Annotated in this window: 54 protein-coding genes and 1 pseudogene; 34 read left to right on the top strand and 21 right to left on the bottom strand. The window is 54.6% G+C overall.

Annotated elements, in window-relative coordinates:
* The first annotated feature begins 521 nt into the window (after positions 1–521).
* Both V9K92_RS22495 and V9K92_RS22490 read left to right on the top strand, forming a co-directional pair.
* Entirely contained in the window at positions 522–1,043 is a 522-nt protein-coding gene (locus tag V9K92_RS22495; protein ID WP_115053430.1) for a DUF992 domain-containing protein, read from the top strand.
* 172 nt (positions 1,044–1,215) lie between these two features.
* Entirely contained in the window at positions 1,216–1,770 is a 555-nt protein-coding gene (locus V9K92_RS22490) for a DUF922 domain-containing Zn-dependent protease (RefSeq protein ID WP_337355028.1), read from the top strand.
* A 54-nt stretch (positions 1,771–1,824) separates the two neighbouring features.
* Here V9K92_RS22490 and V9K92_RS22485 read toward each other — a convergent pair whose 3' ends face one another.
* A complete protein-coding gene (locus V9K92_RS22485) occupies positions 1,825–2,583 on the bottom strand; it encodes an ABC transporter substrate-binding protein (RefSeq protein ID WP_115053432.1) in 759 nt (252 codons plus the stop codon).
* A gap of 193 nt (positions 2,584–2,776) precedes the next feature.
* Between V9K92_RS22485 and V9K92_RS22480 the strand changes: the two genes are divergently transcribed.
* The gene (locus V9K92_RS22480; protein WP_337355024.1) at positions 2,777–3,739 is read left to right on the top strand and encodes a DUF930 domain-containing protein; all 963 of its coding nucleotides are present in this window, start codon (positions 2,777–2,779) and stop codon (positions 3,737–3,739) included.
* Between the two features lie 28 nt (positions 3,740–3,767).
* Positions 3,768–4,358 carry a YdeI/OmpD-associated family protein gene (locus V9K92_RS22475; protein WP_337355023.1) on the top strand — a complete coding sequence of 197 codons (591 nt, stop codon included), beginning with the start codon at positions 3,768–3,770 and terminating at the stop codon, positions 4,356–4,358.
* A gap of 42 nt (positions 4,359–4,400) precedes the next feature.
* Here the strand turns inward: V9K92_RS22475 and V9K92_RS22470 are convergent, their stop codons facing one another.
* Positions 4,401–4,859, bottom strand: coding sequence for a GNAT family N-acetyltransferase (locus tag V9K92_RS22470; RefSeq protein ID WP_337355022.1), 459 nt, complete (start codon positions 4,857–4,859; stop codon positions 4,401–4,403).
* Positions 4,860–5,016: 157 nt separating this feature from the next.
* Between V9K92_RS22470 and V9K92_RS22465 the strand changes: the two genes are divergently transcribed.
* The 4 genes from V9K92_RS22465 (at position 5,017) to V9K92_RS22450 (ending at position 9,423) form a co-directional block, all read left to right on the top strand.
* On the top strand, positions 5,017–5,346 hold the full coding sequence (locus tag V9K92_RS22465; protein ID WP_336442192.1) for a hypothetical protein: 330 nt from the start codon (positions 5,017–5,019) through the stop codon (positions 5,344–5,346).
* A gap of 127 nt (positions 5,347–5,473) precedes the next feature.
* Positions 5,474–7,120 carry an acetolactate synthase large subunit gene (locus V9K92_RS22460; RefSeq protein WP_337355021.1) on the top strand — a complete coding sequence of 549 codons (1,647 nt, stop codon included), beginning with the start codon at positions 5,474–5,476 and terminating at the stop codon, positions 7,118–7,120.
* Positions 7,121–7,133: 13 nt separating this feature from the next.
* Positions 7,134–8,513 carry an aldehyde dehydrogenase family protein gene (locus V9K92_RS22455; protein WP_443094488.1) on the top strand — a complete coding sequence of 460 codons (1,380 nt, stop codon included), beginning with the start codon at positions 7,134–7,136 and terminating at the stop codon, positions 8,511–8,513.
* A 76-nt stretch (positions 8,514–8,589) separates the two neighbouring features.
* The gene (locus V9K92_RS22450) at positions 8,590–9,423 is read left to right on the top strand and encodes a bifunctional allantoicase/(S)-ureidoglycine aminohydrolase (RefSeq protein ID WP_337355019.1); all 834 of its coding nucleotides are present in this window, start codon (positions 8,590–8,592) and stop codon (positions 9,421–9,423) included.
* A gap of 36 nt (positions 9,424–9,459) precedes the next feature.
* Here V9K92_RS22450 and V9K92_RS22445 read toward each other — a convergent pair whose 3' ends face one another.
* Positions 9,460–9,945: a hypothetical protein gene (locus V9K92_RS22445; RefSeq protein WP_307275391.1), complete on the bottom strand. Its 486-nt coding sequence runs from the start codon at positions 9,943–9,945 to the stop codon at positions 9,460–9,462.
* 157 nt (positions 9,946–10,102) lie between these two features.
* On the opposite strand from V9K92_RS22445, the gene V9K92_RS22440 reads away from it, so the two are divergent.
* Positions 10,103–10,945 (top strand): aldo/keto reductase, encoded by an 843-nt coding sequence (locus V9K92_RS22440; RefSeq protein WP_336442195.1) that lies wholly within the window; start codon positions 10,103–10,105, stop codon positions 10,943–10,945.
* An 84-nt stretch (positions 10,946–11,029) separates the two neighbouring features.
* Here V9K92_RS22440 and V9K92_RS22435 read toward each other — a convergent pair whose 3' ends face one another.
* Complete coding sequence (locus V9K92_RS22435) at positions 11,030–12,394, bottom strand: MFS transporter (RefSeq protein ID WP_337355018.1); 1,365 nt, start codon at positions 12,392–12,394, stop codon at positions 11,030–11,032.
* A 99-nt stretch (positions 12,395–12,493) separates the two neighbouring features.
* On the opposite strand from V9K92_RS22435, the gene V9K92_RS22430 reads away from it, so the two are divergent.
* The 4 genes from V9K92_RS22430 (at position 12,494) to repC (ending at position 17,560) form a co-directional block, all read left to right on the top strand.
* Positions 12,494–13,360: a LysR family transcriptional regulator gene (locus V9K92_RS22430; RefSeq protein ID WP_337355017.1), complete on the top strand. Its 867-nt coding sequence runs from the start codon at positions 12,494–12,496 to the stop codon at positions 13,358–13,360.
* Positions 13,361–13,640: 280 nt separating this feature from the next.
* On the top strand, positions 13,641–14,921 hold the full coding sequence (gene repA, locus V9K92_RS22425) for a plasmid partitioning protein RepA (RefSeq protein WP_370878657.1): 1,281 nt from the start codon (positions 13,641–13,643) through the stop codon (positions 14,919–14,921).
* 10 nt (positions 14,922–14,931) lie between these two features.
* Positions 14,932–15,999: a plasmid partitioning protein RepB gene (gene repB / locus V9K92_RS22420; RefSeq protein WP_443094487.1), complete on the top strand. Its 1,068-nt coding sequence runs from the start codon at positions 14,932–14,934 to the stop codon at positions 15,997–15,999.
* A gap of 253 nt (positions 16,000–16,252) precedes the next feature.
* Entirely contained in the window at positions 16,253–17,560 is a 1,308-nt protein-coding gene (gene repC, locus V9K92_RS22415) for a plasmid replication protein RepC (protein ID WP_337355015.1), read from the top strand.
* An 82-nt stretch (positions 17,561–17,642) separates the two neighbouring features.
* Here repC and V9K92_RS22410 read toward each other — a convergent pair.
* The 8 genes and pseudogenes from V9K92_RS22410 to V9K92_RS22375 all read right to left on the bottom strand — a co-directional run.
* Positions 17,643–18,767, bottom strand: a pseudogene (locus tag V9K92_RS22410) (thiamine pyrophosphate-binding protein); the annotation flags it as partial.
* A gap of 295 nt (positions 18,768–19,062) precedes the next feature.
* Positions 19,063–19,854 carry a transporter substrate-binding domain-containing protein gene (locus V9K92_RS22405; RefSeq protein WP_115053648.1) on the bottom strand — a complete coding sequence of 264 codons (792 nt, stop codon included), beginning with the start codon at positions 19,852–19,854 and terminating at the stop codon, positions 19,063–19,065.
* A gap of 38 nt (positions 19,855–19,892) precedes the next feature.
* Complete coding sequence (locus tag V9K92_RS22400; RefSeq protein ID WP_337355014.1) at positions 19,893–20,621, bottom strand: amino acid ABC transporter ATP-binding protein; 729 nt, start codon at positions 20,619–20,621, stop codon at positions 19,893–19,895.
* On the bottom strand, positions 20,605–21,258 hold the full coding sequence (locus V9K92_RS22395) for an amino acid ABC transporter permease (RefSeq protein ID WP_337355013.1): 654 nt from the start codon (positions 21,256–21,258) through the stop codon (positions 20,605–20,607). The genes V9K92_RS22400 and V9K92_RS22395 overlap by 17 nt, the downstream gene beginning before the upstream one ends.
* Before the next feature lie 10 nt (positions 21,259–21,268).
* Positions 21,269–21,952, bottom strand: coding sequence for an amino acid ABC transporter permease (locus tag V9K92_RS22390; protein WP_115053651.1), 684 nt, complete (start codon positions 21,950–21,952; stop codon positions 21,269–21,271).
* A 43-nt stretch (positions 21,953–21,995) separates the two neighbouring features.
* Positions 21,996–22,751, bottom strand: a complete 756-nt coding sequence (kduD, locus tag V9K92_RS22385) for a 2-dehydro-3-deoxy-D-gluconate 5-dehydrogenase KduD (protein ID WP_337355012.1) — start codon at positions 22,749–22,751, stop codon at positions 21,996–21,998.
* Positions 22,748–23,584: a 5-dehydro-4-deoxy-D-glucuronate isomerase gene (gene kduI, locus V9K92_RS22380; RefSeq protein WP_337355011.1), complete on the bottom strand. Its 837-nt coding sequence runs from the start codon at positions 23,582–23,584 to the stop codon at positions 22,748–22,750. Before kduI ends, kduD begins: the two co-directional genes overlap by 4 nt.
* A gap of 47 nt (positions 23,585–23,631) precedes the next feature.
* On the bottom strand, positions 23,632–24,390 hold the full coding sequence (locus V9K92_RS22375) for a GntR family transcriptional regulator (RefSeq protein WP_115053654.1): 759 nt from the start codon (positions 24,388–24,390) through the stop codon (positions 23,632–23,634).
* A 455-nt stretch (positions 24,391–24,845) separates the two neighbouring features.
* On the opposite strand from V9K92_RS22375, the gene V9K92_RS22370 reads away from it, so the two are divergent.
* Positions 24,846–27,326 (top strand): EAL domain-containing protein, encoded by a 2,481-nt coding sequence (locus V9K92_RS22370; protein ID WP_337355010.1) that lies wholly within the window; start codon positions 24,846–24,848, stop codon positions 27,324–27,326.
* Positions 27,327–27,527: 201 nt separating this feature from the next.
* Here V9K92_RS22370 and V9K92_RS22365 read toward each other — a convergent pair whose 3' ends face one another.
* The 4 genes from V9K92_RS22365 to V9K92_RS22350 form a co-directional block, all read right to left on the bottom strand.
* A complete protein-coding gene (locus tag V9K92_RS22365; protein ID WP_337355009.1) occupies positions 27,528–28,586 on the bottom strand; it encodes a D-TA family PLP-dependent enzyme in 1,059 nt (352 codons plus the stop codon).
* Between the two features lie 2 nt (positions 28,587–28,588).
* Positions 28,589–29,467 carry a MurR/RpiR family transcriptional regulator gene (locus V9K92_RS22360; RefSeq protein WP_115053657.1) on the bottom strand — a complete coding sequence of 293 codons (879 nt, stop codon included), beginning with the start codon at positions 29,465–29,467 and terminating at the stop codon, positions 28,589–28,591.
* 175 nt (positions 29,468–29,642) lie between these two features.
* Entirely contained in the window at positions 29,643–30,710 is a 1,068-nt protein-coding gene (locus tag V9K92_RS22355; RefSeq protein ID WP_115053658.1) for an ABC transporter ATP-binding protein, read from the bottom strand.
* Between the two features lies 1 nt (position 30,711).
* Positions 30,712–31,503 (bottom strand): SDR family oxidoreductase, encoded by a 792-nt coding sequence (locus tag V9K92_RS22350; RefSeq protein WP_115053659.1) that lies wholly within the window; start codon positions 31,501–31,503, stop codon positions 30,712–30,714.
* Between the two features lie 182 nt (positions 31,504–31,685).
* Here V9K92_RS22350 and V9K92_RS22345 point away from each other — a divergent pair, with 182 nt between their 5' ends.
* The 7 genes from V9K92_RS22345 (at position 31,686) to V9K92_RS22315 (ending at position 37,927) form a co-directional block, all read left to right on the top strand.
* Complete coding sequence (locus V9K92_RS22345; RefSeq protein WP_337355008.1) at positions 31,686–32,909, top strand: ABC transporter substrate-binding protein; 1,224 nt, start codon at positions 31,686–31,688, stop codon at positions 32,907–32,909.
* 177 nt (positions 32,910–33,086) lie between these two features.
* Positions 33,087–33,956: a carbohydrate ABC transporter permease gene (locus V9K92_RS22340; RefSeq protein ID WP_307275351.1), complete on the top strand. Its 870-nt coding sequence runs from the start codon at positions 33,087–33,089 to the stop codon at positions 33,954–33,956.
* Positions 33,953–34,777 carry a carbohydrate ABC transporter permease gene (locus tag V9K92_RS22335; RefSeq protein ID WP_115053662.1) on the top strand — a complete coding sequence of 275 codons (825 nt, stop codon included), beginning with the start codon at positions 33,953–33,955 and terminating at the stop codon, positions 34,775–34,777. The genes V9K92_RS22340 and V9K92_RS22335 overlap by 4 nt, the downstream gene beginning before the upstream one ends.
* Before the next feature lie 18 nt (positions 34,778–34,795).
* The gene (locus V9K92_RS22330) at positions 34,796–35,164 is read left to right on the top strand and encodes a RidA family protein (RefSeq protein ID WP_307275947.1); all 369 of its coding nucleotides are present in this window, start codon (positions 34,796–34,798) and stop codon (positions 35,162–35,164) included.
* A 168-nt stretch (positions 35,165–35,332) separates the two neighbouring features.
* Positions 35,333–36,805: a M81 family metallopeptidase gene (locus V9K92_RS22325; protein ID WP_337355007.1), complete on the top strand. Its 1,473-nt coding sequence runs from the start codon at positions 35,333–35,335 to the stop codon at positions 36,803–36,805.
* Between the two features lie 256 nt (positions 36,806–37,061).
* A complete protein-coding gene (locus V9K92_RS22320; protein WP_115053665.1) occupies positions 37,062–37,655 on the top strand; it encodes a TetR family transcriptional regulator C-terminal domain-containing protein in 594 nt (197 codons plus the stop codon).
* Positions 37,656–37,666: 11 nt separating this feature from the next.
* Positions 37,667–37,927, top strand: coding sequence for a DUF1127 domain-containing protein (locus V9K92_RS22315; RefSeq protein ID WP_307275343.1), 261 nt, complete (start codon positions 37,667–37,669; stop codon positions 37,925–37,927).
* A gap of 125 nt (positions 37,928–38,052) precedes the next feature.
* Here the strand turns inward: V9K92_RS22315 and V9K92_RS22310 are convergent, their stop codons facing one another.
* From V9K92_RS22310 to V9K92_RS22300, 3 genes are all read right to left on the bottom strand, one after another.
* Positions 38,053–38,988 (bottom strand): carbohydrate kinase family protein, encoded by a 936-nt coding sequence (locus tag V9K92_RS22310; RefSeq protein WP_337355006.1) that lies wholly within the window; start codon positions 38,986–38,988, stop codon positions 38,053–38,055.
* 17 nt (positions 38,989–39,005) lie between these two features.
* Positions 39,006–39,443 (bottom strand): RbsD/FucU family protein, encoded by a 438-nt coding sequence (locus V9K92_RS22305; RefSeq protein WP_337355005.1) that lies wholly within the window; start codon positions 39,441–39,443, stop codon positions 39,006–39,008.
* A 65-nt stretch (positions 39,444–39,508) separates the two neighbouring features.
* Positions 39,509–40,657 carry an ROK family protein gene (locus V9K92_RS22300; RefSeq protein WP_336442021.1) on the bottom strand — a complete coding sequence of 383 codons (1,149 nt, stop codon included), beginning with the start codon at positions 40,655–40,657 and terminating at the stop codon, positions 39,509–39,511.
* Positions 40,658–40,979: 322 nt separating this feature from the next.
* On the opposite strand from V9K92_RS22300, the gene V9K92_RS22295 reads away from it, so the two are divergent.
* The 6 genes from V9K92_RS22295 (at position 40,980) to V9K92_RS22270 (ending at position 46,637) form a co-directional block, all read left to right on the top strand.
* The gene (locus V9K92_RS22295) at positions 40,980–41,996 is read left to right on the top strand and encodes a sugar ABC transporter substrate-binding protein (RefSeq protein WP_115053843.1); all 1,017 of its coding nucleotides are present in this window, start codon (positions 40,980–40,982) and stop codon (positions 41,994–41,996) included.
* Between the two features lie 188 nt (positions 41,997–42,184).
* Positions 42,185–43,270, top strand: a complete 1,086-nt coding sequence (locus tag V9K92_RS22290; RefSeq protein WP_115053670.1) for an ABC transporter permease subunit — start codon at positions 42,185–42,187, stop codon at positions 43,268–43,270.
* Positions 43,270–44,061, top strand: coding sequence for an ATP-binding cassette domain-containing protein (locus V9K92_RS22285; protein ID WP_115053844.1), 792 nt, complete (start codon positions 43,270–43,272; stop codon positions 44,059–44,061). Before V9K92_RS22290 ends, V9K92_RS22285 begins: the two co-directional genes overlap by 1 nt.
* Positions 44,062–44,146: 85 nt before the next feature.
* The gene (locus tag V9K92_RS22280) at positions 44,147–44,836 is read left to right on the top strand and encodes a D-lyxose/D-mannose family sugar isomerase (protein WP_115053671.1); all 690 of its coding nucleotides are present in this window, start codon (positions 44,147–44,149) and stop codon (positions 44,834–44,836) included.
* Complete coding sequence (locus V9K92_RS22275; RefSeq protein ID WP_115053672.1) at positions 44,824–45,483, top strand: nucleoside/nucleotide kinase family protein; 660 nt, start codon at positions 44,824–44,826, stop codon at positions 45,481–45,483. The genes V9K92_RS22280 and V9K92_RS22275 overlap by 13 nt, the downstream gene beginning before the upstream one ends.
* Before the next feature lie 92 nt (positions 45,484–45,575).
* The gene (locus V9K92_RS22270) at positions 45,576–46,637 is read left to right on the top strand and encodes a tetratricopeptide repeat protein (protein ID WP_337355004.1); all 1,062 of its coding nucleotides are present in this window, start codon (positions 45,576–45,578) and stop codon (positions 46,635–46,637) included.
* Between the two features lie 111 nt (positions 46,638–46,748).
* Here V9K92_RS22270 and V9K92_RS22265 read toward each other — a convergent pair whose 3' ends face one another.
* Complete coding sequence (locus V9K92_RS22265; RefSeq protein WP_337355003.1) at positions 46,749–50,372, bottom strand: autotransporter domain-containing protein; 3,624 nt, start codon at positions 50,370–50,372, stop codon at positions 46,749–46,751.
* A 190-nt stretch (positions 50,373–50,562) separates the two neighbouring features.
* The gene (locus V9K92_RS22260; RefSeq protein ID WP_337355002.1) at positions 50,563–51,384 is read right to left on the bottom strand and encodes an IclR family transcriptional regulator; all 822 of its coding nucleotides are present in this window, start codon (positions 51,382–51,384) and stop codon (positions 50,563–50,565) included.
* Positions 51,385–51,631: 247 nt separating this feature from the next.
* On the opposite strand from V9K92_RS22260, the gene V9K92_RS22255 reads away from it, so the two are divergent.
* The 7 genes from V9K92_RS22255 to V9K92_RS22225 all read left to right on the top strand — a co-directional run bounded on the left by V9K92_RS22255 (position 51,632) and on the right by V9K92_RS22225 (position 57,002).
* Complete coding sequence (locus V9K92_RS22255) at positions 51,632–52,399, top strand: SDR family NAD(P)-dependent oxidoreductase (protein ID WP_336441938.1); 768 nt, start codon at positions 51,632–51,634, stop codon at positions 52,397–52,399.
* On the top strand, positions 52,396–53,325 hold the full coding sequence (locus tag V9K92_RS22250) for a 2-dehydro-3-deoxygalactonokinase (RefSeq protein ID WP_337355001.1): 930 nt from the start codon (positions 52,396–52,398) through the stop codon (positions 53,323–53,325). Before V9K92_RS22255 ends, V9K92_RS22250 begins: the two co-directional genes overlap by 4 nt.
* Entirely contained in the window at positions 53,322–53,963 is a 642-nt protein-coding gene (locus V9K92_RS22245) for a 2-dehydro-3-deoxy-6-phosphogalactonate aldolase (RefSeq protein ID WP_337355000.1), read from the top strand. The genes V9K92_RS22250 and V9K92_RS22245 overlap by 4 nt, the downstream gene beginning before the upstream one ends.
* 2 nt (positions 53,964–53,965) lie before the next feature.
* Positions 53,966–54,841 carry an SMP-30/gluconolactonase/LRE family protein gene (locus V9K92_RS22240; RefSeq protein ID WP_337354999.1) on the top strand — a complete coding sequence of 292 codons (876 nt, stop codon included), beginning with the start codon at positions 53,966–53,968 and terminating at the stop codon, positions 54,839–54,841.
* 122 nt (positions 54,842–54,963) lie between these two features.
* Positions 54,964–55,467 carry a DUF892 family protein gene (locus V9K92_RS22235; protein WP_115053680.1) on the top strand — a complete coding sequence of 168 codons (504 nt, stop codon included), beginning with the start codon at positions 54,964–54,966 and terminating at the stop codon, positions 55,465–55,467.
* Between the two features lie 99 nt (positions 55,468–55,566).
* Positions 55,567–55,713: a hypothetical protein gene (locus V9K92_RS22230; protein WP_307275307.1), complete on the top strand. Its 147-nt coding sequence runs from the start codon at positions 55,567–55,569 to the stop codon at positions 55,711–55,713.
* 152 nt (positions 55,714–55,865) lie between these two features.
* Positions 55,866–57,002: an anhydro-N-acetylmuramic acid kinase gene (locus V9K92_RS22225; protein ID WP_337355027.1), complete on the top strand. Its 1,137-nt coding sequence runs from the start codon at positions 55,866–55,868 to the stop codon at positions 57,000–57,002.
* The last annotated feature ends 158 nt before the right edge of the window (positions 57,003–57,160 follow it).

The following is a 57,160-nucleotide window of genomic DNA, read 5'->3' as shown; positions in this document are numbered from 1 at the left end:
ACAGCGAATTTAGCTTTATTGACCTGCTTGGACTTTTCGGAGGTCCATAAGCCATACTACGGTATGGTGTTGGCCAGGAGGCTTTGATAAGGTCAGACGCGGCCTGATAACTTGCCCATGGAAAGCGGCTGCTCGTAGGATTGAATGTAGGGTTGCTGAAGGTTCCTGATTGAAAAGCAAAACGGCTCGCAGCGGCTCTGCAATCCGCCTAAAGCGCTGCCGGGCTTTTCGCAGGACGTTGCAGTCAAGTCTCGTTGACGAAAAATCGGACCCCGCTGCACAGAATGCCTTTAAAATGTCCTAATGGCCGTTGAACTGTGGGCCGTCTGTTATCGCGCCTTCACGTATGGATACGTCTCGTTGCAACCTTTCCGGACTGGAATCGTTGGACCAACGTTCTATCGCCGAGTTTGCGGACGGGACAATCCGGCATGGTGTGCCGGTCAGGATTTAGAGCAACTCCGGAAAAGCGTGCAGCGGTTTTCCGGAATTGCGCGAAATAAATAAGTAAGGAGAGAAGCATGAACAAGACTCTTACAATGGCGCTTGCCGTAGGGTCGCTGGCAATAGCCGGAACAACAATCGCCAAAGCGGCCGATATGCAATTGCCAACATATGAAGAGCAAGATGTGCGCAATGGCGTAAAGATCGGCTATCTCGATTGCTCAATCGGCGGCGGCGTCGGTTATGTGCTTGGTTCAGCCAAGGAAGTTGAGTGTTCGTTCCGGTCCACAATGGGCGGAGAGCGTATCGACAATTACTCGGGCGCCATCAAGAAGCTGGGTGTTGACCTTGGTTTTACCACCCGCAGCCGTCTGATTTGGGCAGTGTTTGCACCAACTGCAGGCTATCATCACGGTTCTTTGAGCGGCCTGTATCGCGGTGCGACTGCTGAAGCCACGGTCGGTGCCGGTATTGGTACGAATGTCCTGTTTGGCGGGACATCGGGTTCCATTCATCTTCAGGCAGTAAGCGTGACCGGCCAACTCGGTCTCAATGTCGCAGCTACCGGAACATCAATGACGCTGACATCTGTCAACTAATTGCATCTGCCCCGTCCGCAAAGGTGGGCGGGGCACACATTCGGCACTGGTCGAATCGTTACAACTGTGAACATGTTCGAGCTCGTTGCGGGACATCGTTTGCAGCATCAGCGAGGCCAGATTGAAACGACCTATCTCATTTTCTTTCTTGCTGTCATGTCTCCTGGGTTTGATGCCGGGAACGGCAGCGGCTGAATGGACCGCAACCGAAACTGTCCAGCCCTATGCAATCGCGGGAAAGTCCGGCGCATCGCTCTATGCCTCCATCGGCGAGAGAGGCCCGCAACTGGGCGGCAGAGTCCGCACCATTGCGCATACCAATTTCAAGCTGACATGGACCAGGAAATATGAGCGGCAGGCTGACAATGCTTGCAAACTCGTCTCGGCCCGGCCCAAGCTGATAATCACCTATACGCTACCAAAGCCTTCAGATCGCTTGCCGGATGCGGTGGAAAAAAGCTGGAACGCATTCATCACGGGCGTCAAAAATCATGAACTCGTGCATGGCGAGCAGATCAAGGAAATGGTGCGCGCGATAGAGGCATCGACAATTGGCCTGTCCGTTCCCGACGACCCTGATTGCCAAAAAATCCGGTTGGAAATGCAGCCTCGGCTCTCCGCTCTTTCAATAGCCCAGCGCCAGAAAAGCCGCGATTTCGACCGTGATGAAATGAGTGATGGAGGCAATATCCAGCAGCTTATTCTCAAGCTGGTCAACGGACCCTGATCCCGCTGACTGGGGGAAAGAGCCACCCGCTTTCGGGCGGATGGCTCTTGTCTTTTAGTAAATGTCGAAGGGGAAATATTTGGCAACTATTTTCTTATGCGTTCCGTTTGCCACGATGGCATCGATCGCCTTGTTGAATTTCTCCCTCAGCGCGTCGTCGCCCTTGCGGATACCGATGCCTGCTTCGGTCTCGGTTCCGGGAACGTCACCCAGCATCTTGCAGCAATCTTTTCCGGCATTATTGAGCCAATCCACGACAACGAATTTGTCTGAGATCAGCGCATCGATACGACCATTTGTCATATCTGCTGCCGCCTCATCCTGCGTGGGATAGAGCTTCACATCCACACCGGCCTTGCCGTAAACATCAGTGGCGTAGATCGCCTGGGTCGTACCAGCCTGTGCGCCAACGGTCTTGTCTTTCAGGTCGGCGATAGCGACGCCCGCCAGGGTGCTGTCGTTTGGAACGGCAACGGCCAGCGGTGTGGTGTAATATTTGTTGGTGAAATCGATCTGTTTTTTACGGTCTTCCGTAATGCTCATTGATGCGATGATGGCATCATATTTTTTAGCCATTAGCCCCGGAATAATGCCGTCCCAATCCTGCGCAACGATTGTGCATTTTGCTTTCATTTCTTCGCACAGCGCATTCGCCATATCGACATCCAGCCCTGCCAGCGTGCCGTCCGCGTTCAAAGTATTGAACGGTGGGTAGGCGCCTTCGGTAGCTATGCGTATGGTGGCTTCTTGAGCGCCTGCAGCCGACGTTAATGCCACGATGACAGCGGCACTGAATAAAAGCAGTTTCTTCATGTTCCATCCTCTGATTTGGCGAAGGTTCAACTCCGCAAGATCAAAGTAATGCAATCACAACGATTAGAAAGCGCTTTCTGCAATTTGCACCTAAAATCGAAAACCGCTTTGATCCCTTGTTATAAATCAAGCGAGAAGGTAAATCCGAAGCTTGGTAGCAAGTGCTTATGCGGTTTGCGAAATCTGTTTTGGCATGTCCAATTCGCCCAAACAGCCCGATGAGTTGAAAGCTGACCGCAAATATGGGTTTGTCCGTGTGATCGCTTATCTTTCAGGCATGTTCGAATATGCTGCAAAACCCTGGAAAAGACTAAGTTTCGGGCTGCCGTTCTCACTCGCCCTGCATCTATTGATAGGTTTGTTGCTATGGACCGGGCTTTCATTTGAAATAATGCCGGCACCAAAGGAAACGATTGATGTTAAGCTCGTTCCGCCGCCTTCTCCAGCCCCTTCACCTGAACCGGCAGAAAAAACGCAGCCCAAGCCCCAGCCAGCGCCTGCGCCGCCACCCGCAGCAGGCAGTCCTGCATTCGCGGCTGCCACTGCAAAAACCGAGCAGAGGACAGAAGAAAAAGAATTGCCACCGGTGACTGCTCCAGAGACATCGCAATCAGACAAGACCGAGGAAAAGCCGGAGCTGGAAAAACCCGCAGAAACGGAAAAGGCGCAGGAGCAGGAAAAAACACCAGACGGGATGAAACCCGCGTCTGAGGCCAAGCCGCAACCGGAACCGAAAAAGGCCGCTGCCGAGCCTGCAAAACCCAAGGCAAAAGAGACGGCAAATCCCACTCCCGCCAAGGAGCTTTTCTCGCAAGAGTCGCTCTCGAGCTTTCGGGTGAGGCAATCGGCGCGTAAAATGTCGGCCAGAGATCGTATCAAGCAGCTCTGCACAATCGAGGCTTTGGAGCAGCTGCGACGCCAAAGGCCTGGCTCTTTCCCGGATCTGCTTGTGCCATTCGGTCGCTCAGGCGGGCGAATTTCGGAATACGCATTGGATGCGAGCGGGGGTGCATTTCGCAGCAGGGGAGATTGGTACAACATCAACTTCCAGTGCACGGTTGACAATAGCAGGAGCAAGGTTGTCTCGTTCAGCTTTGCGGTTGGAGGCAGTATTCCCAGAAGCGAGTGGAATGGCCGAGGGCTGCTGATAGATTAGTGAAGTGAAATTGTTTGAGAGGCGCAGCATGACAAAAAGTAAGAACCCAAAGGTCGACGCTGTTTTGAACAGGGAGACAAATTGGCAAGAGGAGTTCGCGGAGCTTAGGTCCATTGCATTGGAATGCGAACTGACCGAAGAGCTGAAATGGGGTGTTCCATGCTATACGTTTCAAAACAGCAATATCGTTCTTATTCATGGCTTTAAGGCCTATTGCGCCATGCTGTTTATCCAAGGCGCCCTGTTGAAAGACGACAAGAATATTCTGATCCGGCAAACTGAAAATGTGCAGTCCGCGCGCCAGGTCCGGTTTACCAGCCTGTCGGAAATAACGGGGATGAGAGCCGTCCTCAAAGATTATATTCAGGAGGCCATTGAGATCCAGAAGGCGGGTTTGAAGGTCGATTTTAAAAAGACGAAAGAGTTCGCTGTTCCTGAAGAATTCCAGATCAAACTCGATAATATGCCTGCCTTGAAAACGGCTTTTGAGGAGCTGACACCGGGGAGACAGAGAGGATATCTTCTCCATTTCTCATCGGCAAAACAATCCAAAACCCGCGAGGCCAGGATTGAAAAGGCAATGCCAAAAATTCTTGAGGGCAAAGGTTTGGACGATTAAAGCAATTCCAGGAAAACGTAGCAACTTATCCGGAATGGATCGTCAAAGCGAAAGCTTGAAACCTTCATGTGTTGGCGCGAATCCAAGCGAGCTATAGAATCTCAGCGCATCCGGCCGCGTTTTATCTGATGTCAATTGAACGAGCCCGCATCCGCGCTCTCTGAAATTTTCAATTGCCCATTCGATCATGCGGTGACCGATGCCTCGACCCCGATGGCTTGGCGCGATTCTCACGCTTTCGATCTGGCCGCGCCACATCCCGCTGCGTGAAAGTCCAGGTATATAGGAAAGCTGCATGCAGCCGATGATTTGGTCATCTTCTACCACGGCAACCAAAAGTTGGTTCTGGTCTTCTTCGATAGCCTTTAAAGCCTGAATATAGCAATCAGCTATGGGGTCCGATACCGTTTCACGACTTTGTCCGAGTTCGTCGTCGGCCAGCAGAAGAATCAAGGTGCGTAAGTCCGTTTGCACCGCTTTGCGAAATATGAGTGCTGGCATGGAAACATCTCCAGTTTATCAGTTAAGTCGGCCAGGATTCCGCCAAATTGGTGCTTCCTCACAACTAGTTGCAATTGATTGCTTCAGCGGAAGCCTCATAAATCATTGACTTCAGCTTCTCATACAGAAGGCGCATTCGCTCCGAAAGCCAATTGTCATGTCGACATACCAAACCGGACCATGGACTGAAAAAGAAATGTCCATTGTCCGCAAGTTCTATCCAAACTATGCCAGACTTGCAGAAATGCTGCCCGCGCGCAGCCCTGCGGCCATTCGCGGGCAATGTCGCAGGCTTAATCTTTCGCCCAGCAAACACAATTGGACAATGCAGGAAATCATCCGTCTGTCCGATCTGTTTCCGCGTTTGTCATGGATGGAGCTGCGCCGCGAATTTCCGTTTGCGACCGAGAAAATGTTGCAAAGCATGGCGAACAAACACGGCATTCACCGCCGTGGCCAAAAACAGCTCATTGGTGGCCGGGCTTAACGCCTGAGATCACTATTGGTTGATGAACCGTTTGGGTGGACAGGCAGGGAAAACGGCTTATCTTGCACATAGTCGCAACTTTCGAGGGTCCCCTCGATAGCTCCAGTCAACAGCCGAGCATAAATCCATGACAAAAGGTTCCGATCTACTTGTTGCAGCGCTTGAGAACGAAGGCGTTGACCGTATCTTTGGCATACCGGGTGAAGAGAACCTTGATGTTGTCGAGTCAATTCGAAAATCTTCCATCCAGCTAGTTCTGACTAGGCACGAGCAGGCGGCGGCATTCATGGCGGCGACCTATGGGCGCTTGACGGGCAAGCCGGGCGTCTGCCTGACGACATTGGGCCCGGGTGCGTTGAATCTTTCGACAGGGGCGGCCTATGCGCTGCTCGGCGCAATGCCCATGATCATGATCACCGGCCAAAAGGGAATATTGTCTTCCAGGCAGGCGCGGTTTCAGGTGGTTGATGTGGTGGCGTCAATGAAGCCCTTGACCAAGCTGTCGCGGCAAATCGTGTCTCCGCAGATGATTCCAACCACTGTGCGCGAGGCTTTCAGGATTGCGCAGGAGGAGCGGCCGGGGCCAGTGCATCTGGAACTGCCGGAAGATATTGCGGCGGAGGAGTGTCAGCCGGTTCCGCTGATTGCGCCCCATGCGGTCGAACTGCCAACAGCCAGCGATTTGTCTCTTGAACGCGCTGCCTCGATCATCATGGCGGCGAAGCGTCCTTTGTTGATGTTCGGCGCGGCCGCATCGCGTCCCCGGTCCACGTCAGACATTGCGCAATTCGTGCTTCGTACCCAAATTCCGTTTTTCACAACGCAGATGGGAAAGGGCACGGTTCCCGGCGGCACTGAATTATACATGGGAACGGCGGCGCTCTCAGAGCGCGATTATGTGCATGAGGCTATCGAGCAGGCCGATCTGATCGTTACCATTGGGCATGATACGATTGAAAAGCCGCCTTTCATCATGGGGGCGGAGGGCCCGAATGTCGTCCATGTGGGATATCTGCCAGCAACAGTTGAGCAAGTCTATTTCCCGCAATCGGAAGTCATTGGTGATATTGGTCCATCGCTCAAAGCATTGGCGGATCGCATCGAAGGAAAACTCCCCAATGCCCAGGCCCTGCTGCATTTGAGGGAGGGCATTTTAAGCCGGATTGCGGCACGCGCCACCGAGGACCGGTTTACCCCGCAACGGCTTGTCCATGATATTCGCGAAGCGATGCCGCATGACGGGATCCTCGCGCTCGACAATGGTATGTACAAGATCTGGTTTGCAAGAAATTACCGAACCAGAATGGCCAATACGCTGCTTCTCGATAATGCCTTGGCGACAATGGGTGCCGGATTGCCCTCGGCCATGACGGCAGCAATGCTTTATCCCGAACGCCGCGTCATGGCTGTTTGCGGGGATGGCGGATTCATGATGAACAGCCAGGAGCTTGAAACTGCAGTTCGCATGAAGCTCAATCTCGTTGTGCTCGTCATTGAGGACGGCGCTTATGGGATGATACGCTGGAAACAGGCTGTGGATGAATTTCCAGATTTCGGAATGACGTTTGGCAATCCGGACTTTGTTAAATATGCGCAGTCATATGGAGCCCAGGGAACGCGGGTCACGGAAATCGCGCAGTTCAAACAGGTGATAGCGACGGCTTTTGCTGAAGGTGGCGTGCATCTGGTCAATGTGCCGATCGATTATTCGGAAAACGAGCGTGTTCTGGTGAAAGAGTTGCGTGAGCGGCTTCCAGCAATATTGGAGTCATGAAGTGACGCTTGCAATGAAAGTATATCAGGCGTTTGACCGCGCAATCATTCAGGAGATTCCAACCGACGACGGCAAGGCCCTGGAGCACAAGTTGCAGATGGCTGCGCAAGCTTTTGCTGACAAGGCCGGTTGGCTGTCAACCCATGAGCGGATGGCTGTTTTGCGCAAAACTTCGGCGCTGCTTGAGGCAAATCGTGACCGTTTTGCCCTAATGATCGCCCGTGAGGGCGGCAAGCCATTGCCGGACGCCATCATTGAAGTGACACGGGCAATTGATGGCATTCTCAATGCAGCAGATGAATTGCGCAATTTCGGCGGCAAGGAAATCCCAATGGGGCTTACTGCCGCGAGTGCCAATAGATGGGCGTTCACAACCAAGGAGCCAATCGGCGTGGTTGCGGCTATATCGGCTTTCAACCATCCGCTTAATCTGATCGTTCACCAGATTGCACCGGCGATTGCTGTTGGTTGCCCGGTCATCATCAAGCCCGCTTCCACGACGCCGATCTCCTGTATCGAACTGGTCAAGCTTTTCCGGGAAGCCGGGCTCGACGAACAGTGGTGCCAGACCTTCCTTACAGAAGATAATGCGCTGGCAGAGCAATTGGCGATAGACCCACGCATTGCTTTCCTGAGTTTCATTGGCTCGGCCAAGATCGGCTGGTATCTGAAAAGCAAGCTGCCGTCTGGCACGCGTTGTGCACTCGAACATGGCGGTGCCGCGCCCGTTATTATTGACCGCGGTGTGGACGTGGACAGGGTCGCCGCCAGCGTTGTCAAAGGCGGCTATTACCATGCCGGGCAGGTCTGCGTTTCGTCGCAGCGGCTATTTGTGCATGAAAACATATTGGCCAGTTTTACCGAGGCTTTCGCTGCCAAAGTTACCGCTTTGCGTGTGGGTGATCCTGTTCTGAAGGATACGGAAGTCGGCCCATTGATTTTGCCCAAGGAGGCAGATCGCGTGGAAGCCTGGATCAAGGAAGCGACGGAGCAGGGGGCAACACAAATCGGTGGCGGACGTCTGTCTGAAACAACTTTGCGCCCGTCCATTCTTCTTAATCCAGGCGCCGAAACAAAAGTATCCAGGCTCGAAGTATTCGGACCTTTGACATGCGTCTACGGATATAGTGATCTTGATGCAGCCATCAATATCGCCAATTCACTGCCTTTTGCCTTTCAGGCAAGCGTCTTCGCATCAGATATAGCAGTTGCGTTGAAAGCTGCCAGACATCTTGATGCATCCGCTGTCCTTGTTAACGACCATACGGCATTCCGGACCGATTGGATGCCTTTCACCGGCCGTCGTCAGTCAGGCTATGGTGTTGGCGGCATACCTTGGACGATGGAAGAAATGGCGGACGACAAAATGATTGTGTTCAACCATGTAAGCTAAGGACCTTCGCGCTTGACATGCGAAGTCCTGTGGCAAAATTGAGCACAAAGTTTCTTACCAGACTCAGGAGTCCACCATGTCCCAAAATCCATATTATGCGCCACAAGGCGGGCATCCTGCGCAAAGCCAGCTTCTCACGGGGCGTGCCGTGTTCACCACGGCCTATGCGGTGCTCCCGAAAGGGGTCATGCAGGATATTGTTACAAGCTATCTGCCATTTTGGGAAAAAACGCGCTGCTGGATCATCGCCAGGCCGCTATCCGGTTTTGCGGAAACTTTTTCACAATACATAATGGAAGTGGCGCCGGGGGGTGGCAGCACGCGTCCCGAAATCGATCCGCAAGCCGAAGGCGTTCTCTTTGTCGTGGAGGGGGAATTGCAGCTTACAATTGCGGGCAAGGAGCACATCCTGCAGCCCGGCGGCTATGCCTTCATTCCACCTTCGACAAATTGGCAGGCGTTGAACATATCCAACGCGCATGTTCGGTTCCATTGGGTGCGCAAAGCCTATGAAACGGTAGATGGCATTGAAACACCACCGCCGCTCGTTCTGAATGAAAATGACATAGCCCCGACTGTCATGCCCGACACTGGCGGACGATGGGCCACGACGCGCTTCGTCGATCCTTCGGACATGCGTCACGACATGCATGTCACTATCGTCACGTTGCAACCGGGAGCTGTCATTCCCTTTGCCGAGACGCATGTCATGGAACACGGGCTTTACGTCCTCCAAGGCAAGGCGGTTTATCGCCTCAATCAGGATTGGGTGGAGGTCGAGGCTGGCGATTTCATGTGGCTGCGGGCCTTCTGCCCGCAAGCTTGCTACGCGGGTGGTCCGGAGCCGTTTCGCTATCTGCTTTATAAGGACGTCAACAGACATATGAAGCTTGGTGGCTCAAGGCTCTGATTTTCAACAGAGCCTCAAGCATTGTCCTGAAGAGACCTAGTTCCGGTCGGACGTTCCCGGCATACGCGGCAAAATGGGCCTTGTTCCGCCCACACCCTGCCGTTCCTGGATAGATTTTTCGGCATCAGAAGACAGGCTGCGCTCTTTTGTACGCTCCCGGCGATCCGGTCTGCTTGGCTCGGGCCGATCTGGTCGCTCTACGACTGGCGGGCGTGGCCTTGGATTATTATTGTCGTTCCAATCTGGCCGATCAGGTCTGTCGCCTCGGTGGGGGCGATCGCCTCTGTCGTCCCAGTCCCTTCGGGGGCGATCTCTCCAGTCGCGATCGCGCCTGCTTTCACGCCAATATCTGTCACGGCGGTCATAGCGGTCCCTGCCGTAATATCCATTGTCCGGATAGCTGGAGATATAACCTCCTGATCCGCCATAATAGCCATCGCCGCCATCATCGGCGACGCAGCCGGACAGGACAATGCCGGACAGCCCAATAAGTGTAACGACCGTGAGAGATTTTATGAACATCGCAGTTCCTCCATGCTCATGAACTGGTAGCGCGCAGGAATGTTCCGCGCGGTGCCCCCGAATTTATCTCTATGGCCTTATTCGTTTCAGCTCAAGAACTCCTCGACCTGTATACAGGGTTTGCGACAAATTCATTAATATGTTGAAATGACGCGTCATGGCTGAAATACCGACCATAAAACTCCCCTCCGGATACAATGTCCCGATACTTGGGCAAGGTACTTGGTATATGGGGGATGACGCCCGAAAACGTAGCGCTGAAGCTGATGCGTTGAAGCTCGGGATTGATCTTGGAATGAGCCTGATCGACACGGCAGAAATGTACGCAGGCGGCGGCGCGGAAGAAGTTGTGGCACAGGCCATAAAGGGCCAGCGCGACAAGGTCTTCGTCGTTAGCAAGGTTCTTCCATCCAATGCGTCAAGAAAAGGTACTATCACCGCTTGCGAGCAAAGTTTGCACCGGTTGCAGACGGCGTTCATCGATCTCTACCTTCTGCATTGGCGAGGGGGATATGCGTTAGAGGAGACTGTTGCCGCTTTTGAAACCTTGATGGAATCCGGCAAAATCCGCAGTTGGGGCGTAAGCAATTTTGACGTGGACGATATGGAGGAGCTGGAGGCGATTGCGGGCGGCACCGCCGTTTCGGTAAATCAGATTCTTTTCAATTTGAAACGGCGTGGCCCCGAGGTTGGATTAATGCCGTGGTGTCAATCGCGAAATATTCCGATCATGGCGTATTCACCGATCGAGCAGGGAAGATTGCTGAGCCATCCTGCCCTGACGGGAATAGCGCGCGAGTTGGAGACAACTGCGGCTGTTGTTGCGCTGGCATGGGTCCTGAACCAGGATGGCGTCATCGCCATTCCAAAGTCCAGCAACCCGGACCATATTCGCAGCAACAGAAAAGCCGCGGATATCACGTTAACGCCCGCGCAGCTGGAAACTTTGGATCAAGCGTTCAAACGACCCAATCGAAAACAACCACTGGACATGCTGTAATTGCAAAATCAGTAGAGGGCGTACCCCATGCCCTGAATGATGACGTCCCAAGACTTCCTTAGCGTGTAAATGCTTGTGTTCGTCTCAAGTCTCCCGGCTGAGACAGAAGAGCGAGAGTGCGGCACCGAGAAACAGCAGCACCACGGCGACCATGAGCGAGAGATGCATACCTTGTATGAACGCGACTGGTGCGGTGTCCCGCACCAGATAACCGCACGTCGCAACGCCGAGCATGCCGCCCATCTGCCGCGCCGTGTTGAGAACGCCCGATGCAATCCCGGCCCGTGACTGATCGACAGATGAGAGAGTGACGTTGGTAATCGTCGGAACAACCAGTGCGATGCCGCTCGCCGCCATCAACATTGGTGCCACCAACTGCCAGTAAGAGCCTTCGACGCTGATTGGAAGCAGGAGAAGATACCCGGCCGCCGCCAGAACAAGACCGAACACTATCAGCCTGCGCGCGCCGAGGCGGGTGATCAACCGGCTTGCTATAATGTTTGTGACCATCAGAATGACGGTCATTGGCAGGAACGCCATGCCTGTTTCCTGAGCTGAAAGATGCTGCTCCAGCTGGAAAAACAGGCTGAAGACGAAGATCAGGCCGTAATAAGCGAAGTTGATGATGACGCCGGTGACCGCCGCGATTGTGAATGCGGAATTAGAGAATAATGACAGCGGCAGCATCGGTGCGCGGCTTCGAACCTCGATCAGAATGAAGCCGATGGCGGAAAGAACGGTTACGAGCATGGCCACAATAATCCGCGGATGTGTCCAGCCCAATTGCCCCGCATCCGTCAGCGTCGTTGCCAGCGCTACAAGCGCAAGGATAGCCGCCGCCTGCCCAGGCAGATCAAGTGAGCGGTGGTCATTTCTGGGACTTGGCTTCGAGTAGCCGAGGGTCAAGGCCAGACCAATCAGTCCGATCGGAATATTGATCAGGAAAATGCCGCGCCAGCCAACTTGCGTTACCAGAAAGCCACCGACCACGGGTCCGGCCGCCAGTGCGATGCCTCCCGCTGCCCCCCACCAGCCGACAGCCCGGCTGCGCTCTTCCTTGCCCGGGAATGCCTGGCTGAGCAGCGCCAACGAATTTGGAACCAACAACGCCGCGCCGATGCCTTGTGCAAGCCGTGCTGCAACAAGTGCCGTTAACGTTTGCGCTACGCCGCAGCCAAGGGAGGCGAGGGTGAAAAGAATGAGACCCGCTATGAAGACAGCGTGCGCACCAAAGCGGTCGCCCAATGCGCCCGCCATGAGCAGCAGCGCCGCGAAGATGAGTGTATAGGCGTTTACCACCCATTGGAGCCCAGCCACATTGGTGGAGAAGCTCATGCGCAAAGCATCGAGTGCGACATTCACAACGCTGACGTCCAGAAGCACGATCACGAAGCCGAGAGAAGCGGCGATGAGCGTGATACGCGGATAAACGGGGTGAGAAGCGGACATGGAGACAATCCTGCAATGATAATTTGTCTCCAAATTACGGCAATGACTTCTGTGCGGTAATTCGGTATATGTGCCAGTGAATCTTGAGAAATCGCACAGATGGCCGATTGGGAAAATCTTCGTCATTTCATCGCTGTGGCGCGCAGTGGCACCCTGTCCGGTGCGGCGCGCGCCTTGAAGGTGGACCACGCGACAGTCAGTCGCCGACTTACGGCGCTTGAAGCGGAACTGGACGTAGCGCTGGTTGAGAGACTGCCGCGATTCTGCCGCTTGACTGCTATCGGCCAACAGGTGTTCGATCAATCCGTCGCGATGGAAAATGCGGCGGATGGAATTGCCCGGATTGCTCAGGCAGCGCATAGGCCGCTCGTCGGCAAGGTCACACTTAGCGCTCCGCCCGTGTTGACGATGCATCTTCTGACGCAGCATCTCGCGCACTTCCGATCACTCTATCCGGATATCCGTCTTTCACTGGCGGCGCAGGCGCAGCAAGTGTCGCTCAGCCGCCGGGAGGCGGATGTGGCTCTCCGCCTGGTACGGCCCGATGAGACCGGAAGCGTTGCGCGAAAACTTGGGGTCATGGCATTCGGTCTTTACGCCAGCCGCGATTATGTGCATCGTGACGTGCCCGATCGATGGCAGTTCATCGCTTTTGACGAAAGCTTTGGGGATATGCCGCAGCAAAAATGGCTACTCGGCATTGCTGGTGCACGGCCGGTTGCATGCGAATTGAACGATATTGGCGGGCATCTTATCGCTGCACGCACGGGCGCCGGCGTTGCCGGACTGCCTTGCTTTTTGGGCGATGCAGACCCGGACCTCGTGCGTATCGCAGAGGACGTTCCGCCCTTCTGTCGGGACATTTGGCTTCTTGTCCATCGGGACTTACGCAAGGCACCGTCCGTTCGGGCCGTGATGGATTTCGTTGTCGCACTCATCACCCAGCATGGCGGCTTTTCTGTGTGAGAAAGCGCCTTGGCGCGTTGGACCACAATCCACAGCTCAGGATGCCTTATTGGTTAATTTGCGTTAACTATAAAGTTGTTGACGCGACTCGGATATTTTAGCACCCTAGTTACGGTTTTGAGGGGTTTGCGGCAAATTAAACGTTACCAAGCTCATGCGGTGTTAGTGCTGGCTTACAACGTTATATCTCTATCTGGCGTTACCCCTTTGGTTTTTATGTCGAATCGGCGCATGTTCTGCTTGCGCCGGGAATGACCGAACGGACGTACAGGATATTACCTTGACTATGATGCATGCAGCACAGGCAAATCAACCCGACCCATCCTTGGTGGGCGATGCTTCTTTGCCTGTTGTTCTGCCAGCCGACAGGGCAATCGCCGCCGATGCGGAAATGCTTTCCGCGCAGCTTCAAGCAATGCGCAACCGGCTCTTTCCGCCGACAGCCATGAAGACATTGCGCAAGTTCACCAGCGGCGAGGCGGCAAAGCTCATCGGCGTATCGGATGGGTATCTGCGCCAGCTTTCAATTGCAGGTGAAGGGCCGCAACCGGAGACGGGCAGCGGCGGCCGCAGGCTCTATACGCTTGCCGAGATCAATGCATTGCGCCGCCATCTGTCCGAAGCCGGGGGCGCCAAGGCAAAAACCTATCTGCCGCATCGCGATCCTGCCGCCAACGAGCACATGCAGGTCATTGCCGTTACCAATTTCAAGGGCGGTTCCGGCAAGACCACGACCAGTGCCCATCTGGCGCAGCATCTGGCAATGTCCGGTTTCCGTGTGCTTGCCGTCGATCTTGATCCGCAGGCATCAATGTCTGCATTGTTCGGTTATCAACCGGAGCTGGATCTGACCGGCAATGATACGCTCTACGGAGCAATCCGCTATGATGGCGAGCGCCGTCCGCTGCGCGATATTATTTGCAAGACCTATTTTGATGGGCTTGATCTCATTCCGGGCAATCTGGAATTGCAGGAATTTGAACACACCACGCCGCAAATGCTTGCTGACCGCCAACACGGCGCTGCCCAAACTGTCGAGCAGCAATTGTTCTTTGCCCGTGTTCAGGCAGCGCTTGATACAGTGTCAGACGATTATGACGTTGTGGTCATAGACTGTCCGCCGCAACTTGGTTTTCTGACGCTATCGGCGCTTTGCGCTGCAACGTCAGTGCTTGTTACCGTTCATCCGCAAATGCTGGATGTCGCCTCCATGAGCCAGTTTCTGTTCATGACAGCGGATTTGCTTGCGGTCGTGCGAGAGGCTGGCGGCGAGCTTAATTTCGATTTCATGCGCTATCTGATTACGCGCTTTGAGCCGAATGATGCTCCGCAGCAGCAGATTGCCGGTTTCCTGCGTTCGCTGTTCGGGGACCGCGTGCTCACCTCATCGGTGGTCAAGTCCACTGCGTTTTCCGATGCAGGTCTTACCAAGCAGACGCTCTACGAAGTATCCCGCGACAGCTTCACCCGCGCAACCTATGACCGCGCAATTGAATCGCTGACTTCCGTCAACTCCGAAATCCAGGGCTTGATCTACAAGGCCTGGAAGAGGCCGGTATGAGGGCGCGATGATGACAGGCAATAATCGCAGGGATCAGCTCAAGGCATTGTTTGGAACGGTGGAAAACATTCCCGTACCCGAACAGAAACCCGTTGAGCCTATAGCGCAGCCGCTGATCGGCAATGAAGCGCTCAAGCCTCGCGCTGCATCAGGCGCGGTTAAGGCTATGGGGCTTTCGCTCGGCGGCATGTCCCGTGAAATTGAAGATGCGCGCCGCTTGAAGGAAAGTCTCGAAGGCGTCGAGCGCGTGGTTGAACTTGATCCTGCGCTGGTCGAAACCTCCTTTGTTGAAGACCGGCTCAGCCATGCGGCAGGGCTCGACGAAGATTTCGAAAATCTCGTTGAAAGCATCCGCCAGAATGGCCAGCAGGTGCCGGTTCTTGTGCGACCGCATCCGGATAAGCCGGGGCATTATCAGACCGCCTATGGGCATCGCCGCCTGCGTGCTGCCCAGCGCATTGGCAAGCCGGTCCATGCCATTGTGCGCGAACTCAGCGATGTCCAGCTGGTATTGGCTCAGGGCAAGGAAAATACCGAGCGCCGCGATCTTTCCTTTATCGAGCGTGCCTTCTTTGCGCGAAATCTTGTTGAGCGCGGCTTTGAGCGCGGGCTTGTTCAAGACGCCCTGTCGATCGACAAGGCTGAAATGACCCGCTTTCTGCAGGTTGCGGCCGCAGTGCCTTATCCGATCGTGCGGGCAATTGGCCCGGCCCCGAAGATTGGCCGTCCACGCTGGGTCAGGTTTGCAGAATTGCTCAAATCCAGTGAAGCACAGGCTGCTGCGCTGAACGAAATTACGCTCGAGCCTTTTGGAATCGCAGACAGCAATACACGGTTCAATCGTATTTTCGAGCGGTTGCTCAAGCGTGTTGAGCCGGTCGTGCTGGCTCCGCGCAATGCTGCGCCGAGCGTGGACAAAATAAACACGGGTGCCAAGAAAATTGCACTTTTGGATTCAAGTGGAGGCAGGCAGGTCCTGACCTTCGCCGACCATATACCGCAAGGGTTTGCGGCATTTGTATCGGAAGAGCTTGAAGCATTGCTCGCCCGTTACAACAGCCGGACGAATGACAAATAACGTGGTGACTTATCCACGGGGTCAAAAAGCCGGATAGTGTGTGTAAGTGTTAGTACAAGCCGGTTCGTAAGGAGCCGTACAAAGGGACTGAAAGAGAAGGAAGCAACGGCAAGAAAAAAGGCCCCCAGAACGTCACCGCCCCGGAAGCCCTCTTCAATGTAGCAATTTTAGAGAATCACTTCCACCCTGACTTGTCAAGAGTCGGACGCGTTCCGGCATACCTTTTCATTGCCTCAAATTGAGGTGAAGAAACATGACCGATCGTTTTGCAACGTCGCCATTTGGCGGACGATCGCTGTCGCACGCCATTTTTGCAGTGCAGGAAAAGACAGCGCGAGCGAGAGAAAAACTGAACGAAACCGGCGGAAGTCAGCCGGAAAAATGGGCGCTTTTACGCTCATTAACCGAGGCGCGCGCAGCGTTTTTCCTTTCAGACCGTACGATTGCCGTGCTGGAAGCGCTGCTCAGTTTCTACCCGGAAACCATGCTTGATGGCGCAGCGCCATTGATCGTCTTTCCGTCCAATGCAGAGCTGTCGTTACGCACACGCGGCATGTCTTCCGCGACAATTCGCCGGCATCTGGCGGCATTGGTCGAGACGGGACTGATTATCCGCCGCGATAGCCCAAACGGCAAACGTTATGCCCGGCGTGGCGAAACCGGCGAGATCGAGCACGCGTTCGGCTTTGATCTGTCACCTTTGGCGCTGCGTGCCGACGAAATCGAAGCTCATGCGGTTCAGGCACGCGATCTGGCGCGGGCAATCCACCGCGTTCGCAGCGAGATCACCATTCATCTGCGAGATATCTCCAAAACGATCCATGCGGGTCTTGGCGAGGAGCGGGCAGGCGACTGGATGGGATATGCGGATGAGCTTGCAGCTTTGTCCGGACGGGTAAGCAGGCATTTGCCGCTCGAGACACTCCAGACACGCTGTGACAGCCTGGCAAAGCTCCGCACGAAGGTCGAAAATGCCTATCTGGATACATTATCAGACAAAGAAATGAGCGGCACTGACTCTTCTTTTGAGCGCCATATTCAGAATTCAAATATAGACCCCAATTTTGAAAGGGCCCGAGAAAAGGGCCAGAGGCAAAACGGTGAGCCCGTACCGGTAGACAATATGCCTGGACGAACAGTCGCAATGACGAAGATGCGGCAAAGGCTTGATAGCGCCCGTCGAACTGTAAAAGCCACCGGACCCGTGGATGATTGGCCGAAGCTGGAAACAAAATCGATCCCCATGCCGCTGGATGCTGTGCTGTCCGCCTGTCCGCAAATTCGCAATTATGCCCGAAACGGCATTGAGGACTGGCGCGATCTGATGCAAACGGCAGGATTGGTCCGCTCGATGCTTGGCGTTTCGCCCGATGCCTGGGAAAGGGCGCGTGACGCCATGGGTGATATCAATGCTTCCATCACGATTGCTGCCATTTTGGAACGTGTGGGTGAAATCCGCTCTCCCGGCGGTTATTTGAGAGCTTTGACCGACCGGGCCGAGATCGGGCAGTATTCGGTCATTCCGGTGATCAAGGCATTGAATGGCGAGGGACGAGCTTGAAAAAAAGCCGGGTCACAGTGATCCTATCTGGAATTGCTATCGTCGGGGCGCGGATGCGCCCCGCCAACTTAACCGGTCAGCCGGCAATCCGGCAGTCAAAAAGCACCGGTCGTCTCACCGAAAGCATTTCTCCAATTGCGTGGTCAAGATTGTCACGCTCGTCGCATCGGATACCAACGGCACCGAAAGCTTCCGCCAGCTTTACGAAATCCGGCAGGGCGTTCGAGTAGGAACCGTGCTTTTGCGATTTTCCGCCTAAGCTCAAGTTCGGGTTGTTCAATATGAAAACCTTTATCGGTGCATCATACTGGATTGCCGTGGAAAGCTCCTTCATCGTCGCTTGGACAGATGACTCATCTGCAATATCAATGACGAGACTTTCAGGATGGGCGATTTGCATGCCTATTGCAGCCGGCAAGCCATACCCCGCCGTGCCGAACCCGCTTGATACTAGGGGCGAATTGAAGTGTTCAGCGAACTGATAGCGCTTCGTATCGGTAGCAATATAGGGCGCATGATCACGGGTCAGCATGTAAAGCCGTTTGAGTGCGTAGCGCAGCCCGGTGTTTTCTTCGCGCTCGCGTTGCAAAGGAGTGTTTGCCTTTATCTGCCGGTCGTCTTCGGCAAGTTGCGGATTATCATCGACATGCGGGTCGGCAGAAGGAGCCACATAATAAGTGCTTTGGAGAAGCATATCCTTTGGCATGTCGATGAGAACCGGACCGGGCCGGCCTGAGCGGGCCAGATGAAATGCCTTATGAATTGTGGCGGCGAGTTCCTTCACATCTTTGACCAGCCAGCTATGTTTGGTGCAGGGCCGTGTAATCCCAACAGTGTCGCATTCCTGGAAAGCGTCAGATCCGATTAGGTCGGTTGCCACTTGTCCTGTCAGACAGATGATTGGCACGGAGTCGGCCATGGCATTTTGTAGTGATGTCACCGCATTCGTCGCGCCGGGGCCGGACGTTACCAGCATGACACCGACTTTACCGGTGGAACGGGCATATCCTTCGGCGGCGTGGCCCGCGCCCTGTTCGTGGCGAACCAATATGTGCTTTATCTCGTTCTGTTGGAATATCTCGTCATAGATCGGTAGCACCGCGGCGCCCGGATAACCGAAAATGTGCTCAACGCCATTGTCGCGCAACGCCTGCAGGACAATTTCTGCTCCGGTCATTTCAGGACGTGCGGGTTCGTTAGTATACATGCCTTTCATGGCAGTTCCTTTGTGCAATGATTGAAGTGGATGGTTGTGACGGAGCAGGGCGGAACTAAATTCCGGGCATAAAAAAAGCTCCGTCAGGAGCTTGTTTGCCGCGCATGGGTGCTAATGCCGGATGGTCAAACCATCCTGCCCATGCGCGATCCCACCACCAGAATAACCATTGCAGCTTTCATAACCCGATTCAGTAACTGGAATTATTTGCGTGGTCAATACAATACACAGCGCAAGAAAAAGGGCGCCGAAGCGCCCCAATTCCTCAATCCGTTGAATGTTCCGATCAACGCGATGTGAGATCGTCCGGCAGTTCGCGGTGCTGGTATTTGCGGAATACTTCGCGCAGCGTGCCATTGTCGAAATTGGTTTTCACCCAGGTGTTGAGCCAATCCTGCAATGGCTTTTCGCCCTTGGGCAAAGCTATGCCGAGATTGGTTTCAGCCTGCGTGAACTTTACTTCCAGCGGTTCCTTGCCTGCGCGCTTGGCATTGATGCCGCCGAGAACTGCCGACTGGCTGGAAATGATGTCGAGCTGCCCGGTGACTGCAGCAGTAATGAGCGTTGCATCATCTTCGAAGCGGACGATTTGTGCGCCCGGTGCATTTTTGGTGATATCCATGTCATTGGTCGTTGCGCGGGTCACGCCAATCCGCTTGCCCGCAAGGTCGGCATAGCTCTTGATTTCAATTTCCTTGGGCGCAATGACAATGATGCTCAGCGTTGCATAGGGCACTGTATAGTCGACGGCCTTTTTACGCTCTTCTGTGATGCCGAGTGCGGAAACCAGAATGTCCGCCTTGCCGGTCTGGATCGTAGGAACGCGTGCGGCATTGGTAATTTCGATCAGGTCAAGATCGACGCCGAGATCTTTGGCGATGAGCTTGGCGGTTTCGACGTCCGAGCCGGTCGGCTTCAAATTCTCGTCGACATAGGAATATTGCGGAATTCCCATGGCAACAGCAATGCGCACCTTGCCGGCTTTCTTGATATTTTCAAGCGAATCCGCATGAGCGGCTGACGCCAGCATGAGCAGGGCCGCACTCGCGGCAATGCCGAATTTCGTAAGCAATCTCATTATTCTCTCTCCCTTTTGTGATTATGAGGTTGGTTCTGTCACAGGTCGTTGGCCAGAAAATCCTTCAATTCCTGGGTTTGCGGATGAACGAGCATTTCGCCGGTGCCGGTTTCCCAGACCCGCCCGGTATTCATGTAAATGACGCGGTTTGCGACCTTGCGGGCAAATGCCATTTCATGGGTGACGACGATCATGGTCATGCCGCCTTTGGCGAGATCTTCCATGACGCGCAAAACTTCGCCGGTCAGCTGCGGATCAAGCGCTGACGTTACCTCGTCGAAAAGCATGACCTTTGGCTGCATGGCGAGCGAACGGGCAATCGCCACACGCTGCTGCTGGCCCCCCGACAATTGTTCGGGATAGGCATCGATCTTCTGCAACAGGCCAACCTTTGAGAGCACGGCCTTGGCGGTTTCCATTGCTTCGCTGCGGCCAATGCTTTTCACGCGCCGCAGCGCCAGCATGATGTTTTCGGCAACATTCATATGTGGAAACAGATTGTAGCTTTGGAAAACCATGCCGACATCCTGCCGCAGCGCGCGGATATCGAGACCGGGTGAATCCACCTGATGACCGCAAACCTCGATTGTTCCACCCTGAATGGTTTCGAGCCTGTTTATGCAACGCAAGGCCGTGCTCTTGCCCGAACCCGATTGTCCAATCAAAGCCACGACTTCACCGGCTTCGATCTCGAAGGAAACGCCCTTGAGTACCTCGACAGTGCCGAAGCGTTTGATGACTTCGTTGAGCTTAACGACGGCCGACATTTAATTTCCTCTCAAGCGAACGGCTCCAGACCGAAAGCGGGTAGCAGACGCAAAAATAAAAGGCGGCAGCGATACCGAAGACGAGAAACGGCTGGAAAAGCGAATTGTTGATGACTTGCGCTGCGCGGGTCAGCTCGACGAAGCCGACAACCGAGGCAAGCGATGTGTTCTTGATAAGTTGCACCATGAAACCAACGGTGGGCGGTGTCGCTATGCGCAGCGCCTGCGGCAGGATCACGTCTTTCAGAGTCTGCCAGCGGGTGAGGGCAAGACATTCAGCCGCCTCAAACTGCGTGCGGGGCACGGATTCAACGCAACCGCGCCAGATTTCGCCGAGATAAGCGCTGGAATAGATCATCATGCCGAGACTGGCAGCCATAAGCGGCGGAACCTCGATCCCGATAACGCCAAGGCCGAAATAAATGACGAACATCAGGATCAGCAGCGGCATGCCCTGAATGAACTGGACATAGAGTAGTGAAACCCGCCGCAGCCAGCGCATGGTTGACGTGCGCGCCAGCATGACGAAGAACCCGGCAACGCCGCCGAGAAGGAAGGCAAGCGCGGAAAGTATGACAGTCCAAAGCAGGCCGTTGAGCAGATAAACGAGATGATTTGTGGTGAAACCGCCAGTCATGTTCTCATCCTCACAAGGGTGTGCCGAGACGGCGGCGGCGCGGAAAAATTCCAAGCGCGATGAGATGGAAGCCAGCCCGCAAAAGATAAGTGATTGCGAGATAGAGCAGGGCGATGACGATGTAGGTTTCGAATGAACGGAAGGTGTAGGACTGGATATTATTGGCGACGCCGGTCAATTCCTCCGCCGAAATCTGCGAGGTGATCGATGTGGAAAGCATCATCAAAATGAACTGGCTGGTCAGCGCCGGATAGACCCGCTCGATCGCTGGCATGAGGATAATGTCGCGGTAGATCTGGAAACGTGAAAGCCCAAGCGCCTCTGCTGCTTCGATCTGGCTTGGATGCACAGCTTCCATGCCTGCCCGAACGATTTCAGCCGTATACGCCCCTACATTAATGACCATTGCAAATACGGCGGCAAAAAAGACCGGCATGGTTATGCCAATGGAAGAAAGGCCGAAGAAAATGAAGAATATCTGCACGATAAAGGGCGTATTGCGAACGACCTCGATATAGATGCCGACAATGAGGCGAAGCCAGGCATAGGCGCTGCGCCGGGCGACCGCGCAAAGCACGCCTATGACCAATCCGATCGCCACCGCAACGACAGTCATTTGGACTGTTGTGAGCGCTCCGGCAAGGAAGTCCTTCCAATAGGGCAGGAGAGCAGCGAAATCGAATTGGTAATTCATGGCTTACCTATCGTAAGCGAAGGCTTACGCTTTTTAGAGTTTGTCATCGAGCCAGCCAACCGCCATCGACAGGCAGAACTGTTCCATGCACATAGTCAGAGGCCTTGGAGGCGAGGAAGACCGCGGCGCCGCCTATGTCGGAAGGCTCGCCCCAACGGGCGGCTGGAATACGCGCCAGAATTTGCGCGCTGCGGTCCTGATCTTCGCGCAAGGCAGTTGTGTTATTGGTCACGAAATAGCCGGGAGCGATGGCGTTTACGTTTACGCCCGTGGCGGCCCATTCGCAGGCAAGCAGCCGGGTAATGCCGGCAAGTCCGCTTTTCGATGCCGTATAGGATGGAATCCGAATGCCGCCTTGAAACGACAAAAGCGAAGCAATGTTGATAATCTTGCCTTGCCCTTTACCGATCATGTGCCGTCCGGCGGCTTGCGACAGGAAGAATGCCGATTTGAGATTGGTGTCAATCACCGCGTCCCAATCCTCTTCGGTGAAATCCACGGCGTCATTGCGCCGGATAATGCCCGCATTATTGACGAGGATATCCAGACGTTCGAAGGATTGAAGCGTTTCGTCGATGATCCTGCCAACAGGTTCAATCGTCCCGAGATCGGCCTTGATCTCGATGAATTGCCTGCCCGCCGCTTCTATTAAATGACGCGTGTCATCCATGGACGAACGCCCAACGGCAGCGATGGAAGCGCCTGCCTGTGCGAGGGCCAGGGCGATACCCTGGCCGATGCCGGTATTGGCTCCGGTAACAATCGCTACCTTGCCTTGAAGATCGAAAAGATTGTTCATCGCAGCACACTCATCGGTACGTGGTCCATGTCGGTAAAGCTCTTATTGTCGCCGCCCATTGCCCAGATGAAGGCATAATTGGCCGTGCCCACGCCGGAATGGATCGACCAGCCGGGGGAAAGGATCGCCTGTTCATTTGCCACGATCATGTGGCGTGTCTGGGTCGGCTCACCCATCATGTGAAAAATGCGGGTGTCGGTGGCAAGGTCGAAATAAAGATAGGCCTCCGAGCGGCGGTCATGCGTATGGCAGGGCATGGTGTTCCACATATTGCCGGGTTCGAGCTGTGTCATGCCCATGACAAGCTGGCAGCTCTCGCAAATATCCGGGTGGATATACTGGTAAAGCGTACGCTTATTGGCGGTCAGCTGATCGCCCAGTATCAGCTTGTTGGCTTGTTCAGGCTTGATAAGCACATTTGGATGCGAAGCGTGAGCAGGCGTTGAAAGTAGATAGAACTTAGCCGGATTTGCCGCATCCACGCTCTCGAAGATCACATTGACGACGCCTTTGCCGACATAGAGACAGTCGCGGGTGGCAAGTTCGTGCACAATGCCGTCAAGCGACACGCGGCCAGCGCCGCCAATGTTGAATATGCCAAGTTCTCGTTGCGCAAGAAAGAATTCCTGACCCACGGGAGTGGGCGCTGTCAGCGGCAGAGGCTTGGAGAGGGGCACCGCCCCGCCAATGATCAACCGGTCAATATGACTATAGGTGAGGGTAATCTCATCGGCCTCGAACATGTTTTCCATCAGGAAATGACGACGCAGTTCGTCCGTGTCAAAATTGCGTACCGCATCCGGATGGCAAACCTGTCTCACTTCGATCTTCATTTCAGAACCTTTGCATGTCGGTGTTTTGCCGCTTTAAAAGCGGTCAGTCAGTCATCATCGATGAAAAATGCCGGGTCGACATTCGTCGTGTCTTTCACCTCGTTCAGCATCTGCCCGAGGTGAAAGCCCATGGCTTCTGTTGCGTGCGCTATATCGTGGCGGCGGATGCCATCGAGAATTGCTTCATGCTCGACAATGACGCGGGTAAGACGCCCGCTGAGCGGTAGTGTCAGCCGCCGATAGCGGTCAATCTGCATCTTTACCTGCTGGATCACGTTCCATATGCCGGGAAATCCGGCAATTGAATTGATCGACAGATGAAAATCCGTATCAGCGCTGTGAAAGCGTTCATTGTCGCCAGATGCTTCGGCGGCCACGAGATCGGCAATACTTCGTTCCAGCCGGGCAATATCGGCAGGTCCCGCCTGTTCGGCAGCCAGCTTCACGGTCGTCTCTTCAAGGGATTTGCGGATGAGGATTGCTTCATAGAGCGCGCGTCGCGGAATGCGCGAAACGAAAGTTCCCGATTGTGGAAAAATATCGATCAGCCCGTCATCGGCAAGTCGCAAAACCGCTTGGTGGACAGGCGTGCGGCTCACGCCAAACTGCGCGGCAATTTCCTTCTCAAGAATGGGCTCCATCGGTCTGCGGCGCAGCGAAATAATGTCGTCAAGCAGTTGCTTGTAAATATGGGTTGCAGCCCGGGGGGTGGCTGCCCGCTGCTGAGCATAGTCCGTGCTGGATGTCGCGAGCGGGTGGGCCCGGTCACGCTTGCGCTCCGATGATGCGACGGGGTTATCGGTCACTGAAAGCCGCAATCGCCCGCAAGGCGGGTCGTTAACAGGGGCAACCGGAACTTTTGATACTGCAAGAAAACCTCCTCCCAAAGGATTTGAAATATAAATATTCTAATATTTTAGTTTTGGCAAGCGCTTGCTTTCTGCTGGAGCGGGCCGGAGGATCACTGCGGGGAAAGCTGTTGCAATTATGCGTTGCACAGGTTACGCATATACACCGAAGCGAGATTGTATCCGGTTGTATTGCCGATGAAGTACAACCTCCCGTCGAGACTGAATTCTGATTTTATAGTAGCGTGCACGATATTTCGATAAGAACGGGCTGTTCTTTGACGACTGATTAAAAGCTTTGTGAAATTATGTGCCGTTAGGCGCGTCACCAAGTAATATTTACGATATAAAAATTGCCCGTAAACCATTTCATTTTGGGTATTGTGCGTTTTTTGGAAAGTTTCACGAATATTATGGAAACGGATTCAGGCAAATCACTGGACACATCCCGTCAACGCATTTTTGGCGTCCCCGTGGTCGCAGTTATTGGCCTTCCGCTTTTGGCCCTGCTGATTGTGCTGTTTTTGGGTTTTAGCCTGATCTTGCAGACGCAACGTACCGATCTGACAAAGACTTATGCTGACAGGACGGCGGAGTTTCTGGCCAGAGATATCGCCAATCAACTCGGCCATCTTGTTACGCCGCTTGAGGAATATGCCGATGCTTTTGCAGCGCGGGTAAAAGCTGCTGGATGCAGCAATGCTGAATGCGTTTTTTCTTTTATCGAGGCGGATAGGGCCACTCCAGAGCGGGTTCCTATCCAGGTGTCGGTTCTCCGTTTCGGTGCAAGCAATGGTCATCTGTTAAGCGTTTTCAAGATCAAGGAGACCGACCGGGATTTTAAGGGGCAAGGCAAGACGCAATCGGACAACCCATCGCGTCTTCTTGTGACAAGGCCGGACAGGCCCATGCAAGAACGTGACTTCAATCTGTTTGAGCGAGGCTGGTATCGCGGCGGTATTGTCGGCAGGACACCGACCTGGAGTGCTCCCTATGTGGTAAATAATACCAGTGATCTGTGCGCTTCCACGCAAGGCAGCGTATGGACCATGACCCGGGTTCTGCCGATTTTTGGTCCGGATCGGAAGCCTTTAGGGGTCCTTGCACTCGACATGTGCGTCAATCGCATCAGCGCATTCCTGAGCAGCGCGACAGGCAATACTGTCCAGGAAATTAGCGTTTTCACGCCTTCCGGAGAGGAGCTTTCGGTTTCGGGCGGTCAATTCACGATCGGGCGGGACACAAGCAAAATCTCCGCCGACCTGGGAAACGCCGTATCTCTGGATAAGTTTGATCTCAAAGGCTGGCGCGTCGTCGTTACACTTGGTGACGAATTATCGGCGAAGGCGGATTGGGACTGGTATTATACGGCCGTCTGCTTGATCGGGCTTGCAATAAGCATTGCGCTGACTGCCTGGGCCGCGAGCTTTGTCGTCAATCCATTGATGCGCCTTTCAAGGGCTGTGACAGATGTCGGCAATCTCAATCTGGACACGCCCATCTCCGTTCCCACCAATATTAGAGAAGTCGGCCTGCTGGCCTCGGTGATTGAAAGAATGCGTCTTGTTCTGCAACGCAATCAGACGCGCCTCGAATTTCTGGCCTATCATGATCCGGCCAGCGGTTTTCTCAATCAGGCCGGTTTGGTCAAAGAGTATGATTTGCTGGTTGGCAAGGAAGGCCAGATTGATCTGATCCTCATAAAAATATGCAATTACCATCAGATCGCCAGCATTTTTGGCGATGAGGTTCTGGCACGAATGATCAGTAGCAAGATCGACAAGCTTCAAGCCACGCTTGCAGGGGGCGTCGTGGGCTGCCTCAACAATAATCTGATAGCCTATATCTATCCCAGCGACGAGGGGGTGGATATTCCTCTCATGCGCAAGATGCTTGCGGAAATGCGGTTGCCTTATGAAAATGAGGGGATACGTATTTCACCGGTTATTGCCTGCTCCGTCGCCCAGAAACAGGGGCAAATTGAGCCATTCGGCTCTTTGCTGCGCCGCGCCAATGGTGCCATGTATCACGCGGAAGACACCAAGAGCGAAGATGCTGTCTGGCACAATTCCGCTCTCATTCAGGATCTGCGCGCAGCTTTGGATTTTGGCGGTGATATTACGCGGGCCATCGGGCGCGGCGAATTTTCAGTGAGATATCGCCCTGTCGTGGATTTGCGGACAGGCCGGATTTGCGAAGCGCATACAAGTGTTATCTGGCATCATCCGGAATTCGGAGACATCAAATCGCATAAGTTCATTCCAATCTTTGAACAAAATGGCTCCATTCTTCATCTCGGCCTTTTTATCATGTCACGAGCGTTTGAATTCCTGCACAATTTCAAAAAATACTATCCCGACAATAAATTACTGATCGGGATCAAGCTTTCTTTCCCCCAGCTCATGGACCCGCTGTTCATTGAACGCATCAGGGAGCTGCAGGCCGAATGGGGCGTCAATGCTTCGGAAGTAAATTTCATTATTTCGCAGAATATTGCGATGCTTGACGATCAGCAGATCTTCCGTGTCATGCGCAGGCTGCGGGATATCGGTTTCCGCCTGATAGTCGACCAGTTTGCCATGTCTCATTCTACGGTAAATGGAGCCATGGCGCTCCAATATGATGGAATGATGATTGGGTCGGAGGCCTATCGGAACATTGACCAGCCAGGCCCCGAGCGGGTCATTCTGTCAGCAGTATGCGAACTGGCAGGAAAACTGGATATGGAAAGAATAGCCGTTGGAATTGATACGCATGCCATCATCGAGCCATTGGTAAAATGCGGCTGCAATTTTGGCCGAGGTCCATGGTTTGGCCATTCGGGCTCGGAACAGGAGTTTCTGTCGCGCTATGACGAGAACGCCGCCATGTTCTCCAATGAGCCCGCTCACTGAGCAGATGACGTCTACACCGAGTTTGTGCGTGGTTCGATGAGGCTCACAATGAGGAAGCTGAGATGATTTTAAACGGTGAAGATTATCTTTGCAGTTTACCAACTTTCCTCATGGTGAGCTTCGTCGAACCACGCACTATATAGTTGCAAGTTAAATTGCCGAGCTAGGCGATGGGCCAAATGCAATAAGCCTACCCATCCCCTAATCAACACGCCCGCGAGCGGCCACCGGGGCGATCTCAGTGACCGTATCGCCCGAAATAAGCACGACACTATCGAAGAGATTGGACACGACACAGGCATGATTGGGGATGATGCGGATGCGCTCGCCTACCTTGGGCTTGTGCTCACATGCAGACAGGTCGATTGTGCCATGCTCTTCGCTAAGCGAGGAAATGACCGCATCTGGATATTCCACCACCCTGCCAAATCCGCTTAAACCCAGTGTATCGCTTGTCAGCGACTTCGAGCCCGCGTCGATGATGGCGCGATTTTCGGTCGGGCGGCTTACGACAGTTGCAAGCACGGTGAGAGCGCAATCATCAAGGGTGCCGGCACCTTTGGCGACCTGAAAGAGATCCATATAGATATAAGTGCCAGGACGGTGTTCCGTTGCGCTCGCCACTTCGTGAGCCCGCCACATATCGGGGGTTCCGCCATTGGAAATGGTGTGCGGGTCCAGCCCCGCTGCGATCGCCAGTTTTTCCGCCTCTGCGAGAAATGCCTGCGTGGTTTCGATACCGCCAGTTTTCGGATATGTCATGAAGCCGGCAAAGTTAAGCCCTTCCGACGCGTCGATCAGCTTGGCAAGCGCGACCGCTTCCTGCGGGGATTGAACGCCGCAGCGGCCCATGCCCGTATCGCATTCGACCAGAACGGTCAGTGGCTTCTTGCGCCCGGCAAAAGCCTCGGCATAACCGCGTATGGCCGTTTCATTATCTGCGGTTACGCTGATCGTGATGCGCTCATTAAGCTTGGCAAGACGCTCAAGCTTTGCCTTGCCGATAATATTGTAGGGGATGAAAATATCGCTCATTCCCGCATCGGCCATCACTTCAGCCTCGCCGAGTTTTTGGCAAGTAATCCCGATAGCGCCAAGCTCTATGGCTCGTTTGGCAAAACGCGGCAATTTATGTGTCTTGATATGCGGACGCACGGTCAAGGCATGATTGTCGGCATAGGTCTGGAATTTTTGCAGATTTGCCTCTGCGCGGTCCGTGTCGATGAGAACAGCGGGTGTATCAATATCGGTCAGCTTCAATCTCAATCTCCGAGCGGCAGTGTGGTCGCGTTATTGGCGTGCATGGCTTGCAGGTTCTTTATGCGGCGCATCCGCTCGACGGCAGGGGCACCGATTTTTTCGGCAACGGTCATTGCCAGCATATCGGTAAGCGCGAGCAGGGCATAGCGGGCGGGGGAGGGCCGGTAAACATTGGTGCCTTCGTCAATGTGAAAAGGCATGACAAGTTCTGCAGCCGCCGCAAGCTTCGTGCCCGGCGCCGTGAAGGCAATTGTTTTGGCGCCATAGCGCCGCGCGATCATGACGGCCTCGATCAAGGGTTTGATTTCCCCTGAAAGCGAATAGGCAATGATAACAGTATCCTTGTTGCTGGTTGCCGCTGTCATCTGCTGCATTTCGCCATCAATATGCGATGAGGCGGCAATGCCCAGGCGGAACAGGCGATTTTCCATTTCGGTAGCTGCCATTGAGGACGACCCGCCGGAGCCATAGGCGCGAACCATTCCCGCTTGCGCAATGAGCGAGGCCGCAAGTTCAAGATCGTCTCTGTTGATCAGATTGCACACGGTTTCGACAGCATCGACGGCGCTGCGCGCGATGACCGACGTCACACTGCCGTTTTCATCCTGCGCGGGTCCTGGCGCGATAAACCGCCCGGCAATGGCAAGCGATTGCGCCAGCCTTACCTTGAAATCCCGCGTGCCCTCAAAACCGAGCATACGGCAGAAACGCGTGATTGTCGGCTCGCTCACCCCAGCCTTTTCGGCCAGCTTGTTGATAGGCGCATGAGTGGCGAAATCCGCATCGGACAGGATCGCAGCTGCGACCTGGCTGTCGGAATGTTTGCCTGTATCGGCAACCTCCCTCAGCCTTGCAACAATGTCGAAATGCGGTGGTGCCATCAGTTGCTTTATCCATCTCGTTTGCAATAACGATGTGCGTGGTTCGACAAGCTCACCATGAGGGAGGAATTTAGTGGCAAAACAAAAGCCAGTAACCTCACAGCTTTATGCAAGCAACCCACCTTCCTTATGGTTGGCTATCCTGAGCTTGTCGAAGGGCGAACCCAAGCACAGGTCAAATTCTGTTTCCGGTTTTAGCGTCAAAGACATGCACCTTTGCCGGGTCAACCGTCAATGATAATTGAGTGCCGGGCTCCGGCGCCAAACGATCACGGAACACGCAGCGCACGGCAACACCGGAAATCGTGCCAAACAAATGGGTCTCGGAACCTGTCGGCTCAATCACCTCGACGTGATAGGCAAATCCATTGCCATCGGGTGCGAGGCGATAATGTTCGGGGCGTATGCCGATCTCGACCGGCTGGCCCGAAGCGGCAGTGGTATCGCCGACCGGAATGATGGTGCCATTGTCGGTGCGAACCTTTGGCGCGCCATCGCCACGTTCCAATGTTCCAGGAATGAAGGTCATGGCGGGCGAGCCAAGGAAACCTGCAACGAATTTGTTGACCGGCTTGTCGTAAAGCTCAAGCGGCGAGCCCGCCTGCTCAATACGTCCGGCATTCATGACGACGATCCGGTCCGCCATGGTCATGGCTTCGATCTGGTCATGGGTAACATAGACCATTGTGGTCTTTAACTGCTGGTGAAGCGCCTTCAGCTCCGTGCGCATCTGCACGCGCAGCTTGGCATCAAGATTGGAAAGCGGCTCGTCAAATAAGAACAGGTCCGGCTCGCGCACGATTGTACGCCCCATTGCAACCCGCTGGCGCTGCCCGCCGGAAAGTTGGCGCGGCACACGGTCCAGATAGTCATGCAGATTGAGCGTTTCCGCAGCCTTGCCGACCTTGGCGTCAATGGCTGCAGCCGACTCGCGGCGGATTTTCGGACCAAAGCCGATATTCTTGCGCACACTCATATGCGGAAACAAAGCATAGCTCTGAAACACCATCGAAATATTGCGCTGCTGCGGCGGCAGACCATTGGACAGGCGGTCACCGATCCATAACTCACCGGAAGAAATATCCTCCAATCCGGCAATCATGCGCAGGAGCGTGGATTTCCCGCAGCCGGAAGGTCCGATCAGCACCAGAAATTCGCCGTCCCGCACTTCGAGGTCGATCCCATGCAGTATATTCATTGCGCCATAGGATTTGGCGAGTTGCTTGATCTGTAGTCCGGCCATGTCACTTGTCTCCGGCGAGCACGTCATTGATGAAATGGAGATTGCCTGCTGTCAGGCCAGCATCGACAGTCAGCGTTGCACCGGTGATTCCCGACGCGGAGGCGCAACTGAGGAAGAAGGCCGCTTGCGCCACTTCGCCAGGTGTCACAAGACGTCCGAGCGGATAATGCGGCAGAACCTTTGCCAGAAGCTCCGGCTGTTTTTCCAGACGATGATCCCATGCCGGGGTGCGCACGGAACCCGGACATACGGCATTGGACCTTATACCAAACCGGCCGCGCTCAACTGCGAGCGCCTTCATATAGGCGATCATGCCAGCCTTAGCGGCCGAATAGGCGGGATTGCCGAAATGGCTGAGCGCATTGACCGATGAGATGAATACGATGCTGCCGCCGCCTTTTGCGGCCATGGCCTCGGCAATCGGGTCCGTGACATGAAATGCGCCATTCAGATTGGTCGCAATTTCGCGCTCCCAAACATCGCCATCGACCTGATCGAGAATCTCGCCGCGGGAAAAGCCGGCATTATTGATCAATACGTCCGGCGTGCCGTGATCGGCAATAAAGTTTCGAATTGCGCTGCCGGTCTGCGCCTTGTCATTGATGTTGAAGACAAGCCCATTTGCCAGCGGCAGTCCGGTCAATAAGCTCTCATCTTGATCGGCGCCTGAAACAATGGCCCCTGCCGCATTGAACGTGTCGATCAATGCTTGCCCGATGCCGCCACCCGCGCCGGTTATAAACACCTGTTTGCCATACAAACCAAGGGCTCTGTGCAATGTCTCTGAAGTCATATCGTGACCTTGTTTTGAAATGTTCCCCTAGCTTATTAATGACGGCATATGAAAAAAAGCAACATAAAACTGTCATAACCCCTCAATTTTTGACTTGCATGAAAATAAATTACATAGAATGATGGTGAAAGTTTCAAAATTACGCCGATGGGAGAATGCGGCGTGTAACAAAGGGGAACATCATGATGATCAGAAAACTAAGCCTACTTGCAGGCCTTAGCCTTCTCGCCTTTTCGGGTGGAGCATTTGCCGACACCGTCCGCGTCACCATTGCTGAATACAGCAAGGGCACAGGCCCCTATTTCGAAGAAGCGGCCAAAGCCTTCGAAGCGGCCAATCCAGATACGAAAATCCAGATCGAAGTTGTTCCGTGGGACAGCCTCCAGCAGAAACTGACGACCGATATTTCGGCCGGTGCCAATGCCGACCTTTCCATTATCGGCACGCGCTGGCTGCTGGATTATGTCAAGGAAGGCATTATCGCCCCGCTTGACGGCAATATTACGCCGGATTTCAAGGCGCGCTTCATCGATACATTCCTCACGCCATCGGTCATGGACGGTAAGGTTTATGGCCTGCCGATCGCAGCTTCAGCGCGCGCCATGTATTATAACAAGGATATCTTCGCCAAGGCTGGCATTGATACCCCGCCTGCAACCTGGGCAGACTTCAAGACGAGCGCCGAAAAGATCAAGGCGCTTGGCACGGAGACCTATGGTTTCGGCTTGCAGGGCAAGGAAATCGAGACGGATGTCTATTTCTATTATGGTCTCTGGGCCAATGGCGGCGAGATCGTCAAGGATGGGAAATCCGGTCTTGATTCAAAAGCAGCCATTGATACGGCGACGCTTTACAAGAGCTTTATCGATGGCGGTCTGACCCAGCCGGGTGTTACCTCCTATAGTCGCGAAGATGTGCAGAATCTGTTCAAGCAGGGCAAGGTTGCAACCGTCATCACCGCGCCATTCCTTTCCGGTCAGATCAAGAACGAAGCGCCAAATCTCAATTATGGCGTGGCACCCATTCCCGCCGGTCCTGATGGCGGCAAGGGTACCTATGGCGTGACGGATTCCATCGTCCTGTTCGAAAATTCAAAGAACAAGGAAGCAGCATGGAAATTCCTCGACTTCCTGTTCACGACGGAACAGCGCACAAAATTTGACAAGATCGAGGGCTTCCTTCCCGTCAATGCCGAAGAAGCCAAAGACCCGTATTTTGCCGATAATGCCGACCTGAAAGTGTTCACGAACCTTCTTCCGAATGCGCGTTTTGCTCCGGTCATTCCGGGCTGGGAAGACATTGCCCAGACGACGTCCAACGCCATCCAGAAGATTTATCTGGGGCAGGGCGAGATCGAGCCAACGCTGAAAGAAGCCGCTGCCAAGATCAATGAGACGTTGAAGTAACATACCCCTCCCGGCTGCTTGGCAGCCACCCTCCCCACAAGGGCGAGGGCATGGTGCCACATCCGGCTATCTGGCTCTAAAGTCGGGTCAAGCGCTAGCCCAACCCTCCCCCTTGTGGGGAGGGACGGACCCCAGGTCCGGGGAGGGGTCTTTTACAAACCAAAGGTAATTCCATCGATGCAACGGGCTTCAGTCCCCTATTTTCTCATCTTGCCGAGCTTTCTACTGGCGGCTGCCATCATCCTTTGGCCGCTAAAGGAGATCGTCTCGCTATCGCTGCATGATGTGAACCGCTTTGGCATGTTGAAGGATTTCATCGGGCTTGAGCACTATCGCAGCCTGTTTGCCAATCCGGATTTCATTGCCGCGACATGGCGTACCCTGTTCTGGACGGCGGCCGTTGTCATTGGCACGCTGATTGTTTCCGTTCCCATCGCGCTTATCCTCAATGAGGATTTTTATGGCCGCGGCATTGCGCGCATTCTCATCATGCTGCCCTGGGCCATATCCTTGACCATGACTGCAATTGTCTGGCGCTGGGCGTTGAATGGCGAAAGCGGCATGCTTAATTCGGCGCTGCGTGATCTCGGGATCATCAACACCAATATTCAGTGGCTGGCGGAAGCCTCGACCGCTTTTCCCATGCAGATACTCATCGGCATTCTGGTCTCGGTGCCCTTTACGGTCACAATCTTCCTTGGCGGCCTTTCTTCCGTGCCGGAAGATCTCTATGAGGCGGCGGCGACTGAGGGTGCGGGACGCTGGGACCAGTTTCGCCTGATCACGCTGCCTCTGCTCAAGCCCTTCATCAATATCGCCTTCGTGCTGAACACGATCTATGTGTTCAATTCCTTCCCCATCATCTGGGCGACGACGCAGGGCGGTCCGGCCAATTCCACCGATATTCTGGTCACCTATCTTTATAAAACCGCCTTCCGCATGGGCAGGCTGGGCGAAGCCGCCGCCGTTTCGCTGATCATGTTCGCCATTCTCATTATTTTCACTATTCTTTATGTGCGCCTCGCCATGCGGGAGGAAAAGCAATGAGCAAGAAACTGAAACGCTCCATCCTGTTCTGGCTTTTCCTGTCGCCCATTGTCGTGGTGATCCTGTTTCCCTATGCGGTCATGGCCATAAGCTCTCTGAAATCCGCAACGGAAGTGCTCAATCCGACCTGGTGGCCGGACGAGTTGCATTGGCAAAATTTCCCGGAAATGTGGCGCACCTCCGGCATTGCATCGGCACTGGCCAATTCGCTTTACGTGTCCGGCCTGTCCACCGCCCTGACGATCCTCGTCTCCATTCCTGCCGCCTATGCGCTCAGCCGCTATCAATTTGCCGGGCGCAATGCCTTCCGCCAGTTTTTGCTCATCTCGCAAATGCTCTCGCCCATTGTTCTGGTCATCGGGCTTTTCCGCCTTGTTGCCGGGGCGGGTATGATTGATAGCCTCAATGTGCTCGTCATCATCTATACGGCCTTCAACATCGCCTTTTGCGTGTGGATGCTGCAAAGCTATTTCTCCACCATCCCGCGCGATCTGGAAGAGGCCGCGTGGATGGAAGGCGCAAGTCGCACGCGCACGCTCTTCACCGTGTTTCTGCCGCTGGCGGTTCCCGCCATGGTGGTTACGGCGATTTTCACCTTCATCAATGCTTGGAATGAGTTTGTCATTGCGCTGACCATGCTGCGCACCGAAGGCAGCTATACTTTGCCGATCCGCGTCTTTTCGCTGGTTGCGGGGCGCTATACGGTCGATTGGCACTATGTTATGGCCGCCGCTTTCGTCGCGTCAGTGCCGGTCGCCATACTTTTCGCCTGGCTGCAACGCTATCTGGTGCGCGGACTTTCCATCGGCGCAGTGAAATAAGTCAACAACAGGAAACAGATCATGACAAAACAGCATTTCGGCCAGTCGCATGTGCCATTGTCGCCAGCGGTTCGGGCAGGGGATTTCATCTATATTTCCGGTCAGGTGCCGGTCGGCGCGGATGGAACAGTCATTATCGGCGGTATCGAAGCCCAGACCAAGCAGGTAATGGAAAACATCAAAGCCGCGCTCGCCCTTGCGGGGGCAGAGCTTTCCGATGTGGTCAAGACATTCGTCATTTTAGAAGATGCGCGCGAATTTGCTGCCTTCAACAAGACCTATGCCACCTATTTTCCGCAGAACCCGCCCGCGCGCACAACCATTGAATCGCGGCTGATGATCGATATCAAAATCGAGATTGAAGCGGTGGCCTATAAGCCTGCATGAATATTGTGCGCCCTTCGACAAGCTTAGCATGAGGGAGGTGAGTTGATTGCAGGGTGCTTGATCGTCAAGCGTTGAAGATGAGCTTTGCAACCCGCTACCTCCCTCATGGTGAGCCCCGTCGAACCACGCACAACTCAACTGCCATAACCACCCAACCGAAAGCATAAAATGCGTATATTCACCGCATCCTTCGCTACCGAGACCAACACCTCCTCGCCAGTGCCGACAGATCGCGCCAGCTTTGAGATGGCATTTTACGCCGGTCCCGGCCAGCACCCGGATACGCCGACATTGTGCTCGGCGCCGATGGTGGTCCTGCGCCGCCGCGCGCAGGAAGAAGGTTTCGAGCTTATCGAAGGGACAGCAACATGGGCCGAGCCCGGCGGCCTGTTGCAGCGCAAGACCTATGAAGATCTGCGCGACGAGATTCTCGACCAGCTCAAGGCAGCAATGCCGGTCGATGGCGTTATTCTGGGTCTGCATGGTGCCATGGTCGCGCAGGGTTATGATGATTGCGAAGGCGATCTTCTGGAGCGCATCCGCGCCATTGTCAGCCCGGATATTCTTATTGCTTCGGAACTCGATCCCCATAGCCATCTGACGAAAAAGCGCGTCGCCAATGCGGATATATTGGCGGCATTTCTCGAATTTCCCCATACGGATTTTTACGAGCGCGGCGAACATGTGGTTGACCTGGCCCTGCGGACACTCCGTGGCGAGATCAAGCCGGTCATTTCAACCTTCGATTGCCGCATGATTGGCGTCTATCCCACAAGCCGCGAGCCGATGCGGTCCTATGTGGATCGCATGAAAGCGCTGCACGGCAAGGATGGCATTCTGTCGGTTTCGCTGATCCATGGTTTCATGGCGGGCGACGTGCCGGAGCTGGGCACACAGCTCATGGTTGTGACGGATAATGAAAAGGCCAGGGGCGATGCTTTGGCGGAAAAGCTGGGCATGGAGCTTTTCGCCCTACGTGGCACCACGGCCATGCCAATGCTGGACACGGAAGCGGGGCTTGATGCGACCATGGCGATTGTCGCGCAACGCCCGGGCAAGCCTGTGGTTGTCGCCGATGTCTGGGATAATCCGGGCGGCGGTGTAGCGGGCGATGGCACGCTGATCCTCAATCGCATTATCGAGCGCGGTATTGGCAATGTGGCTGTTGCGACGATCTGGGACCCTATCGCCGTCACCTTTTGCCTCGCCGCAGGCGAGGGCGCGCTGATACAGCTGCGCTTTGGCGGCAAGGCCGGTCCTGATGGCGGCGCGCCTATTGATGCGCGTGTCGAGGTGGTAAGGGCCGTGGAGGAAGGCTGGCAAAGCTTTGGTAAGAGCCGGGTTACGCTTGGGCCCGCAGCGCTGATCCGCCTTGAAGGCACGGATATCGACGTCATCCTCAACACGAACCGCACCCAGACTTTTGAGCCTGACATCTTTTCCAATATTGGCATTGATCCCTTGTCGAAAGATATTCTGCTGGTCAAATCAACCAATCATTTCCACGCGGGGTTCGAGCCGGTGGCGTCGGAGATCATCTATATCGATGCGGGCGCGCCTTATCCCTCAAATCCGAAAAAGACAGACTACCGCAAGCTCTCGCGTGAAATCTGGCCAAGAGTGGAAAATCCTTTCGGTTAGTATTTCGGTCATCACAAGGCACATGCTTGCGTGGCTTTTAGATTGTGCGTGGTTCGCCCTTCGGCTCGCTCAGGAGGGCTCACCATGAGGAAGAGAGCTGAGTGCAGGGAGCCAGCTCTTGCAACGCTGGAGACTGTCATTGCAACCCACGCACTATACTATTTGCAGCAGGCCCTACCGGAGCGTTAGACCGAGCTAGTCAAAGGGCAAAAAAACGCCTCTTGCAAATACTAGACGACTGGTCTATTATAACCTTATGAGCAAGATCGACACACGAGCAGTTTTGATTGATGAGGGCCTGAAGGCGCTTCTTTCCCACGGCTATGATGGCGCGGGAATCGGCCCGATCCTCAAGTCGGCGGGCGTGCCCAAGGGTTCGTTCTATCACTTCTTCGAAAGCAAGGAAGAGTTTGCTTCGGCGGTGCTTGCAAACTATTGCACCAACAACCAGAAGGTGCGCACGCGTCTTCTGCTGGAAAATAGGTCGAAAGCACCGCTCCAACGTCTGCGTGATTATTTCGATTATTACGAGACAGTCTATAGCAGCGGCGATCCAACCTGCGGTTGTCTTCTTGGCAATCTTGCCCAGTCCATTGCGGCCCATAGCGAAGTGCTCCAGCGCGAGCTGAATCGCTCATTCACCGCCTGGCAGGAGGATTTTAAAACGGTGTTGCGTGAGGCGCGTGATGCCGGAGAATTGCCGGAACATCTTGATCCGGATGAGACGGCCGCCTTTCTGATTGATGCCTATGAGGGCGCGCTGATCAGAATGAAGGCGGAAGGAAGTATCAAACCATTACAGCGGTTCCGCGCGATGACGCTCGACGGCCTGCTGACCCGCACATCATAGGAGTATTTATTATGGCTTATATAGAGACGACTGGTCTACTAGAAATTGACCGCAACTATCGCACTGGCCGCAGCTATTCGTTGCGAAACTCCAATAAGGCCGGTTTGCTTGAGCGGTTTGTCGAAAGAGTCCGCACAAGTTTTGCCTCCGGCGGTGTGGTCAGCGCGGAAGATGCGCCTCTGGCCCGCCTCAGCGATCGCATGCTCGATGATATTGGCCTGACAAGAGCGGAGGCCTTGGAGCTGGATCGGCGGGCGAGAGAATTGAAGTGATTTTCGGCATGCATTAGAGTGATGCGTGGTTCACCCTTCGACAAGCCCGTCGAACCACGCACTATATTAATGCGAATAGTTAACCTTGCACATAAGCCAACGGGGGAGCGCCAAGGGATGGCAACCTAGCCCAGCTCACTCCGCCAGGGCGGGTTTGCGCCTGCGCGGGAAACGGTTACGGCTGCTGCCTTGGCACCAAGTGTCAGGGCAGCGCTGATCTGATCCTGTGTCAGGGCAGGCAGGGCCGTTTTCGTCAAAAGCCCGGCTTCCTGCAATGAAGCCAGTACACCGGCGGTAAATGTATCGCCAGCGCCCACCGTATCGACAACCTCAACACGCTGCGCATCGACATGCACGGTCTGATCCTGTGTGTAGCCGGTAACGCCATCAGCGCCATGGGTAACGAGAATGAGTTTCGGTCCCTGTTGATCTGCCGCAACGATCCAGCGTTTTGCGATTTCGTCCATCGTTCCGGCTTCACCGAACCATCGCATATCCTCATCGGAAATCTTGACAATATCGGTCATGGCGATCATGCGGCGCATGCGGGCGAGATGCTTTTCCTTGTCAGGAATGAAACCGGGTCGGATGTTCGGGTCGAGCACGATGACGCGTTTTTCATGCTCGCGCGCCATCAGCGCTTCATAGGTCGCGCCGCAAGGTTCCGGAATGAGACTGATCGCCCCAAATTGCACTGTGGTGACATTATCGTCCAGCACCGGCAAATGGTCTGTTGTCAGGGACCGCCCCGCGCTGTTTTCATCATAGAAAATATAGCTGGCCTGGCCGTCAACAAGCCGCACGAAAGCCAATGTAGTCGGCTGCGGCGAAATATGCGCATAGCGTGTGCCAACATGGTTTTGTGCCAGGCTGTCCCGCAACATCTGGCCGAAGAAATCCGAAGAAATTCCCGAAAAGAATTCGGTTGGCACCCCAAGCCGTCCGAGGGCAATCGCCGTATTGAAAACAGCGCCGCCGACATAAGGAGCAAAAGCAGCTTCTCCGGCGCCGGTCTGGCGCGGCAGCATGTCGATCAGGGCTTCACCACAACATAAAATCATAGAATATCTCTCTGGATTCAGGACTTATCTGGATAAATCACACCCTTGCGGATGATGATATTGGCATAAAGTCGAGGTTCACTTGTCGCAACAATCGTGTACGCCTTTTTGATGCGCGCATAGAGTGCCTCGCCATTGAGCGCAACCAATTCAAACCCCGGCGCGCGTCTGGAGCAGACAGCCTGCATTTCGTGGTGAACGGGGTCGGCGCGGTCCGGATCGCCCATTACGGAAGCGCGGAACAATGCCTGTGGTACGAAGTCATCGACAGGCAGCACTTGCAAGATTGCATCGAGAAGCGGAATCAGCGGCAGGCCATCGGCGCGGATCAGCCGCCGAGCATCTTCCTGCGCCGGATAATTGCCGTCGACGAGTGCAATCTCGTCGCCATGTCCCATGGCGCGCAGTGTCGCCAGCAGTTCCGGCCCCAGCATTGGGGAAATTCCAATCAACATGGGACATCACCAGAGAGAATAGCAATCGGCATCCCATTTTTCTTAAAGCCATAATTTTGCATGCACTAAATTTCTTTCCTGAAAATCTTCTGGCCCAGAAGGAAACGGTCAGCCAGTGGCAGGCTGGCGGCTCCCAGTGAACGGGCATGGATCCCAACAGTTCCTGCAAGAATTGAGGGAAGCGATAGTCCCTCCAGCCGGAACGTATTTATATGTTTTTGAACGGCCTCCACGACACGGGCGCGAACATCTTCAGGCATCCAGCCATCGATAATTGCGGCTTCAAAATCCACAACCGAGGCCGATGCGACGACGGCCTGCGCAATCGCTTTGCCGGCTGTGTCGATCCACTCGTCGAGTTCAGGGCCCATCTGTCCCCAATCGTCAGGCGAAGCCCAGAGCGGCGAGGGGTCACGGCCAAGCGTGGTGACGACGCGCTCAAGACCGGTGATTGAAGCCATATCGATGAGCTGGCGGGCCGTGCCGTCATTCCCGAATACCGGCATTGAGCCAAGCGCGCCGGCATTGCCGCTGCGCCCGGGATAAAGACTGCCATTGATGACGATACCGCCGCCGATAAACGAACCGATATAGAAATAGACGAAATCATTGATATCTTTGGTTTGGCCAAAGACAAGCTCTGCGCCGCAGGCGGCGGTCATGTCATTTTGCAAATAGGCGGGGAAGGAGCAGAGTTCCTGGATTCGGGCACGGATATCGCAGTCGCGCCACTGGTCCAGCACCTCCTGCGGCGCGCCGACGGCATCGGCCCATTTCCACAGCTCAAACGGCGCGGCAATACCGATCCCGGCGACCCTTTCGCGCTGTTTGGGTGTCAGTTCGGCCAGCATGTCCCGCATGCCTTCTGCAGCAATGCGAAAGATCGGCGTCGGTGCCAGATAATCATAGGGCGTATGGCGCATGGAGCGGATGCGTCCGAGAAAATCGATCAGCACAAGGTCGGCGCTGCGCCGCCCGATCTTGAAGCCAAAGAAGAATGCGCCTTCAGGATTAAGCGCCATGGGGATCATGGGTTGACCGATCCGCCCGCGCAAAGGCTCTTCGCGGATCAGCAGTTCATCGGCTTCCAGCATGCGCATGATGATTGAGCTTGTCTGGGCGGAGAGCCCGCTCATCCGCGCAATCGCCGTCTTGGCAAGGCTGCCATGCTGGCGAAGCAGCGACAGCACCACACGCTCATTGTGATCGCGCATGCCGCTCTGGTTCGTACCGTGATGATGCGACGGCCGCGCGGCGGCACTTCGCTCCGATACTCGAATAGCCAACGAAATTCCTCCCGATTTCCCTGGGACAATGGAACGGGGACCGGCTTCTGTCAATATTAAATCACAGTGATTTATTAATGTTGACAGGTTGGGACGAGTGGTATTTGCTTATAGGGCACTTGGCCGGGAGGATAACTGTCCGAGATGTTTAGAAAATTGAACAGGGACCTGTCGAACACGGTCTCAATGCGGACGAGTATGCGCTTGCCGCGTCCATAGGAGGAAGTCACACATGGCTAAGAATCTATATTTGAAATCCACGGTATTTGGAGCGGCTGTCGTTGCTCTGGCCGCTTTGGCCGCGCCTGCACAGGCTGCGGATGTCAGCGCATGCCTGATCACCAAGACAGACACCAATCCGTTTTTCGTCAAGATGAAGGAAGGTGCGCAGGCCAAAGCCAAGGAACTCGGCGTTGAGCTGAAGGCCTATGCGGGCAAGATCGACGGCGACAGCGAAAGCCAGGTCGCGGCAATCGAGACCTGCATCGCCGATGGTGCCAAGGGTATTTTGATCACAGCATCCGACACAGCCGGTATTGTTTCCTCGGTCAAGCAGGCACGTGATGCCGGTCTTCTGGTTATCGCGCTCGATACGCCGCTTGATCCTGTCGATGCTGCCGATGCGACCTTCGCAACGGATAATCTTCTGGCCGGTGAACTGGTCGGCAAGTGGGCTGCCGGTACTTTGGGTGACAAGGCGAAGGATGCCAAGATTGCTTTCCTCAACCTCACCCCATCGCAGCCATCGGTTGACGTTCTGCGCGATCAGGGTTTCATGAAGGGCTTTGGCATTGATGTTGCCGATATCAACAAGATCGGCGACGAAACTGACCCGCGCATTGTTGGCCACGACATCACCAATGGCAATGAAGAAGGCGGCCGCAAGGCAATGGAAAGCCTTCTGCAGAAAGACCCAAGCATCAATGTCGTGCACACGATCAACGAGCCTGCAGCTGCCGGTGCCTATGAGGCTCTGAAAGCGGTTGGCAAGGAAAAGGACGTTCTGCTCGTTTCCATCGATGGTGGTTGCCCGGGCGTCAAGAATGTTGAAGCCGGTGTTATCGGCGCGACATCGCAGCAATACCCGCTTGCCATGGCAGCGCTCGGCATTGAGGCCATCAAGAAGTTTGCCGATACCGGCGAAAAGCCAAAGCCAACGGAAGGCAAGACCTTCTTCGATACCGGCGTCGCGCTGGTCACTGACAAGCCGGTCAAGGGTGTTGAGTCGATCAGCGTCAAGGACGGCCTGGCCAAGTGCTGGGGCTGATCTGAGCGGTCTTACCCTCCCCCTTGTGGGGAGGGACGGAGCGTAGCGACGGGCAGGGGTTCTTCTCACTTTGTAAAGACCCCTCCCTGCTGCTTCGCAGCTTCCCTCCCACAAGGAGGAGGGTTAGCATCGCGCCCAGCCTTTTGTTTTCAACAGAATTCATTACCCTGTTCTAGGGAGGTCACATTATGACAGAAACAGAGCGAACGCCTCATAAGGGGCAGGAGTTCGAAAGCGTGCTGACGCAAAGCGCGACGACCGTCGCCAGCTTTGACAGCGATGACAAGAGCGCGCTGGAAAAGATACGGCATTTCCTGCATTCAAGTCCGGCAGCCGTCCCCCTTATTGTTCTGGTCCTGTCGCTGGTCATTTTCGCCGCGCTGGTCGGATCGCGTTTCTTCACGCCATTCGCGTTGACGCTGATCCTGCAGCAGGTGGCCATTGTCGGCATCGTCGGAGCGGCGCAGACCCTCGTCGTTCTTACCGCCGGTATCGACCTTTCCGTCGGCGCCATCATGGTTCTGTCTTCGGTGGTCATGGGGCAGTTTACCTTCCGCTACGGCCTGCCTGTCGAGGTGGCTGTCGCTTGCGGGCTGGCGCTCGGTGCCTTTTGCGGCTTCATCAACGGCATGCTGATTGCCTATGTGAAACTTCCGCCATTCATCGTCACCCTTGGCACGTGGCAGATATTTCTTGCCACGACCTATATCTATTCCAATAATGAGACGATCCGCGCCCAGGAGATCGAGCAGAACGCTCCCTTGCTGCAATTCTTCGGCGACAAGATCAATCTGGGTGGCGGGGCCATGTTCACCTATGGCGTGTTCGCCATGATCCTGCTGATCATGCTGCTTTGGTATGTGCTCAACTATACTGCCTGGGGCCGTCATCTTTATGCGATCGGCGACGATCCGGAGGCGGCGCAGCTTTCGGGCGTGCGCACCAAGCGCGTGCTTGTCTCGGTCTATGTTCTTGCGGGCCTCATTTGCGGGCTGGCCGGTTGGGCCCAGATTGGCCGTAATGGCTCGGTTTCGCCGCAGATTGGCCAGTTCGCCAATATTGAATCCATAACGGCTGTGGTTATCGGCGGCATGTCGCTGTTCGGTGGGCGCGGCTCCATTCTCGGCATGCTCTTCGGTGCGCTCATCGTCGGCGTTTTCTCTTTCGGCATGCGCATGTATGGCACGGATGTGCAGTGGACCTATCTCATGATTGGCGTGCTGATTATCGCAGCTGTGGCAATCGACCAGTGGATCAGAAAGGCGGCAAGCTGATGAGCACGACACAAACCTCCGCGACCCCGCTGCTCACAGCACGCGGTCTGGTCAAGCGCTATGGCCGTGTCACGGCGCTGGATCATGCCGATTTCGACCTTTACCCCGGCGAAGTTCTGGCGGTTATCGGCGATAATGGTGCCGGAAAATCCTCGCTGATCAAGGCGATTTCCGGTGCCGTGCATCCCGATGAGGGCGAGATCAAACTGGATGGCAAGGTCATCAATTTTCGCTCGCCCATGGAAGCGCGCGATGCGGGTATTGAGACCGTCTATCAGAACCTCGCTCTGTCTCCCGCGCTTTCCATTGCCGACAATATGTTCCTCGGCCGTGAGTTGCGCAAACCCGGCATTGCGGGAAGCCTGTTCCGCATGCTCGACCGCAAGGCGATGGAAAAGATGGCGCGTGACAAGCTCACGGAGCTTGGCCTCATGACCATCCAGAACATCAGCCAGACGGTGGAAACCCTGTCGGGTGGCCAACGTCAGGGCGTTGCCGTGGCGCGTGCGGCGGCTTTCGGCTCCAAAGTCATCATCATGGATGAGCCGACAGCTGCACTCGGCGTCAAGGAATCGCGCCGCGTTCTAGAGCTTATTCAGGATGTAAAAAAACGTGGGCTGCCAATCGTGCTGATCTCGCATAATATGCCACATGTTTTCGAAGTGGCAGACCGTATTCACATCCACCGCCTGGGAAAACGCTTAACAGTGATCAACCCCAAGGAATATACGATGTCGGACGCCGTCGCCTTTATGACCGGAGCGAAAACGCCGCCAGCACAGGTAAACTGAACGAGTATTACAAGTATATCTCCCCCGCTAAGGGGGAGATATACAGCTGCCAATCGACCCACTATACCCATAGGAATTTTTGAGAATGAAGCGTTCTGAAATCAATGCGATCATCCGCGAGAGCGACAAGTTCATTCGCTCGTTCGGCTATGTCATGCCGCCGTTCGCCTATTGGTCGCCGGAAGAATTGAAGGCTCGCACATCAAGCGATGCCAAGGCAATTCTCGATGCGCGTCTTGGTTGGGATATCACCGATTACGGTCAGGGCAAGTTCGATGAACTTGGTCTGTTTCTCTTCACCACCCGGAACGGCAATCAGGAAGATCTGAAAAAGGGTGGCGGCATGCTTTATGCCGAAAAGATCATGATCAGCCGCGAGAAGCAGCTGTCACCCATGCATCGCCACATCGTCAAGGCGGAAGATATCATCAATCGCGGCGGCGGCACGCTGGTGCTGGAACTTTTCAACTCCAATGAAGATGGCAGCGTAGACGAAAAGACCGATGTGGAAGTTGCCACTGATGGCCGTATCGTGCGCCAGAAGGCAGGCGGCCTTTTGAAGCTGCAACCGGGTGAGAGCGTGACGCTGTTGCCGGGCAATTGGCACGCTTTCTGGGGCGAGGGCGGCGATGTGCTGATCGGTGAAGTTTCGACGGTCAATGACGATCTGACCGACAATATTTTCCGTGAGCCGATCGGCCGTTTCTCCAATATTGAAGAGGATGAAGCGCCGCTGCATTTGCTCGTTTCCGATTACGACAAATGGCTGGCCTGACCCTTTTGGACGACAGGCAGGAAGCCGTAACCAGTGAAGATCTGGTCTCGGCTATTCTCGCCCGTGCCGCCGATACGAAACGGCTTGTCGTGGCGATTGCCGGCCCGCCGGGTGCCGGCAAATCCACGGTTTCAGCGACGCTTTGCGCCGCCATCAATGCGCGCGATCCGGATGCGGCGGTGGTCGTGCCGATGGATGGGTTTCATCTTGATAATGCCATTCTCGATGCGCGGGACATGCGCAAGCGCAAGGGGTCTCCACCCACATTTGATTGTGCTGGCTTTGAGGTCATGCTGAGGCGGCTTCGCGAGGGCGGCGAGGATATCGTTATCCCGCTTTTCGACCGCAAGCTTGATCTAGCGCGGGCGGGAGCAGATATCGTAAAGGCGGATCAGCGGATTTTGCTTGTTGAAGGCAATTATCTCCTGCTCGATCAGGCACCCTGGAACCGTCTGGAGCCGCTGTTCGACATGACGGTATTCTTGCAGGTGGACCGGCTCGAGCTTGAAAACCGGTTGGTGCAGCGCTGGCTCGGTTTCGGCTATAATGTCGGCTCGGCACAGGCGAGGGCATTGTCCAATGATATGCCCAATGCCGATCTCGTGCTTGAGCACTCACGGCCTGCGGATTTCATCTTGAAGAATTAGAGCTTGGTGGCTCCCGATTGAAAGAAAATTTCAGAATCGGGCCACTTGCATTCCGGCATGCCGCGCCATAGTCCTCAAAGGATCAATGAGGCGTGGGTGCGATTGTGAATTTCAGAGCTATTTTCCTGGCGGCCAGCCTTGTGCTGTCCGTTCCGTCCTTGGCTTGGTCAGATGCGGCCCAGATCGCCTTTGACAATGAAGATTATGTCACTGCATTGAAGCTTTGGGAGCCGCTCGCCGATAAGGGTGAAGCTGCAGCACAATATGGCGTCGCCAGCATTTTTCTCAACGGCTATACCGGCGTGGAAGATTATGCAAAGGCCCGCGATCTGCTCAACAAATCGGCGGATCAAAATTATGCGCTCGCGCAAAATGCCATAGGAGATGTTTATCGCTTGGGGCTTGGCACGGAGGAAAATCCGGCGGAAGCCGTGCTCTGGTATCGCAAGGCGGCAGAGCAGGGATTGGCGCGGGCCGAACGCAATCTCGGCTTTCTCTATTCCAACGGCATTGGCGTTGAAGAAGATGATGCGCAGGCACTCATCTGGCTGACCAAAGGTGCCGATCAGGGCGATGCACTGGCCCAATATTACCTCGCCAATGTCTATGCCAATGGCTATGGCGTTGAGGTGAACAAGGCTGCTGCTGCTGCCCTCTACCGGAAATCTGCGGATCAGGGCAATGCGGATGCGCAGAACTATCTGGGATATGCCTATGAGAGTGGCGAAGGCGTCGAGCAGAGCGATAAGGAGGCCGTTGTCTGGTATATGAAGGCAGCGGAGCAGGGTTCATACCGCTCGCAGATGAGCCTTGGAAACATGTATCTTGAAGGGCGGGGCGGCTTGCCCAAGGACCCGAAAAAGGCTGTTGAATTTTATCAGCTTTCAGCCGATCAGGGCTACTCGGTCGCGCTTGACAATCTTGGTCTGCAATATGCGGCGGGCGTTGGCGTGGACAAAGACTACAAAAAGGCCATGGAGCTGTTTCAGCTGGCTGCGGAACAAGGTTATGCCGCCTCGCAATATAATATCGGCGTCTTTTATAATGTGGGACGCGGCGTTAAGAAGGATATGAAGAAGGCTCTCCATTGGTGGAAGCTTGCCGCCGATCAGGGCAATGAACTTGCCAAGGAAGCGCTCGAAGCCAACCAGTAAAGAACACTTGCGGCAGGCTCGTTCGGAAGCGTTCTTTGTTTAATCCAGCTATCAATTTCAAATGCGAAACCCTCCCCCATGCGGGGAGGGTTTTTAGTTTGTTGTGCAGTCTCAGAACTTGACTGTCAGGTCGGCTTTCACGGCATTGTCGCGTGTGTCGCCGGAGAACTGGCCGGTATAGGCGAGGCCGAGCGTTGTACGTTTGCCGATGCCGACATCAAACCCGGCTTCGACAGCAAAGGCATTCTTGGCAATGGGCAGGCCCTCGATGGAGAAGGGCGCGCCGCCGGCAAAGGCCAGCTCACGTTCAGGCGTTACATCACCGAAGGCGTGGTTCCAGCCAACCATGCCGCGTGCCGTCAGCACGGTTGTTTCGCTAAGCGCAAAATTGCGCGAAAGGCGAAGCCCGAGCGTTGTCGTGGTAACATCGCTGGAGCCGGACAGACCGGTTAATGCGCCATCGCCGCCATCTTCCTGGAAACTATCGGTTTTCAGATGCGTGTAGCGCGCAGCAGCAAAGGGTTCGAGCGCCGCATATTGCGTCTCGACCTTGTAGCCGAGTTCACCGAAGACCTGAACGGTTTGGGCATCATAGGATGCATTCTGGCCGTTGGTAACACCGCCAAGTACCACATCGCGATCCGTGTCGATCTCGTGATGACCTAGATTGACACCCAGGCGAAGCCCGAGCGCATCCCACTGCGTACCGGCATAGACACCGACCTGATAGCTGTCCACATCGGCCTTGGCCCCACCGCTATGCAACGAGGTATTGCCATAGCTTGCCAAGAGGCCGAAGCGCCATGTTTCGGCAATCACGCCATCAAGGCCGGTAACAAAGCCGCCCGTATCGCGGCTGTAGCCGGAGGCATTGCCGTCGCTGTCGGCATGCGCCCATGCGCCATAGGCCTGACCCCAAAGGGTAGGGGAGAGATCGGCCGGAGCAATTGCGGCAAAGGCTTCGCTGCCCGTTGCTTTTTCGCCCGGACCATAGGCGAGAGGGGTGATCGTTGCCTGCGGGGTGACGGCCACGCCGTCAAAGGCCGCACGAAGACGTTCTGTTGCCGCCTGACTGATAAAGTGCCCATCCTCGATCAGTACACCGTCCAGCGTCGCATGGATTTCGCCGGTCAGCGATTGGTAGGTGCCTGCAACGGCGTCAAAAACCGTGCTGGTTTCGATTGTGTCGTAAAGGGAGCTTCCAGCGCCGCCAGTTTCAATGGATTTTGCAACCGCTCTTTGATTGCGCGTCTTGGCGAAATCGTCAAAGCCCAATGCGTTGCGTTTGAAGCTTGCCGCAATGCCGGTCGGAGCATAGGCGAGAACGCCATCATAGAACACATAGGCCGACTGAACACTTGCAAACTGGCCGTTTATGCCGCCCGTCGATGTCAGGAAATTATAGCTGTTACTATTGAGGGCGGAGCGCACCTCCTGTGCGCTGGGTTTTGTCGTGGCTCCGGTCTCCGGCGTCAGGAGAACAACGCCGCCAAGCAGGGTCGTCGTGCCATTGACGACGAGCTTGTCAGCCTCACTGCCGTTGACTTCAATATGCAGGGTTGAACCCGTGTTGAAGGTCGCATCGCCATTTGAGGTCAAGGTGCCTACCGAATTGCCGGGAGCGACCGTACCGCCATTATTGGCTATGATACCGCCAACTGCGCCAATGCCGCCGAGCGTACCTCTATCGTTGATGACAGCCTTGGAAGTGATGGACCCATCAATTGCAAGCAAGCCGCCATTGATGAGCGTATCACCCCTATAGGTACTGTCGCCTGTCAGCCGCAGCGTGCCCATGCCGGTTTTTGTCAATCCGCCAATATAATTGTTCGGGTCATTCAGTTTCTCGGTCAGTGTCGGAACGAGTGCTTCATAGGCAGTAAATTCTTTCAGCGCTCCGGCAATACGGTCATCGGTGATCGTGCCGCGAATTGTTTCGGCACTGGCTTCAGGCGTAGCCGAGAAATCGACAAATTGTGGCGCCCTCGGAATGCTTGTGTTTGGAGCTGTTGCCACGAATGCATTCCATAGGGCAGTTGCTGCAGGGTCCGCCAGCATCTTGGCATCCGCCGCCTCGAATGCTGCATTGGCAGCTTCGAGCTGCTCATCAGTCAAAGGCGGGTTTTGAGGAAGATTGATAATGTCGAGTTTCGCGTATCGGTCCCTGACAAGTTCGATGGCCGCAGGGAAGTTGGAATCCGGAAATTGCGTTACGACCTGCTGCCGGATTTTTTCCTTGCTGGCTTCGGTTATGCCATTCTGCCAGCCTTCTGTGATTTTCTTGGCTTCCCAATCGGCGATTGTTTGCTGGTCTTCAACGAACCGCTGGTCCAGCGCGTCCTGTGAGATATCATTGCTCCAGACTTCTTCATTGGTGCCGCGATAGGAGGCGGGCAGATTTGCCTCGACACGGCTCAGGAACTGGCCGGGGCCCTTTATTGCCTTGTCGAGATTGATCAGACCCCAGCCGAACACATTATCAACCCCGGCTTCGCCAAGATCGGTGGATGTCGTCTTGAGAATTTCGTTGACATCGCCATTGGAGAGATAGGGGAAGCGTTGCTTCAGCACCATGAAGGCACCGGTCGCGGCCGGGCCTGCCATGGAAGTACCGCTCAGTTCTTCATAGCCAGACGTGAATCTGCTGTCGTCCATTACATCGCCGGGATTAAGGCCGGTAATGTCGCCAACCGGCACACCACTATTGATGTTTGTGCCAGGAGCGGCGACGCAATGATATTTGGAATAGCCGCAAATGCTGGAAAAGCCACTTCGTGAATAGCCATCCGGGTTTGTCTCGTCAGCAACGACACTCATTGTCGTCAGCCAATTTTTCTCCAGTTCAGGACGAAAAGTTGCAAGCCCTGCAAGGGCGTCTGGTTCCAGTCCACCATCATTGCCGGCTGAGAATTCGACGACGATGCCGCTTTCCGCAGCCTTGATCGCGCCGTTATAGGCACCACCTTCGGGGGTGCCGAGAATGGCCTTGATCTCCTGATATTGCCCATAGGCTTCCGCATAGGTCCAGGATGAGCTTGAAAGACCAATGCCCCAGCTGTCGGTGATGATCGAGACGCCGCTATTGATCATGGCATCCCATGCCGCAGCATAAACTGCGCCATCATTGCCAAGTACAACGCCATCTTCTGGACCTGCGTCATAATTGCTGGCGGCAAAGATACTGGTATCGAAGGCCACGCCCATCATGGCTTTGCCATCGCGATTGGCGCCAGCGATACCGGCGACGTGCGTACCATGGCTGGAAATGCCACCATAGCCGTCAATATACTGCCTGCCATCGGCAACGAAGTGGTCACCGGCTTTCACGGGAATATAGGGATCGGTATAAAGCCTTGTGCCTTCGGTTTTGACAAAGTTCATTTTGCCGTTACCGGCAAATTCCGAGTGAGCGGCATAGACCGGCTGATCGATGACGCCAAGCTTGGTGCCCTTACCGGTGAAGCCCATTGCATAGGCTGCATCGGCATTGAACGCTTTCAGGACATCATTGCCGTTGAACTCGGCATCATCGCGCCAGCTCTTCTTTGCGGCTTCGAAATCATCGGTTCGCGTGCCGTCAGCATTGTAATATCTGGGCTGTTGCTGGGCGATTGCACCTGCCGTTGCCGCGGTGAGCAAGATGGTGGTGAAGACTGTTGTAGTAAGATGTTTGCGGAATGTTTTTAGACGGGTTTTACGGGCGGAAACAGCTGCGTCAGAAGCATAAAAAGACATATAATATTCCTCCGATTCTCGGATCACCTAATCCGAAAGTACTAGGAGGTTGAAATTTATCGGCATCTTACGTCAAGTGGGAAAAAGGCCAATTGTGTTAACTTTGTGGTAACTTTTTGATTTCAATGACAGAAATTTGACAAAGCCGCGTGTGCAGCTTTTAAAAAATTAATTCAATTTTTTCAGTATATTAGCTGCGCGGAGACAATTGGATTGCCATGCTCTGCATGATGGCCGACGCGGTATCGCGGGTTATTTCCGTCCAGGAGGCCAGCATTTCCGGCGTTACCCGGTAGGCAGGACCTGTCACGGAAACGCTGGCAGTGAACAGCGCATCGGTGCGGGAAAAAATCGGTGCTGCAACGCAGGTAATCCCCAGTTCATGCTCTTCCCGGTCATAGGCATTTCCGGTGCTTCGTATGGTGCTGATCTCGGATAGGAGGGCTGCGGCATCGGCCAAAGTGTTGGGGGTGTATGGCCGGAATTCGATGCGCTCGACCCGCTCGCGCAATTCATCGTCTGGAAGGGCCGAAAGCGCAGCTTTGCCGACCCCGGTGCAAAAGGCGGGCGCGGTGTTGCCGATCTGTGAAACCATGCGGATATTCTGGCGGCTCTCGATTTTGTCCAGATAGATCACTTCTATATCGCGCAGCACGCCAAGATGCACTGTCTCGCCTGTCGCCTCATGCAACTTCTGGATGTGAGGGGCGGCGACATTGCGAAATTCATTGCCAGCCCACGCTTTGGATGCAAATTGCAACAACCGCAATCCTAGCGTGTAACAATTATCCCTGTTAACCGCGATAAGCCCCTCGTCGATGAGATTGGAAATTTGCCGGTGGAGGGTGCCGCGCGGTTGGTCGGAAAGTTTCAGCACATCCGTGAAACGCAGCGCCTCGGAAGAGTTGGCTATGATGTCAAGAACGCTGATGGCTTTGCCGAGCGTGCCGGTATCTTGACTGCCACCGGATCTTTTTACCCTATCGGTCGCCACTCTTTGCGGTTTGCTCATGTTTTTCCTGTTCCTGGAGTGTCTGGGGCGATTTGCTCCCGCTTTTGCTGCAACTTGAGCAATATTTGCCGAAGAATCCCCGATTTTTGCTGAAAATTTACAATCGCCAATAGAAATTTGGTTGTGCGAAGTTGAACCATTGACCAGACTCATTTTCCTTGACTTCTTGCAGCATAGGATGACAATTCAGCATAGTCAAACATAGTTCCATATAATGGAATTAACTCAGCCTTATGAGAATCCTACCATGATGCCTTCCGCTATTTTTCCCGACCTGAAAGATCGATCTGTGCTTATCACCGGCGGGGGTTCCGGCATCGGCGCTTCATTGACTGAAGGCTTTGTGCGTCAGGGTTCGCGCGTTGCCTTCATCGACATTGCCGACGAGCCTTCCAATGCGCTGGTGGAACAGATGGAAAGCCAATACGGAAACCGCCCGCTTTATATCAAGGCTGATCTTTCAGACGTGGCGGCTCTGCGGGCTGCTGTTGCGCAAGCCATTGAAAATATTGGCCTAATCACCGTGCTTGTCAACAATGCTGCTTGGGATGACCGGCACGATATTGATGAAGTGACGCCGGAATATTGGGATAAGAACCAGTCTATTAACCTGCGTCCCCAGTTCTTCGCAGCGCAGGCCGTTGTACCATGCATGCGTCAGGCGGGTGGTGGTTCGATCATCAATTTCACCTCGACTTCGTTCATGATCAACCATGGCGAAATGCCTTCCTATACGGCCGCGAAAGCCGGAATCATCGGTCTTACCAAGGGGTTAGCGGGACGATTGGGGCCGGAGAAAATCCGGGTGAATGCCATTGCCCCTGGCTGGGTCATTACGGAACGCCAGCGCGAATTGTGGGTATCGGGAGATCGCCTGAAACACCACATTGAACGGCAGGTTTTGCGGGAAGAAATTCAGCCCGGTGATATGGTCGGGCCTTGTCTTTTCCTCGCTTCCGATGCAGCGCGCATGCTGAGTGCCCAGACCCTGATCGTTGATGGAGGCTATCTGTGAGCCAAGTCCCGATCTATGCGCTAAGTGATTGGGGAACAACGCGTTTCAGGCTCTGGCTCGTCGATGGCGCGGGCAATGTTCTTGGCGAAAAACGTGCCGATGACGGGCTTGATGTATCGCGCGTTAAGGGGTTTGCCTCTGTGCTTGAGGGGCATCTTGCAAGCCTTTCAGCACCCTCAGATCTGCCGGTCGTCATATGCGGCATGGCAGGCTCGCGTCAGGGCTGGGTCGAGGCGAATTATGTGCCGGTTCCTGCCGATTTGAATGCCATTCTTGTTGGTGCCGTCAAACTGCCAGACATGGCGCGCGACGTTCGCATTATTCCTGGTCTTTGCCAGTTGGACGATACGCCAAATGTCATGCGCGGCGAGGAAACCCAGTTGCTTGGAGCTATTCTGGATAGAAATTTATCCAGTGGAATCATAGCGATGCCCGGAACGCATTCAAAATGGGTAGAGTTGGAACAGGGCAGGGCCAAGTCATTCGGCACCTATATGACCGGCGAGGTTTATGCGCTAGTCAGTCAGCAATCGATCCTGCGCCATTCCATTCAGGATGCAGCGGAATCCGCTTCGGCGGATCATCCGGAATTTATTGCCGCGCTGAAATCCATGCTAGCCGGAAACTCTCTCCTGGGTCAGCTCTTTGGCATACGCGCCGCCATGCTTCTAAATGATTTGAAACCGGAGGCAGCTGCTTCTCGGCTTTCGGGCCTGCTTATCGGTGCAGAAATAGCCGGGCAAAAAGCGATAACAAACAATAGGATAGTCTTGGTCGCGTCGGGTGCAATGGCCACTCTTTATGGCAAGGCGTTCGACGTCGCCGGACTGGATTTTGATCTGGTGGATGCAGATGAAGCCGTGCGTAAAGGATTGTTCGTTGCTGCCTCCGGTATTTGGCCAAACGTTAAAGGAAACTTCAAATGACCCTTTCTTCCGCTCCATGGCCCAAGCTTGAACGCGACCTGATCGCGATCTTGCGGGGCGTCCGGCCAGATGAGGTTTTGGCAATTGGGGAGGTGCTTGTTGCTGCGGGAATCGATGTCATCGAAGTGCCGCTCAATTCCCCTGATCCGTTCCAATCCATTGAACTGCTTGCAAAAAAACTGCCTTCGCACGTTCTTGTTGGCGCTGGGACAGTGCTCGATGCAAATGACGTTCAACGGCTTGGGGATGCCGGAGGGCGTCTTGTCATTTCGCCAAATATCGATCCTTCCGTGCTGGCAGCCGCTGCTAAAGCAGAGATGGTGTCCATGCCGGGCGTTTTCACGCCGACTGAAGCGCTTGCTGCTTTGAAAGCCGGTGCATCCGGCTTGAAGTTCTTTCCGGCAAGCGTGCTCGGTCCCGACGGCATAAAGGCGATCAGCGCAATTCTACCCAAGGGAACCATTATCGGTGCTGTTGGTGGTGTCGATGAAAACGGCTTCGCGTCCTATGCGAAGGTTGGCGTTAGAACCTTCGGGCTAGGTTCCAGTCTTTACAAGATTGGCGCGACAGTGGGAGAGGTGGGTGACCGCGCAAGAGCAACAATTGCTGCATATGATCGGGTTTTTGGGGAAGTTTGACGATGAAACAGCCAAAAATCAGCGTTTTTCACGATGTTCCATGTCAACTGGGCGAGGGGCCGGGTTACGATCCACTAACGAAGAATGCCTGGTGGTTCGATATCGTCACGGGCCGTCTGTTCGAAAAACCCTTGGCTGGCGGCGACGTCGCAATCCATCAACTCGGGCAAATGGCGAGTGCGCTGGCGGTGGTCGACGCGCAGCATCAGTTGATTTCCACGGAGACCGGGCTTGTGCTTCGTGACCGCCATACGGGCGTGCTGAAAATGCACCAGCCAATCGAGGCGGATAATCCGATTACGCGCTCAAACGATGCGCGCGTGCATCCAGCCGGTGCTTTCTGGATTGGCACAATGGGCAAGAAAGCAGAGCAGGGGGCGGGCTCGATCTATTGGTATCGAAAAGGCGAATTGCGTAAAATATTCAACGACATAACAATTCCAAACTCGATCTGCTTCTCGCCCGATGGCAGTATTTCATACTTTGCAGATACAGATAAAAATATAATCTGGCGAGTCGATACCGATCCTGAAACCGGGCTTCCCATTGGCGAGCCGACAGAGTTTTATCGACACCAGGAAAAGGGCGGTGTTGACGGTTCTGTAGTCGATGGCGATGGAAATCTGTGGAATGCCTGTTGGGGCCGTTCAGCCGTGGATGTCTATTCGCCATCCGGTAAGCGCATACATTCCATCACGATGCCCGTAAAGCAGCCTTCCTGTCCCGCATTTGTCAGCGAGGATACGGCGAGCATAATCGTTACAACGGCCTATCATGATATGAGCGAGGCTTATCACAAGACTGATCCTGATGCGGGCAAGACGTACCTTGTTGAGCTGGCTGGTAAAGGCCGCTTTGATCGACCTGTGCAATTGTAATTGCAACTCAGGAACCATTGCCGGGCATCATCGTTTCTTCCCTGTAACCAAATATCAACGACTACGAACGCAAGCCGCCTGGCTGCGAATGGTGGTCTGTGTCTGTAATCAGGAGAATGAACATGGGATTTTTTTCCAAGGATATCAAAACGATGGACGACCTGTTCGTCCATACGCTTCGGGATATTTACTATGCGGAAAACCAGATCGTAAAAGCTTTGCCCGAGATGATCGACAAGGCTACTGATCAAACTCTCAAGGATGGATTTGAAAAACATCTGCAGGAAACACATCTGCAGATTGAGCGTCTGGAGCAGGTTTTTGCCCAGCATGGTGTTGAAGTCAGTGGTGTGAATTGCCCAGCCATTGATGGCATTCTGGAAGAGGCCGACGACATTGCAGGCGAGGTAGATGATGATCGCGTCCTTGATGCGGCGTTGATCGCTGCCGCTCAGGCTGTCGAGCATTATGAAATTACACGCTATGGCACGCTCGTCGCATGGGCCAAGCAGCTTGGTCGCCATGATTGCGCCGCCCTGCTTCAGCAAAATCTCGATGAAGAGCTAAAGACTGATAAGGCTCTGACCGGCATGGCAGAAAATCGCATCAACGCTGCTGCAGCGTAAGTTTTGGCATCCCGTACGGCCAGTCTTTCAAGCCACCACTTGAAACGGCTGGCCGCACCATTTTTTGTTGGTCAGAACCATAAGATTTGAGGATTAACAATGGCCAAGAGGATTGAAGCGCCAAGGATAAAGCAGGGCGAACAGGGTTACCCAATTCTGGTAGTGCTGGTCGTGTTGTTCGGGCTAGCAGCGCTTATCTGGCTAGGCGTTGAGGTCTACAGTCAATATATTGCCAGTGGCGGATAGCTGGAGCCGTTCGCAAATAGCTCCTCTCTTGCCCAGATTACAATAGGAAACGGCGCTTGCGGATCATGCCGCCAACGGGTTAACAAGGCTGCGAAATACCGCAATCGCTCGGGAGCGCAGTCCGCCGTATGAACCATCCTAAAACCTCCGATATGAAGTCAAGCTGGGCAGTCGGTCTCATGACCGGCACTGTGCTGGATGGTTTCATCGATATTGCAATGATACGCAGTGATGGCGAAACCATTGACGAGTTCGGCCCCTGGGAATTGGCACCTTATCCCACCGATATTCGCTCGCTTTTGGCGGAAACTTTGGACATTGCCCGTGAATGGCAATTCAAGGGTCCTGAGCCGGAAATCTTTCGCAAAGCGGAAATCGCGTTGACGGAAGCGCAATCGCTTGCCGTCAATCTATTCCTTGAAAAGCATGGCTTCCAGTCTTCCGATATTGCAGCTGTCGGCTTTCACGGTCAGACGGTTCTCCATGTGGCGCCTCAAGGCGGAAATCGCGGATTCACACGACAATTGGGCGATGGCGCAATCATGTCGCGGATTGTTGGAACGGATGTTGTGTTCGATTTCCGTTCTGCGGATGTAGAGGCAGGCGGGCAAGGAGCGCCGCTTTCGGCGATTTATCACAAGGCCATGTTGCAAAAGATTGGAGCTGGCGCCGATCATGCCATGCTCAATCTGGGCGGTGTCGCCAACATCACCTGGTGCAATTCAAGCGACATGATCGCCTTTGATACCGGTCCGGCCAATGCTCCGGTCAATGACTGGATACGGGCGAAAACGGGCAAGGAAATGGACCGTGACGGCAAGATTGCCGCAAGTGGAAACGTTGATGAGGAGCGCCTGCGCGTGCTTCTCAGCCATCCATTCCTCCATGCACCATATCCGAAATCGCTTGATCGGTTTGATTTCCCGGCATCTATGGCTGACGGTCTTGGTCTTGAAGATGGTGCAGCGACCCTGACAGCTTTTACTGCTGGCGCGGTGGGAAAAGCGTTGGACCTTCTGCCGGAACGACCCAAGAAGATTGTCGTATGTGGCGGTGGGCGCAAGAACCCGGTCATGATGAAGGAAATTTCAAAGCGAGCTAATGTGGAGGTGATCATCGCTGACGATGTGGGCCTGCGCGGCGATGCGGTAGAAGCGGAATGCTTCGCTTATCTGGCAATGCGTTCGCTTAAGGGACTGCCACTCAGTTTCCCGCACACAACAGGCGTTGCAAAACCACAGACCGGCGGCAGAATTGCACGCCGCGGCGATTTAGAGGTCTCAAGCTAAAACAGAGAAATTCGAATTGCTTCAGATCGCGCATTGCTGGATCCGGCTTGGTTCCATAAGATAGATTACGCGATAACTATGTGTAGCCGCAAAGTTAAAGTGTCCTGTTTCTGCAAAGTAGAAACGTCATTGTGCCACCTTCTCGTTGATTGCAACGA

It is taken from the genome of Phyllobacterium sp. CCNWLW109, assembly GCF_037203905.1.
In the GTDB taxonomy this organism is placed as follows: domain Bacteria; phylum Pseudomonadota; class Alphaproteobacteria; order Rhizobiales; family Rhizobiaceae; genus Phyllobacterium; species Phyllobacterium ifriqiyense.
Note: the sequence above shows the minus strand (reverse complement) of the source record. Positions and strands in the feature narration are given on the sequence as shown.

Coding starts and splice junctions, on each gene's coding strand:
- V9K92_RS22280 (WP_115053671.1), top strand. CDS start 44,147: ATGAAGCGTTCTGAAATCAATGCGATCATCCGCGAGAGCGACAAGTTC.
- V9K92_RS22355 (WP_115053658.1), bottom strand. CDS start 30,710: ATGGCCGGACTACAGATCAAGCAACTCGCCAAATCCTATGGCGCAATG.
- V9K92_RS22460 (WP_337355021.1), top strand. CDS start 5,474: ATGACAAAAGGTTCCGATCTACTTGTTGCAGCGCTTGAGAACGAAGGC.
- V9K92_RS22360 (WP_115053657.1), bottom strand. CDS start 29,467: ATGGCACCACCGCATTTCGACATTGTTGCAAGGCTGAGGGAGGTTGCC.
- V9K92_RS22455 (WP_443094488.1), top strand. CDS start 7,134: ATGAAAGTATATCAGGCGTTTGACCGCGCAATCATTCAGGAGATTCCA.
- V9K92_RS22260 (WP_337355002.1), bottom strand. CDS start 51,384: ATGAGCAAACCGCAAAGAGTGGCGACCGATAGGGTAAAAAGATCCGGT.
- V9K92_RS22430 (WP_337355017.1), top strand. CDS start 12,494: ATGGCCGATTGGGAAAATCTTCGTCATTTCATCGCTGTGGCGCGCAGT.
- V9K92_RS22495 (WP_115053430.1), top strand. CDS start 522: ATGAACAAGACTCTTACAATGGCGCTTGCCGTAGGGTCGCTGGCAATA.
- V9K92_RS22450 (WP_337355019.1), top strand. CDS start 8,590: ATGTCCCAAAATCCATATTATGCGCCACAAGGCGGGCATCCTGCGCAA.
- V9K92_RS22240 (WP_337354999.1), top strand. CDS start 53,966: ATGAAACAGCCAAAAATCAGCGTTTTTCACGATGTTCCATGTCAACTG.
- V9K92_RS22390 (WP_115053651.1), bottom strand. CDS start 21,952: ATGAATTACCAATTCGATTTCGCTGCTCTCCTGCCCTATTGGAAGGAC.
- V9K92_RS22265 (WP_337355003.1), bottom strand. CDS start 50,372: ATGTCTTTTTATGCTTCTGACGCAGCTGTTTCCGCCCGTAAAACCCGT.
- V9K92_RS22255 (WP_336441938.1), top strand. CDS start 51,632: ATGATGCCTTCCGCTATTTTTCCCGACCTGAAAGATCGATCTGTGCTT.
- V9K92_RS22350 (WP_115053659.1), bottom strand. CDS start 31,503: ATGACTTCAGAGACATTGCACAGAGCCCTTGGTTTGTATGGCAAACAG.
- V9K92_RS22300 (WP_336442021.1), bottom strand. CDS start 40,657: ATGCGCGATCACAATGAGCGTGTGGTGCTGTCGCTGCTTCGCCAGCAT.
- V9K92_RS22475 (WP_337355023.1), top strand. CDS start 3,768: ATGACAAAAAGTAAGAACCCAAAGGTCGACGCTGTTTTGAACAGGGAG.
- V9K92_RS22275 (WP_115053672.1), top strand. CDS start 44,824: ATGGCTGGCCTGACCCTTTTGGACGACAGGCAGGAAGCCGTAACCAGT.
- V9K92_RS22335 (WP_115053662.1), top strand. CDS start 33,953: ATGAGCAAGAAACTGAAACGCTCCATCCTGTTCTGGCTTTTCCTGTCG.
- V9K92_RS22370 (WP_337355010.1), top strand. CDS start 24,846: ATGGAAACGGATTCAGGCAAATCACTGGACACATCCCGTCAACGCATT.
- V9K92_RS22230 (WP_307275307.1), top strand. CDS start 55,567: ATGGCCAAGAGGATTGAAGCGCCAAGGATAAAGCAGGGCGAACAGGGT.
- V9K92_RS22290 (WP_115053670.1), top strand. CDS start 42,185: ATGACAGAAACAGAGCGAACGCCTCATAAGGGGCAGGAGTTCGAAAGC.
- V9K92_RS22485 (WP_115053432.1), bottom strand. CDS start 2,583: ATGAAGAAACTGCTTTTATTCAGTGCCGCTGTCATCGTGGCATTAACG.
- V9K92_RS22225 (WP_337355027.1), top strand. CDS start 55,866: ATGAAGTCAAGCTGGGCAGTCGGTCTCATGACCGGCACTGTGCTGGAT.
- V9K92_RS22320 (WP_115053665.1), top strand. CDS start 37,062: ATGAGCAAGATCGACACACGAGCAGTTTTGATTGATGAGGGCCTGAAG.
- repC (WP_337355015.1), top strand. CDS start 16,253: ATGACCGATCGTTTTGCAACGTCGCCATTTGGCGGACGATCGCTGTCG.
- V9K92_RS22310 (WP_337355006.1), bottom strand. CDS start 38,988: ATGATTTTATGTTGTGGTGAAGCCCTGATCGACATGCTGCCGCGCCAG.
- V9K92_RS22340 (WP_307275351.1), top strand. CDS start 33,087: ATGCAACGGGCTTCAGTCCCCTATTTTCTCATCTTGCCGAGCTTTCTA.
- kduI (WP_337355011.1), bottom strand. CDS start 23,584: ATGAAGATCGAAGTGAGACAGGTTTGCCATCCGGATGCGGTACGCAAT.
- V9K92_RS22465 (WP_336442192.1), top strand. CDS start 5,017: ATGTCGACATACCAAACCGGACCATGGACTGAAAAAGAAATGTCCATT.
- V9K92_RS22435 (WP_337355018.1), bottom strand. CDS start 12,394: ATGTCCGCTTCTCACCCCGTTTATCCGCGTATCACGCTCATCGCCGCT.
- V9K92_RS22470 (WP_337355022.1), bottom strand. CDS start 4,859: ATGCCAGCACTCATATTTCGCAAAGCGGTGCAAACGGACTTACGCACC.
- V9K92_RS22480 (WP_337355024.1), top strand. CDS start 2,777: ATGTCCAATTCGCCCAAACAGCCCGATGAGTTGAAAGCTGACCGCAAA.
- repB (WP_443094487.1), top strand. CDS start 14,932: ATGACAGGCAATAATCGCAGGGATCAGCTCAAGGCATTGTTTGGAACG.
- V9K92_RS22345 (WP_337355008.1), top strand. CDS start 31,686: ATGATGATCAGAAAACTAAGCCTACTTGCAGGCCTTAGCCTTCTCGCC.
- V9K92_RS22440 (WP_336442195.1), top strand. CDS start 10,103: ATGGCTGAAATACCGACCATAAAACTCCCCTCCGGATACAATGTCCCG.
- V9K92_RS22325 (WP_337355007.1), top strand. CDS start 35,333: ATGCGTATATTCACCGCATCCTTCGCTACCGAGACCAACACCTCCTCG.
- V9K92_RS22490 (WP_337355028.1), top strand. CDS start 1,216: ATGCCGGGAACGGCAGCGGCTGAATGGACCGCAACCGAAACTGTCCAG.
- V9K92_RS22285 (WP_115053844.1), top strand. CDS start 43,270: ATGAGCACGACACAAACCTCCGCGACCCCGCTGCTCACAGCACGCGGT.
- V9K92_RS22395 (WP_337355013.1), bottom strand. CDS start 21,258: ATGACTGGCGGTTTCACCACAAATCATCTCGTTTATCTGCTCAACGGC.
- V9K92_RS22400 (WP_337355014.1), bottom strand. CDS start 20,621: ATGTCGGCCGTCGTTAAGCTCAACGAAGTCATCAAACGCTTCGGCACT.
- V9K92_RS22245 (WP_337355000.1), top strand. CDS start 53,322: ATGACCCTTTCTTCCGCTCCATGGCCCAAGCTTGAACGCGACCTGATC.
- V9K92_RS22305 (WP_337355005.1), bottom strand. CDS start 39,443: ATGTTGATTGGAATTTCCCCAATGCTGGGGCCGGAACTGCTGGCGACA.
- kduD (WP_337355012.1), bottom strand. CDS start 22,751: ATGAACAATCTTTTCGATCTTCAAGGCAAGGTAGCGATTGTTACCGGA.
- V9K92_RS22405 (WP_115053648.1), bottom strand. CDS start 19,854: ATGAGATTGCTTACGAAATTCGGCATTGCCGCGAGTGCGGCCCTGCTC.
- V9K92_RS22315 (WP_307275343.1), top strand. CDS start 37,667: ATGGCTTATATAGAGACGACTGGTCTACTAGAAATTGACCGCAACTAT.
- V9K92_RS22235 (WP_115053680.1), top strand. CDS start 54,964: ATGGGATTTTTTTCCAAGGATATCAAAACGATGGACGACCTGTTCGTC.
- V9K92_RS22445 (WP_307275391.1), bottom strand. CDS start 9,945: ATGTTCATAAAATCTCTCACGGTCGTTACACTTATTGGGCTGTCCGGC.